Here is a 57,671-nt window from a genome sequence, read left to right on the forward strand (position 1 = left end):
CTTCGCATTGGGATAGCTATCCTGCAACGTTTCCCATTGAATGAAGAACTCATCCGAGATTTTGTACATCAATCTACCGGTTGCGCTGGAGGAATAGATTTTGGCATAACTTTCGATATAAATCAGCTTGGCACCAAAGATTTTACCGATGAGGCAAAAAGGATATGTGGCTCCCGCCCCTGTTGTAATGATCACCTTTGGACGCTCACGCAGATATAGAAAGAACGATTTGATAATATTAGCCACAAAGATTAGCAAGAACATCGCATTTTTACGCTCTTGCTGCATTAAGAAGTATACTTTGCCCTGTGCCGAATCGACTTTTCTGCTTTTGTTCTTCTCGGTAATCAGGAAATAATCATGTTCTTCAACCGCAGGAATAATTTTGGTTAATTCATCAAAATGGCCGCCTGTAGAACTGATCAAACAGACCTTCATGTTCTAATCTCCTTTGAAAAGGATACGTCCTTGGCTCGCTGTATCTGTATATCCACTTCTGCTTCAGCCCCTGACTTGGAATGGACTCCATTTCCCGTAGCATATAACGCGTTCAGGAAGATACAGAATGGAGCAATCAGATGAACCGTGGACAGGGTATTGTCAAAAAAGGAATAGGTCAGGAAACCGATAATCATACCGGCAAAATACAACCGGATCATGCCGCCCAATCGGAAGTAAACAGCCCGAAACACCAGCAGCAGCGATAGAAACAACAGGATGGCTCCAACTAACCCGCCATCGTAATAAAAACGAATGTATTCATTATGCGGAACGACGAAGCCGGAAAAAATACTTCCATCATTCGCTACGAGAGTTGAGCCGAGTCCACGTCCAAATATCGGATACTCATTTGCTTTGCCAATAAAATAATTCCAGGCTACATCCCTTCCCGACAGGCCTTTGCTCTCTGACCTCATCTCATAATTGTCCCACTGCGCAATCACCATATAGGCCACAGCGACAACGAACAGAATAAGAGGAATAATGGCACTGACTCTGCCTTTGATGAAGGCTTTCAGTTGATCAAAGAGATAGACCAGAATAATCGGAATAAGCGCAATAAGGGGCCCCCTTGTTCCCGTCTGGACCAGAATGACCAGATGTGTCAAGGTAAGCATGTAATACAGAACAACCTGATGGCCTTGCTTGATCTGAATCAGACAGACGCAGATGGAGATAAAACACAACATGGCCAGATGCGCGGCGATGTTAGCACCCTGTAACCGGGTTACTCCCGACATCTCCAGGTTAGTAATGGACAATATGCCGGCGAGTTGCAGAATATAACCACCAGCAAGACTGAACAGCGGCAACCATGCGAGTACACGTATAATTCGTTGACTGATCTCTCTTGAAAAATGAGGCATCAGCAACAAAAAAGGAACAATGACTCCCAGAAAGGCCTTGAATGGATCGAGCGGACTAACCTTACTGGGCAGATCAGATAGAAAATAACTCTCCACAAATAAAAAACCAATCGCCAGTGCAGGATATATCAGATCTTTGCGAATACCAAAGCGTAAAAAAAGAGAGACGACAAAACCCAGAATCGCCAGCTTGTAGAAGGACAGCGAATCCAGTCCTGCCAGATGAATGCTAAATATTTTATCAATGGACAATGAAAAACTTACGATGAGAATCATAAAAATCCAGCTGGGCTGTTTAATATAAACGCCCAGCAGAATCACAGCTATGAGTGCAACAACCGAGACTAGCGGAAGATAGATTGCTGCGAAGACAATTACCAGCGAAAAAAGAATGATATTAAACGACTTCATATTTAATGCAGCAAGTATACCGGTCTTTTGCATATCTGCTATGCCACCTCAAAGCCAGAATCGTGTTTCAAAACGCATCCTTCGAACCTACCAGCACCTTGAACGTTCTGAAGATAATTTTGATATCCACCATCATGCTGCGCTCACGGGCATACGTCAGATCCAGCTCCACCATTTCCTCAAAACCAACACTATTTCGTCCGCTGACTTGCCATAATCCCGTACATCCCGGGATCATCTGAAGACGTTGTCTGTCATAGGAAGTGTAGTTCTTCACTTCTCTGGGCAGAGCCGGTCTGGGTCCAACGAGACTCATCTCTCCTCTGAACACGTTCCACAACTGAGGCAGCTCATCCAGACTGGTTTTCCGAATGAACTTGCCAATCCGGGTAATGCGGGGATCATTTTTCATTTTGAACATATTCCCGTTCACTTCATTCTGATCAATCAGCTGTTCCAGCAGATCTTCTGCATTCGCAACCATGGACCTGAATTTGTACATATGAAACTCTTTTCCATTCTGTCCTACTCGTACCTGACGAAAAAAAACAGACCCCTGCGGGGCCTCTATTTTGATCAGTAATCCGATGACCGCAAACAAGGGGCACAAAATGATCAAACCTATGAAAGAACCCAGCAAATCGAGCATTCTTTTCATAAATAGATACACTTTATCCGCATTTTGTCCTGACATCGTTGATGCATTGTACCCCAGACTTGGGTCCATAACAATCTCCGCTTCCTTCGATTGGGGAGATGGACTCATTCAAACTCCCCCCCGGCTACATGTTCTACCGACTCTTTTTCCAGAATCTGTTGCAGAGCTTGCAGCATTGGAATTCTAAGTTCCTGTTTTTGCAGAGCGAAGTCGATGGTTGTCAAAATGAATCCCAATTTCTCGCCCACGTCATAACGTACTCCCTCGAAATCGTAAGCATACACTCCTTGTGTCTCATTTAAGCGCTGAATCGCATCTGTTAATTGAATTTCTCCCCCTTGACCAATCTCTTGTTGCTCCAGATGTTCGAAAATCTCTGGACTCAGTACGTATCTCCCCATAATCGCCAGGTTGGAAGGCGCTGTGCCTTGGGCAGGTTTCTCTACGAACCTGAGAACCTCTGTCAAACGGCCATCCGATTGAAGCGGGTCTACAATGCCGTATCTGTCTGTTTGTTCAGCAAGTACGGTTTGTACGCCAACAATGGAATGTTGAACCTGATCATATTGATCAATCAATTGTTTGGTGCATGGAACTTCCGATACGACGATGTCATCTCCGAGCAACACGGCAAAAGGTTCGTCACCGATAAAGTTACGTGCACACCAGACAGCATGACCAAGTCCTTTGGCCTCTTTTTGTCTTATGTAATGGATATCCACGTTAGAGGATTTGCGAACCTCTTCAAGCAGGCCCAGCTTCCCTTTTTCCAGCAAGTTATGTTCCAATTCAAAAGCGTTGTCGAAATGATCTTCAATTGCCCGTTTCCCTTTACCCGTTACGATGATGATGTCTTCGATTCCAGAGGCAATGGCTTCCTCAACGATATACTGTATGGTTGGTTTGTCCACAATAGGGAGCATTTCTTTGGGCATCGCTTTTGTGGCTGGCAAAAATCGTGTACCTAGTCCAGCTGCAGGAATGATTGCTTTTCTCACTTTTTTCATAAATACCACCCTATCCTCTTTTTTTTTAGTTTGATAAAAGTTGAACCAGGGCATCTAACCCGTCCTCACGTCATACCTTCGACGATTAACGTCTAAGGTTCATTGAACCCACAGCATGACCGAGTGCCTACAGTGATAAAGGTGCAGTAGACATTACCTGTTTACTTGGGAGCATTGGATGGAAGGTTTACTTCTCTCCGTAGCCCACCGGAACTGCAGCGTTTTTGATATTGTTCAGGATTGCGCCCAGGATTCGTGCATTCACATGCTCCAGAGCAGCCTTGGTCTTCTTCACCAGTTCCTTCTTGACCTTGCCCGAGTTCACGACCAGCAACACACCATCACACAGCGAACTCACAATGAGTGCATCCGTTACCGCGAGCACCGGCGGTGTATCAAACATGATGACATCATATTGATCCTCTAACTTCTCGATCAGCCTTTTCATCCGGTTGGAACCAATCATCTCGGAAGGGTTCGGCGGAATTGGGCCAGAAGTGAATAATTGGAGATTGTCGATATAACTCTCTCTAAGCACGTCTTCCACACTGTACTGATTAGACAGCACACTACTAAGACCGATATGATTCGGTACGGAAAACACCTGGTGCAAGGAAGGATTACGCAGATCCGCATCGATCAGCAGAACTTTTTTCCCTTCCTGGGCATAGGTTACCGCCAGGTTGCTAATGGTTGTGGTCTTTCCTTCGCCGGATTCAGCGGAAGCCACCATGATTTTTTTGATATGACTGTCGATTGAGGAGAACTGGATGTTCGTCCGTAATTTACGGTATCCCTCCGAGATCTGAGATTTGGAGTTAAAATAGGTCACCAGACTGTTATTTTCATTGGTTAGCCGCGACATATTTGCCATCCCCCACTTTCTGTTGAGATACGTAATTTTTCGTATTTTTCAGATCGTCTTTTTTCATTTTGGATATCACTGTAAGCACAGGCAGGCCCAGCTCTTTTTCAAGCTCAGTTTCGGATTTGAATGTGTCATCCAGATAATCCATCAGGAATACAAGTGCAATGGCGAGCACAAGACCTGCGAACAGACTGACAATGATGCTTAATGTGGTTTTCATATTGATTGGAGATGCGTTACTATCCACTTTCGCTTCACTGAGGATAGCCACATTATCGATTTTCATGATTAGGGGGATTTGAGATTGGAACACGTTGGAGATGGCATTGACCGTTTTTGCGGCTTTTTCGTAGGTAGTCCCTTGTACAGTTATGCTCATCACTTGGGATTCGCTGGCTGTAGAGACGGAAGTGCTATTCATGAGCTGAGCAGAGGTTAAGCCTAGGTCCGGATACGTGGTAGCGACTTTATCCATAATGGCGGAAGATTTAATAATTTCTCTGTATGAGTTAATGAGTTTGATATTGGTTTGTATCATGCTGAAGTCCATCATCGCCTGGCCTTGAACGTTAGAGGTCTGGTTCACGATCAGTTTGGAACTTGCCTCATAGATGGGCTGGGTGAAGAAAATGCTTTTGACCCCTGCACCCACACCGGCTATCAAAGCAATTGCAACAATCAACCACAGTTTCTTTTGTAAGAGTCGAAAATATCCTTTCAGTTCCACTTTCATTCCTCCTATACGTTGTGATCTATCCTATGTAACTACCAGATGGACAGTAGCCATTTGCGAGGTTTCCAGCGTTCTGTGACCAGACACGAATTTGATAGAATGTGCGACGCATTCTCTGCCAGCCGCTTAACGGCTTCAGCTCCAAATCGACGCTCGATGGCCCGCTCTCCTTCACTTATGGCAAATGTCCTTTTGCACGTATCATGTGCATCTGATGAAATGAAATGAAACCCGTTTTCTTTGCAAAAATGAAAACACCACTGCCGAACTTTCCGTCCGAAAAGCCCAGTGAAAGATTGAGCTGTGAGCTGACATAGTCCGCCTTGACTCAAGTAATCAGCCAACAACTTTGGCTTCTTCAAAATGACACGATTGCGTTCCGGATGAGCAATAATAGGGGTAATTCCCGCTATTCGTAATTCATGCAGTATCCTGGGGAACTGTGAGGGAATATGACCAAAGGGCAGTTCCAGCAACATGTAACGACTTCCGGCGAGTGTGCAGCACTTTCCTGCATATAAGTCTCCAATCAGGTTGTCATGCACCCTGATCTCCTGTCCGGGACGGATCTCCAGGCGAATGTTACGTTTGCGAAGTTCTGCATGGAGCAGGTTCACGGCCTGATTGACCACCATCGGTTCATTGTTGTATTGCCCGTTCAGGTGATGCGGAGTAGCAATAATGGAGGTAATTCCTGAGGCTGCCGCCTTCTCAGCCATCGCAACGGACTGCTCCATTCGAACAGGACCATCATCTAGGCCGGATAATATGTGGCAGTGCATTTCAACCATATCCAAACTTCCTGAAATAGTATGAGCCCCCTCGCCCCTTTATTCATTGCGCAAATGCTTTTGGTGTTAAAGAACTAATGCATAACGCTATGAAATATAGTAAAATGGCGTTAAGTACATGTTTTGTTCAGAAATTGTTAAGAATCGACTTGGAATTATATGGTGAAATCAATGTAATGATAGGGTTCCTGCAGAGCCTTTTGTTCTGTTGCCTTTTCATACTGAAAACGGGAAACCGCGGGAAACTGAACTTCAGTAAGCATTGTGTTTAACTGTCCAGTTATATATAGTTTCTGTTCGTGCTGAATATGCAAGTTTGAATGATACATTGTGAGCTCTCCGAAGGGCTGTTTCCATTGCAACCTTGCGTGAAGTCGTACACATACATGTTGATCTTCAACATCCAAACCAATGAGCATTTCTGATGATACCGGCAAGTTCAGGTCGCTCAGGAAGGTGATTGCTTGAGTGTCCATTCCAAGTAACAGAACAGGACGTCTTTTGCGGTCTACCATTTTCCCGTGAAACTCCTGAATGTACATATGGACATTTAATTTCATATCAGCCCATTCCTGAATTATTGAATACATGGTTTCATTCCTTTAGAATGGATTAGCCTACATGGACTGCCTCTACTTCCTTCTCACAGGTATATGGTCCAGGCAACCAGGAGATACTTAAAATATCCCAAATGATACATTTTGTAACTCCATACGTCCAATTTACGATACAATACGTATCATGTCAAGCGGTATTTGGACATGGTTCTTTTGATTTACGACAATTTGAGATGTCCTTAGACAGACCTATTTACAAATGGAAATGGGTTAAAGGAAACACATGAGGAGTTACTCTTTTGCAGGAAAGCTGCCCTGATCAAACACTTGGCTCAGGATTGTTTCAATATATATTTGATGTCGTTCAGGGGGAAATAGCTTATGAGCTACGGAAATCGCATTGCAGAATTACGGGAACAGCGGGGACTTACTCAAGAAGAACTTGCGAGCTCCATTCATATTACAAGAGCTGCTCTCTCCCACTACGAGAAGAATCGACGTAAACCGGATTTCGAAGTGTTAACGAGACTTGCTGACATCTTTGAGGTGTCTATCGATTATCTTATAGGACGTACAAAGCAAAGCGATGTTGTGATGGATGAAGACGTACGTGAATTCGTGGATACCTTGGAGTTATCGGACAAAGAAGTGTTAGAACGCTTCGATCTGATGATTGATGGGAAGTCTTTAACAGAAGAAGAGGCACGTCGTTTTATTGCGTTTGTCCGAATGGAACGCAGCATGGACTAAACCCGAAAAGAGGACCCAGTTCCCGAGAGATAACCTCTCTGGCTTCTGGGCTTTTTTTGTGTCTTAATTCCCTTTCATTCCATGCTTGTCTATTGTGTCAAGGACGCTTGTTGTTGACGGAGGATACGAAATGGTTCCAACGCTCCGGGTCGATTCCGCATTGCAGTAACACCTTCATGATGTCCATCTGGGTTGCTTCGACTTGTTTACCTGTCGGCCTACGATCGTCCCTGTTTGGATGCTTCATATTCATTCCGCTAACCTCTCTTATCTTTATACTTTCCCTGCCCTCCAAAACTAGCCTTATTATACTTGAGAAAGTTCCTCGATGTTGTCGTCTCATGGCGATAACGTTTTTTGATGGGGTTCTAATTTTGTCGAAAGCAAAATAGGAGCAATATGGTGCCGGAATGGCAACCATATTGCTCCTATTATTCTTAATACAACCTGTTCATGCACTTACACCTTGGAACAAGGAAGTTATTAACCTCCAGCACGTGCAAGTTCACGCATATTCGCTTCAAACGCTGCAAGCAGCGCTGCTTCTCCAGTCAAACCTGTTGCCTGAATCCGTTCGATCTGTTCTGTCATACGTTTGAAGTCTTTCGGAATAACCCGAACGAACTGATTCAGCGCATCTTGCCAGTTATCCAGAACGCGCTGACCGACAGCACTTCCTGTGTTGGCAACATGACGTTGAATCATGCCTCGCAGATCTGCACTTTCGGCCACATCTTCGATACGTTCCAAAAGAACCATTTCCAGATTACAACGTTTCAGGAATGTGCCTTCCGGATCATACACATAGGCAATACCTCCGGACATCCCTGCTGCAAAGTTACGACCTGTATCGCCCAGTACAACGACACGTCCACCTGTCATATACTCACAACCATGGTCGCCTACACCTTCAACGACTACTTTGGCGCCCGAGTTACGTACAGCAAATCGCTCACCCGCAATACCACGGATATACGCTTCGCCGCTTGTTGCTCCGTAGAGAGCCGTGTTACCGATAATGATGTTATCTTCCGCCTCAAACGTTGCTTTCGGAGAAGGCATCACGATCAGTTTACCTCCGGACAATCCTTTACCTACGTAGTCATTGGAATCACCTTCAACGGTCAAGGTCATACCTTTAGGTACAAAGGCCCCAAAGCTTTGTCCGGCAGAGCCGACAAATTTGAATTTAACCGTATCTTCCGGCAATCCTGCGAGTCCATATTTGCGTGTGATCTCACTACCCAAAATGGTACCTACTGCACGGTTAACGTTTGTAATTGGAAGCACCGCTTCAACCGGTTGCCCGGATTCAATAGCAGACTGTGCCAGTGGCAGCAATTGTTGCATATCCAGCGTTTCTTCCAATTGGTGATTCTGATGCTGTGTGCGGTAACGTGCAGAGCCTTCCGGCATTTCAGGCACGTGCAGCAATACAGACAGATCCACACCTTTTTTCTTCCAGTGATCTACGGCTTCTACCGTTTCGAGGCAATCTGTACGTCCGACCATCTCCTGAATAGTACGGAAACCAAGATCAGCCATGATCTCACGCACATCTTCAGCAACAAATCGCATGAAGTTAACCACATGAGCTGGATCACCCATATAATTTTTACGCAATTCCGGATTCTGTGTCGCTACACCAACCGGACAGGTATCCATCTGACAAACACGCATCATGATACAGCCAAGTGCTACGAGCGGTGCTGTAGAGAATCCATACTCTTCTGCTCCAAGCAAGGCAGCAATCGCCAGGTCACGGCCGTTAAGCATTTTGCCATCTGTTTCGAGGACAACACGGTCACGCAGATTGTTCAACATCAACGTTTGATGTGTCTCTGCAAGACCCAGTTCCCAAGGCATACCTGCGTGGCGAATCGAACCTTGTGGTGATGCACCTGTACCTCCGTCATAACCGCTGACAAGGATAATATCGGCACGGCCTTTGGCTACACCAGCTGCGATGGTACCCACGCCCACTTCCGATACAAGCTTCACGTTAATCTCAGCACGCGGATTGGCATTTTTCAAGTCATAGATCAACTCTGCCAGATCTTCGATCGAGTAGATATCGTGATGCGGTGGTGGCGAGATCAGACCTACACCCGGTGTTGATCCACGAACTTCAGCAACCCAAGGATACACTTTACGTCCTGGTAGCTGTCCGCCTTCACCTGGTTTAGCTCCCTGTGCCATTTTAATCTGAATCTCATCGGCATTAACCAAATAGTTGGATGTAACACCAAAACGTCCGGATGCTACCTGTTTAATCGCACTGCGACGGGAATCCCCGTTGCTATCTTTAATGAAGCGAGCCGGATCTTCCCCACCTTCACCGGTATTGGATTTACCTCCAACACGGTTCATAGCGATGGCAAGATCTTCATGCGCTTCTTTACTGATCGAACCGAAGGACATTGCACCTGTTTTGAAACGACGCATGATATCTTCTACGGATTCAACTTCTTCGAGTGGAATGGAAGCTCCCACCGGTTTCAGCTTCAGCATGGAGCGAATGGTCAACAATTGATCATTCTCACCTTGCACGAGCTTGGAATATTTTTTATACAGCTTGTAATCCCCAGTGCGTACTGCATGTTGCAGGGTATGAATGGTTTGCGGATTGAACAGATGCTCTTCTCCGTCGTTACGCCATTGATAATCCCCACCGGAATCCAATACTTTATCGTTACCGTCTTTTTCCGTAAAGGCCCGGTTATGATGTGTCAACGCTTCGGCTGCCACTTCTTCCAACCCAATTCCACCGATACGGGAAGGTGTCCAGGTAAAGTAACGGTCAACGAAGTCTGATTTCAGTCCTACCGCTTCGAAGATTTGAGCTCCACGATACGATTGAATCGTAGAAATCCCCATTTTGGACAACACTTTAGTAACGCCCTTGGTAGCTGCTTTAATGTAGTTTTTCACTGCTTTCTCATGCGAGATACCACGCAGCAATCCTTGCTGAATCATGTCATCCAGCGTTTCAAAGGCCAGATAAGGGTTCACTGCACTTACACCGTAACCCAGCAGCAACGCGTAGTGGTGAATATCACGCGGTTCTGCCGATTCGAGCATAATGCTGACTTTGGTTCTGGTTCCCTGGCGAATCAGATGGTGATGCAGACCTGCTACAGCAAGCAATGCAGGAATGGCAGCATTCTCTGCGTCCACACCGCGGTCAGACAGGATCAGAATGTTATGACCTTTGTCGATGACACGATCTGCAGCTTCGAAGAGCAAATCCATCGCTTTGCGAAGTCCTTCTGCCCCTTCCGCAGCGGTGAAGAAGATTGGAATCGTCATGGAGCGGAAGCCTGGGCGACGCACATGGCGAATCTTCGCAAAGTCTTCATTAGACAATACCGGTGTATCCAGACGGATCTGGCGACAACTCTCCGGTTCAGGGTTCAGCAAGTTGCGCTCAGGACCAATGGTTGTTGCCGTAGACGTTACAATCTCTTCACGGATTGCATCGATTGGCGGGTTGGTTACCTGGGCGAACATCTGTTTAAAGTAGTTGTACAGACGCTGTGGACGATCGGACAGCACAGCCAGCGGTGCATCATAACCCATCGAACCCGTAGCTTCCATACCTGTTGTTGCCATCGGCTCCAGGATTTTACGCAGTTCTTCAAATGTATAACCATAAGCGAGCTGAAGCTGGGTCACGTTATCATGTTTTGGATCAGGAAGTTCCGGTGCGTCCGGCAACTCGCTCAGATCCATCAAATGCTCATCAAGCCAATCCTGATACGGATTCTCGGCTGCAATGATTGCTTTTACTTCCTCATCCGCGATGATGCGGCCCTCTTGTGTATCCACAAGCAACATCCGACCTGGACGCAGACGATCTTTGTACAGGATCTCTTCCGGCGCAATATCAAGTACCCCAACTTCGGAGGACAGGATAATACGGTCATCCTTGGTTACATAATAACGAGCTGGACGCAATCCATTACGGTCAAGTGTTGCACCAATTTGCAAACCATCTGTAAAGGCCATTGCTGCTGGTCCATCCCAAGGTTCCATCATCGTGCTGTGATACTCATAAAATGCCTTTTTGGCAGGGTCCATTCCCTCATCCGTGCTCCAAGGTTCAGGAACCATCATCATCGCCACGTGTGGCAGGGAACGACCACTCAGATACAGGAACTCCAGCGTGTTATCAAACATGGCTGTATCCGAACCGTCCGGATTGATAACCGGTTTTACTTTCGCGATGTCGTTACCAAACAACTCGCTCTCGAACAAGGATTGCCGTGCATGCATCCAGTTCACGTTACCACGCATCGTATTGATCTCACCGTTGTGGATCATGAAGCGATACGGGTGGGCACGTTCCCAGCTGGGGAAGGTGTTGGTACTGAAACGGGAATGCACAAGTCCAATGGCCGATTCCACGAGTTCTTCCTGCAGATCCAGATAGAACCCGCCAACTTGTTCAGTTGTCAGCATGCCTTTATATACAATTTTGCGGCAAGACATGCTCGGAAGGTAGAACGAACCACCTTCTGCTTCATCTGCCGAATAACGAATAGCCAGCTCAGCGCGTCTGCGAATAACATACAGCTTACGCTCGAATCCAAGCTCATCCTTCACATCTGCGGATCTTCCAATGAACACCTGACGTACATAAGGTTTTGCTGCAAGCGCAGAACGGCCAAGCATTTCATCAAAAGTAGGAACATCCCGGAAACCCAGGAACGTCTGACCTTCTTCTTCAATAATCTTCTTAAGGCTCTCTTCATGCGCACTGCGAATGGCAGGGTCCTGGGAAAGGAACAACATCCCTACGCCATAGAATCCCTGTTCAGGCAATGCAAAACCAAGGCGTTTCGCTTCCTCTGCAAAAAAGCGATGTGGAATCTGAATCAGGATACCTGCTCCGTCACCGGAATTCGGCTCACTTCCCTGTCCTCCACGGTGTTCCATGTTACTAAGCATGGTCAGTGCCTGACTAACGATATCGTGTGAAGGTACTCCTTTGATGTTGGCAACAAAACCCATTCCGCATGCGTCTTTTTCGAACTGCGGGTCATACAGACCCTGTTTTGGAGGTAATCCGATGTGTCTCATGGAACGCAACCTTTCTATAATGAAGTATTTCGGAAAGATCAAGAACATAGGCAACAGGCAACAATGAAACGGGAGGAGCTGGCCTTTCGCTTGCGATAGAGCCTGCTAGATAGAAGAGGTGACAGCATGAGACTGTCAAAATAATGCCTGCTATTGGGCAGAAGCCATTAAATGAGATGAGCTGATCCGGACGATCCGGCAAACAGCCTGTATAAATCAACACGCAGCCGCTGGCACGGCTACTGAAATGGAGCGACGTTTTTTTGATATAGTTCTATTATTTTAACACCGACCTAACATCAGCGCAATTTAAACTTTTTAATACCTCTGATAAGAAATGTTTTGCAGTACAGCTTTACAGTAGTGACGTTTAAATTCATCTCTTTTTCGAATAATTATACACTTTTTAAGCCAGAGTACAACTGAATTAAATTGCTGACAGAAGAAAATCGTTCCATGTGCCGCCTACGTTTATCCATAATTCCACCAAATTTTCACTGCTTAAGCCAGCGAAACTTTACTTCTCTATGCATTTGTATACAAAATAGCCTATAACCCCTTTTTGGGGTCACAGGCTATTTGCACTATTTGACTACTATATTGCATAATTTCACTACAAGAAAATAAAGTTTTTTTTCAAAAATATGACCCTGCTGAAGATCAGGTTCGACTTATGCCGTCACAACTTGACCAGAATCAGCCTGTTCGACTTCTTTTTTCGGACGTCTGCCATTCCAGAGGAAGTAAGCAAGCGTCAGCAGAATGGATACACCTGCATAGATGCTAAGAATACCTGCCTGATGCCACATCACATCCAGATTACCACTCGATACTACGGCTTTGAAGCCCATAATACTGTGTGTCATTGGCAACCAAGGGCTAAATGTCTGAAGCCATGATGGAATCAGTTCTACCGGGAAGGTTCCTGCACTAGCCGCAAGCTGGAAGACCAGAAGCAGAATGACAACATAACGTCCAGGCAGATCCAGCCAGGTTACAAGTGCCTGAACAATCAACATGAAGGTCAGCCCCGTAATAATGGTAAACAGATAGAACAGCCCTACGCTGTGCGTCTCCAGTCCAAGACCATATAACATGAAACTTGCCACGATAACTGATTGGAAAATACTTACGGACCCAAATACCAGTGTCCGGCTGACAAAACGATTCCAGCCTGTTGCACCAGGTACGGACGTTTCCCGCATTTTCAATACAATCGTGGAAATCAACGATCCCACAAACAGACCGATCGACAGGAAGAACGGTGTCAATCCTGTACCATAATTGCTCACGTTCTCTGCTGTATTCTCCGAGGAGTTTACCGGTTCAGCGAACATGTTCACTACATCATCCGTTTTCTTAACTTCGGATGTTTTCTGTGCGGCATCATTCAGCTTGGTTTCCAATTCACTCGAGCCATCTTTTAGCTCAGTAAGGCCGTCAGCCAGTTTGCCCGCGCCATCACCCAATTGCTTGGAACCATCGGTTAGTGAACTAACGCCACCACTGAGTTTACCTACACCCGTTTGCAAAGCTGTTGTTCCTGAGCCCAGCTGCTTGGCACCATCTGCAAGCAATGTACCACCACTTGCAGCATCACCCAATTTGCCGCTGAACTGCTTCAGACCATCGGAGAGTTTCGCTCCTCCTTGACTAAGCTGCCCTGCACCAGCCAGCAATTGTTTCTGACCATCCACCAGCTGGTTCGCACCAGCAAGAAGTTGCTCCTGACCTCCATGAAGCTCGGTTGCACCCGCAGCCAGTTGCTGGTTGCCCTGATGCAGCTGATCTGCACCTTGTGCCAGCTTCTGCTCGCTCTCATTCAATTGTGCACTGCCGTCAGCAACAGCCTCACTTGCCGCAAGCAGCTTCTGTACATCCGCATTTTCAGCCAGTTCGGGGTTTGATGCAGCAAGCTGTTTCAATCCGGCGGCTACGCCCTGTGCACCATCAGCAACCTTGGAACTGCCATCTACAGCCGATTGCAGGCCCGTTGCCAGTCTACCGCTGCCCTGAACGGCACTTTGCAGACCATCCGACAGCTTCGCACTGCCCTGTTCTGATGATTTCAGACCAGCCTGCAACTTACTTGTGCCATCCAGTGAAGACTGAAGTCCGGTTTCCAACTTGGCGCTGCCATCCTTCAACTGATCTGCTCCGCTCTGAAGCTGGCTCGAAGCGGCTGCCTGAAGCTGTTGCAGACCGGATACAAGATTTGATGTTCCACTTTCAAGCTTGGTTGCCCCTGTGTGCAACGCGTTAACACCATCACTTAATGGAGAAAGTCCTTCCTGAAGTTCAAGCGTTCCGGATGCAAGCTTCGCCAGGTTATCCTTGAGCTTAACAGCACCATCATCCAGTTTGCCTGCACCGGTATTCAGTTCACCCGCCCCATCGCCTGCCTCAGCCAAGCCATCCGATACTTCGGAGAACTTGTCGAGCAATGTCTCTGCATAGGATTCCGTTACTTTGGCTGAGACTTTTGCTTTCAGGTCCTTAATAGCGGTCTTACCGATCTGTGCACCAACAAAACTGTAATTGCCATTCGGTTCATAGATCAGATCAGCCGGCTCCGGCTTGTCATCCAGCAATGTTGTTGCCTGAGATGAGAAGTTCTCCGGAATCGTAATTTGCATATAATATTTGTCATTACTCATGCCTTCTTTGGCTTGACTGGCACTGACAAAGTCCCATTTAAAATCGCCATTTTTCTTCAGCTCATCCACCAGATCACTACCTACATGGAGGGATTTGCCCTCCAGCTCAGCACCTTTATCCAGATTGACAACGGCAACCGGCATCTCATCCACATGACCATACGGGTCCCAATAGGCCGCCAGATAGATGCCACTATACAGGATCGGTATAAACATAATTGCAATAACAGGGATCAACACCTTCGGGTTTCTCACGGCCGATCCCACATCCTTGAAAAACACGGATAAAGATTTCATGTCATTTTCTCCCCTTAATCTCTCTGCTCCATGAGCAGGAATAACCATAATGAAATACAATGTCGCATTCCAGAAAACATACTGAAATACGAAGTGACCACTTTCCTCAAACGGTCACTTCAGGACAAAAAAACAACCTGTCTTCCGACAAGCCTCCCTGCTTGATACACGTGAAAATCCTTATATTATAGTAGATTAAATTCGGATTACGTTACAGCAGCAATTCCTTCCATTAAGAAAAGGCGAAAGTAAGTCTTGATTTCCTCTTTGCTCAGCGGTTGATGTTGTTTGCTCCAGTCTGAGGTGAGTGCAATATACAGGCGAATCATCATAAATGCGACGACTTGCGGATCACAATCTCGAATCTCTCCATTGTCTTTTGCTTTCTCAAGCTCCTTAGCCAGAAAGTCGGAGATTACTTTCTCCACCTTGTCCAAACCTTCCTTGGCCTGCAGCGTTCCAAAGTCCTTCAGCTCCTGAGATAACTTAACGAGCAGATCGTGATCACGACGAAACTCCAACAAGGCATCCAGTACCCGAAACAGATTATCGAAAAATGCACTTTCCTGATGTACTTCACGATGTGCGATGTTTTTCATTTCCTGAATCACTTCTACCAGGATCTGATCAAACAATTGTTCCTTATTGGTGAAAAACGTATAGATCGTTCCTTTGCCAACGTTCGCAATCTTGGCGACCTGATCCATCGTCGTTGCTTTGTATCCAAACATGGCAAACGACTGGGCTGCTGCATGAATAACCTGCTGTCTCCTGTCAATCGGAGCCATCTAATCCCTCCTTTAATCACATTCATTGTTCAATCGCTCTACATAAATGACCAAAAATACAATTCAGTCATTCGGTCAAAAACTACAATACCACCTTCGAAAACAGATTGCAACCCTAACATTTTAAAAATTGTGTTAATATTTTTTAACCTAAATGCAGTGGAAACTCCTTCTTTCGTCGTCTATAGTGTAAGATGACTCAGATAATACGTGTATATAATGAAGTTTAGGTTGTCTCATTGTAAGATATATGGTGTAAATATTCATAGAAGAAACATGATTTTGCGCTTCAATGTATATTCATGTAGTAACGCATTCCATAGCTAGAATAAACAATGAATATCTTCATTTTGAATTAAAACTTATGAATAAAGGTGAACTCATGCGAAAACCAAGAGTGCTCTTATTATCGGAAGGTTTCGGTACCGGTCACACTCAGGCCGCTCATGCGCTGGCACATGGCATCAAAAAAGTCAGTCCACATGTTCACAGTCGTGTCATTGAACTAGGCAAATTTTTGAACCCAACGGTAGCTCCACTAATTTTCTCTGCATATCGAAAGACACTATCGGTTCAACCCAAACTGGTCAGCCTGTTGTACCGCACACAGTACAATAAATCATTAAATGGTTTTACCAAGCTGGCGTTGCACCGAATTTTCTATACACAGACGGCACAGGTCGTATCCCAACTGAAACCCGATGCGGTGATCTGTACCCATCCTTTTCCGAATGCTGTCATCTCCCGGCTTAAACGCCAGGGTCTGAATATCCCGCTCTATACGGTTGTGACGGATTATGACGTGCACGGAACATGGATTAATCCGGAAGTGAACAAATATCTGGTCTCTACCCCTCAGGTCAAAGCATTGCTTGAGATCCGGGGTGTTGATCCCTCCCATATTCAGATCACGGGAATCCCTGTGCATCCAGACTTCTGGGAAGCAGGAGATAAGGTGAAGCTACGGGAAGAGATGGGGCTTCAGAACATGCCTACAGCGCTACTTATGGGTGGTGGATGGGGACTTTCGTTTGATGAGGATCATATGAAAGCTCTCACGTCTTGGGCAGATCGTGTTCAATTGGTCTTCTGTCTAGGAAGCAATGAAAAAATGATCGCAAAAATGAAGGAAATGCCTTGCTTCCAGCATCCGAATATTCGTATTCTGGGATATACACGGGAAGTAAGTAAACTGATGGATGTATCCGATGTGCTGATTACGAAGCCAGGCGGCATGACATGCACTGAAGCGCTGGCCAAGGGTCTACCGATGTTGTTTATCCCTCCGATTGCAGGTCAAGAGGAAGAGAACTGTGAATACTTTGTACAAGCCGGATACGGCCAGGTCATTCACTCTGCCGACGTGATCACCAATCGTTTCAGACAACTAGTGGAGCAGGCATCTACTCAAACTGAAAGCCCGCTGAACGTAGCGCATCATTCAGGTAACCATTCGGTCTATGATCCGAAGTGCTGTGCTCAAGCTGTTCATGACTTATTGTTTCCGACTACAGCCGAAGTCACAACAACCTCCTTGGAGCGCTTCACAGCCGGAATTACTGCCACGTCCTTGTCAGGTACCAGAATACCATTCTGATGCCTCTACGGACCTATAGAACAGCTCTCACGAGGTGTTATTGGGGGCAAGACAATTGCTCACGATATACAAAGAAGGTTCCCTTCCGAATTTTTGGAAGGGAACCTTCTTTTATTTTCACTAATTCCACCGTATGATTTGGCAGAAAAAAGGGTAATTTAGAGTATAACGATATTTTTAAATAACGAAATAAAACTACGATTCAGGCTTTTTCAAGGGCCGTGTGAAGCACACACAGTTAACTACCCTGCCTGTTTGCAGAATTTACGGGTCGATTACTTGTAAAAAGTATGATGACCGATCGTTTTTACTTTTTTCTGCGAGCGGGCAACTGTCAGATCGTCAGCAAGCGTCAATGATAAGAAATAATACGTATCATCGGCAACTTCCTTCTTCCCATTCAACGCAGCATTCACTGCTTTGATGCTGTCCTCGTTGGGAACCACACGTTTCATACGTCCGTTCGCTACAGGACTAAACTGGGATTTCTGATAGATGACCTTGTAAATGGTATCGGGAAAATTGGCTGACCGTAGCCGGTTTAAGACAACATTGGCAACTGCCACTTTGCCTTCGTACGGTTCACCTTCCGCTTCTGCCATGACAATTTTTTGCAGCAGATGCAGTTCTTTATCGGACACACTGTATGACCAGGTTGCAAGTTTCGAGTCTTCCTGGTTCAGAAGTTTGGTCCGTGTAAAGTATAGTTTTTGGGGGGGAGTTGTTACAGCAGCGACTTCTTTGGCACGTTTCACTTTGGCCAATTTCAGTGCAGCTTCTTTTTTTGCTTTGGCCGCAGCTACCGCTCTAGCTTTGTTCTTGGCCTTGGCTTCTTGCAGTTCCTGCTCTTCTTGAGCAGTCGTAAGCCAGTTCTTCGCTGGCAGAGATTCAGTCCACGCTACGGTTTGGGCAGACAGATTAGAGGACAGACTTGTCCCATCTTCCATCATGCGCCTCTCTTCTTGCGTAGATGTTTGGTTATTTTGCACAGAAGCCGTAAGTTCGGTCATCTGTTTACTATCACTAGCTTCATTCCACTTCCCCGTCGCCTGAACGACATTTACCCCCACTATACATACAAGCAGCACTGATAACATCGGTGCTACCCAACGATTTTTGCTTATAATGTTCATTCGAAGATTCCTCCTGTCGAAACAATTCCCTTAACTAAGTAACCCAAAAAAAAGAATTTGAATAACGATGGCTAATATTACATAGGGATAAACGTTATGTCAATGTGATTTTATGGCATAAAAATGATTATCAGGAAAAAGTGAACGTATCCACGACCTCATACATTGGCAATTGTCCCAGCCTTGTCACATAAAGTACAATGTCCTCCACCATCCATGAATTAACACCTGTGGAATGTTCCGGAAGCACTCCAGATATCCCTTTATTTTCATTACCTGGAAGCTGTCCCAGATATTTTCTGGCAATGGTAATGTGGGGAGCATAAGGTCTTAATTCAGCTTCATACCCCAGGGGCGAAGTCGCCTGCACGATTTGTTTTTGCAATGAAAACAAGTGCTCTATCTCTCCGCTAACACCTTTCCAAAGCACCTTAGGTGCTTCTTCAAGTCCAAATGTACCCCAGTCGGAAAGCTGAAGTTCAAACGGCTGAAATCCGCTTGCTGCTGAGCGCAATGCTTTTCGCAGGTGCCCGATGTCACTAACTAATGTATCCCCCAGAAATTGCAAGGTTATATGATAATCTCTATGATCTGTCCATTTACGAAAATCTAGCTTGTTCTGTACAAGCCTCGCATCCATCTGAAGAGACTGCTGAACAGCAACAGGAAGACGAATGGCTACAAACAATCTTTCCCGTCGGGATGAATGATCCTGATGTGATTGGTTATTCATTGCATACACCTCTCTAAAGTTCGCTCTATTATTTCATAACTATACATATCGTTTCAAGTTGGGTAAGTATAGAGTGACACAAATATAACCATTTGCAAATAAGGCTAGATTCCTGCATTTCCCACCTTAATGCACATCCAACACCAAATCTGATACACTTTAATTATCAAACTCATCAAACTATTTATCTCAGGAGGACCACACATTATGGGTAAAATTGTATGTTTTCCATCTCTATCCGAAGAACAGCAACAACGCATTCAGAATGCTGCAGCGGGATACACCCTGAAATTCGGAAAAGCCAAGGAATTGGACCCCGCTGAGTTGAAAGAAGCTGAGATTATTCTCGGCTGGTCCCCACTCGTCACAGAACATGCATTGAAACAGGACAGCCTGTTGAAGTGGGTTCAGGTCTGGTCTGCTGGTGTGGACAATCTCCCCTTCGCAGATTTGCAACAAAAGAACGTTCAGGTCACCAGTGCAAATGGAGTTCACGCGATTCCAATCACCGAAATTATTCTGGGCATGATGTTATCCCACAGTCGCTGGCTGAGACAAGCTATGCTGCATCAACAGCAGTCCGAATGGAAAGCTCCTGCCAAACCACTGCCGGAACTGCATGGCAAAACAGCGGTCATCGTTGGTGTAGGTGAGATTGGTACGGAAACAGCCCGTATTCTCAAAGCACTCGGCATGCACACAATCGGAGTTCGTCGCTCAGGTAAGGATGTCCCCAATGTGGACCAAATGTACGACATGACCGGTTTACATGAAGCCTTGAACCAGGGCGATTATGTAATTAACATTTTACCGCTAACTGATGAAACCAAACATATATATGATCAAACTGCATTTGAGCAGTTCCGATCCGGTGCCTGCTTCGTCAATGTCGGCCGTGGCCCCAGTGTGAAAACGGAAGCCTTGCTGAATGCACTCCAAAACGGCCAAGTTGCCTTCGCCGCACTGGACGTGTTCGAAGAAGAACCTCTTCCGGCAGACCACCCGCTATGGGGCATGGACAACGTGTTAATTACGCCTCATATCGCAGGAAGTACAGAGCAATACGCGGATCGAGCAGTCGATATTTTCGTCAAAAATCTGGAAGCTTACGTCGCTGGCGATACCCTGCCGATGAACCTTGTGGATTATAGTCATAAATATTAACACAAACACCCGTTCCCATGCAATATTGTGCAAATCAGATCAACGATATCAATGGATATGTACGCAATAAAAAACGCTACCTCTGGGAAATCTAAATTCCCTTAGAGGTAGCGTTTTTGTTTTTTTACGCTTACATACACAGCCAAATGTGACGTATAAACGTGCCTTTGTGTACTGTTCTGTACTCTTTTACAGTCCATCCCGCTTCCAACAAGTGCTCTTCTACCCACTCTGTGGAAACAATCACTGCCCGTTTTGCCAAACTGCGCAAACTCTCCAGCATGGCTCGTTGCTCAGCATCCGGAAGTACAGAGCAGAGATTATAGGGCATGTCCAGAATTGCCGCATCATACAAATCTTGCAGTTCATTCATATCCCCCAGTGTGATTCGATCTGAATCATATCCATAATGCGGCAGATTGATTCGCGCACCTCGGACAGCCAGAGGATTGAGATCGTTACCTTTTGCATCAATTCCCATGGATAAAGCCTCAATCACAACCGTTCCCATACCACAGCATGGATCAAGAAATCGATGATTTTCTACTCTCGGAACAGCAATATTAACCAGCGCTCTCGCAAGCGTGATGCCAAATCCAGTTGAGTAATTTTGCGGCTTCTGCCGATGAATCTGCCATGATCGATCCGCTTCTGTCCACTGGCCCAAGATCCATTTTTCTCCTGTTCGGATTAGGCCGAAAGTCACCTTAGGTTGTTTCATCTGTGCCTTGCCCTTAATGCACATGCCGATTTCTTTTTCCAGTTGACGAGACTGTGCATAATCAGGGGTATGAACCCCTTCTTTCAGACAAATCACCTTAAATGTCTCTTCTGGAAACAGCTGGATCTCTTTGGCAAGAGGAAGCAGATCAGTCACGCTGCCCCCTTCGCCGATCACGTCCAGTCTGCCATGGATAAAAGGACTGCGTCCAGGTGGAATACATCGTTCAGACCACACATACGACCCCATATCCATACGGATCTCCGAACTCGGTTCAAGCAGCGTAGTCAACTCCAGCATGCATAATTCTTGCTCGTTCTCGTGGCAAGCAAAGGTGTAGAGGTGTTTCCCAGAAGTAGCGTACATACCAGGTGTCTCATCAGGCAAAATTCCCCTCTCCTTCCTTCATTAATCATGTTTCTTCTATATAAATAGTAAGCTCATTGAAGACATATCAAATACGACTCATACGTTTGCTTTCAGGTAGTCATTGTATACAATGTTAGGCCCCTAGACAACTATCCATTTCCTTGCACGTATCTATTTGGAAGAAAAAAAATAAGGTGTTCCCATGTTGAGGAACGCCTTACTTTATTTTGAGATTATAACACTGGAAATCTAATCGTTCTTGCCAGTAAACGTTATAGGCCAACAGCTCATATATCATACTGATTTCTCACCATTAGCCGCCTGCGTGATTCCAGCTTCTTCTATTATAAGAGCAAGGTTATATTTTTAATTTTTCAATGGATGTAAGCAAATCTTCGGATAATTCTTTCAGACTTTGAATGTTGCCGCTAATCGTTTCCATAGAACTTACTTGCTCTTCCGCCGATGCAGAAACTTCTTCCACACTCGCTGCCGATTGTTCCGAAACAGCGGAAATTTGCTGACTGAAATCATTCATTCGTCCGCTTGCTTCCTGCATGCCTGCGAGACCATCTGTCATAGTGCCGATGACACCAACCATGCCTTCCACCGATTCATTAATTGTACGGAAGAGTTGACCTGAAGTAAGCACATGTTCCTGACCCAGTTCGGTCTCCTGAACGTTCGTACGTAATTCCGCAACCACCCCTTGTGACTCCTGCTGAATATCCTCGGTAATCGCCGTGATCTCTTCAACCGAAGTCTGCACAGCCTCAGATAACTTCCTCACTTCTGATGCCACTACGGCGAATCCGCGTCCACTCTCTCCCGCACGCGCTGCCTCAATGGAGGCATTTAATGCCAGCAGATTGGTTTGGCGTGCAATGTCATGAATGACTTGAACCAGCTTGGAAATATCTTCATTTTTACGATTCAACCGTTCCATTTTGTCCATGGAAGCCGAGACCGAGCCGGAAATCTGTTGCATCTGCTGCACCGACTGTTCCATCACCTTGCGACCATTCAGCCCTTGTTCCAGTACACGATCCGACATGACGCGCAACTGGTTGCCTTGTTCCGTATGACTCTGAATGTGATCATTCAACACTTCAACCGTACGAGCTGATTCCACGGCTGTCTCTGCCTGGCTCTCTGCGGCCTTGGCTGACTCTTCCATGGTCACAGCAATCTGGCGACTACCAATCTTAACCTCTTCTGAGGATATTGCCAGTTCCCCACTTTGTAGATTAACAGCTTCCGCGATTCTTCTGACGCTCAGAACCATGGAAGTCAGGTTACCTTTCATGTCATTCACCGCTTTGGCCAGAACACCAACTTCATCCTCATGTTTGGTATGTATGTCCTGAACATTCAATTGGCCTTCTGCAATCAGTTTCACCGCACTAATGACACGTAGCAGTGGTTTCACGACCTGTGAACGAATAATCGGAATGCTGATCGCTGTAATGGCAATCATGACAAGAACACCGATAATGATGATTAATCTACCATCCTGTACCGATCTGATCGTTTGGGCCGCCGCAAGATTGGACTGTTCCTGATTGTATTCCACGAGATAATCAAGATCGACTTGCATGGTGTCAAAGGAATCAGCACCTTTATCAGCTACTTCCTTCGCCAGCTGTGTCTGACCCTCATCACTCAGCTTGATCGATTGCGTATTAATCTTGAGATACGCTTCCCATTTGTTCTTGAACGCATTCCAGTGTTCGAGCTCTTCCGCAGACTTCTCCTGCTGATCATAGATTTTAATCGCCTGCGTCGTTTCACGAATATACTTGGTACGCTCTTCTGACAAAAATGCCTTGTCTGTTTCTTCCGCGTCAAAGTGACGATAACTTAGTGACAGGACATGTTCTGTGGTATAATTTAACCGGTTAATTTGCTGGATTGATGGCATCCAATTGTTCGTAATTTCGTTAGTGTTGGTTTCAATTGAATTCATCCGGGTGACAATCGTGACACTCAAAATAATTAAACAGAGGATTAACAAGTAGAACGCGATGCTGATACGCAGACCGATACTCTTGATCTTAAATCTGCTGAACATATGATTTCCCCCTTGACCTCTTCGGTCATCCCGAATTCAGGTGCTTATGTCATTGTTTTCCCTTCTTTTGACCTCTTGTCAAAAGAACTTCTCTATATTATATCGATAGGAAAATAGACGTAAAGTATTATAACATTATTTTGTCATTAAGATGCTTGGTTTTGTAAAAGATTGTTGAATCTTGACAAAGTCCAAACCGAAGAGCTGCAGCATACGGTAAAGTCCCGATCTGCAGCTCTTCGGTTTGTTCGGATTTCAACGGCTAACATCATAAAGTGATCAGCCTAGTTCAGTATTGCTGTCTTATGCTCAGCCAGCAATCGATATGAATCCAACCTGCGCTCATAATCTGGTCCTGCCGTAACCAGAAGCAACCTCTCCGTATCCAGCCTGCGACTCACCTGTTGCAATCGAGCCCATACCTGCTCAGGTGTACCTGCATAGTGTCGTACCGATTCATTTTGATCACTAACGGCTTCATCATTCGTATTAGAGACCGCGGTACCACTTGAATTCGGCTCAGTTGAATTTTCTTTCCCATTCAGCTTGCGCCTCTCCGCCATGTCACGACTCCAGTCCAAAGCATCCGTCTCTGACTCGGCACACAATACGCTCACTGCCACCATAACCTCAGGCTCCTTCATCGTTGCACTAGGCATAAATCCTTCTCGGTATCGCCTTACAGCCTCTTTACCATCGGCATCACTCATGAATTGACCAAAGACATATCCCATGCCAAACCGTGCCGCAAATTCTGCACTCTTCACGTTAGTTCCCAACATCCAGAGTGATAACGGGAGCTCGGGAATCGGACGAGCTGTCACGGAATGATCCTCGTACTTGTAACGGTCTTCGAGCAGTTCTGTGAGTGCTGCGAGTGATTCAGGCAGCTTGGACACATGCTGCAAGTAATTGCCACTGAGTGCCATCGTGGCATGAGGTCCACCGCCAGGAGCACGTCCGAGCCCAAGCTCAATGCGCCCCGGATAGAGCGCAGCCAGCAGGCGGAACGACTCCGCAACCTTGAGCGGGCTATAATGCGGCAACAAGACCGCACCAGAGCCAAGTTGGATCGTTGTTGTCCTTGCTCCGATGTGCGATAACAGTACTTCAGGAGAGGCCGATGCCAGTTCAGCCATATCATGATGCTCTGACGTCCAGTATCGGGCGTATCCCCAAGCCTCGGCATGTTGCGCAAGTGTCACCGATTGTTGAAGCGCCTGTTCCGCTGTGGCATCGTCTAACCTTGGAACAAGGTCAAGTACGCCCAGACTGAACGTCTCACTCATTCGCTTAGCCATGCGTCTCATCTCCCTTTATATCGGTTAATTTTAATCCAAATCGTAGATCGAACCCACCTTCAGACCGTAGAGTTCATTATATATTTTCTCGGCAAATGCATCCGTCATTCCTGCGATATAATCGATCACCATGTGTTCCCAAGTCCAGATCGGCTGAGCTTTGGCTTGATCCTTCTCATACCGCTGCAGCCAGTCGGATGGAATAATGGATTTGGACGTTTCCGGATCGAGGAATGCATCCCATAATCGCTTAATCATCCACTCACTGCGCTTCTGTAGTCGCTGCACACGCAGGTCACGAATCATGGTTACCCAGGCAAAACTTTTGAGCACACTCACCGTACGCAGCATATCGAGGTCTTCAGCCCCTTCACGGACAAAGGTTACCTTCTTCCAGTCGCCGTCGTCAATAACGCCAAGACTGCCTACAAAAAAGCTCACCCAGTAGGCTTTCACCTCACGGCGGGTACGCGAGTAATCATGCTCGCAGAACGGCATCTTTTCATTCCAGATGCGCAGGAACGAAGCGAGGACCTCTTCTACCTTTTGCCCAATCGCTTCTCGGGTCCATCCGTTCCAGAACAGATCCTCCAGCGTTGTAATTTTATCCACAATCAGTCGATTCACATGCGGATCTTGCAGGAAATGCTCATGTACTTCAATTTTTCCTGCTTTGATGCCATCCTCCAGGTCATGTGAGGAGTACGCAATATCGTCGCAGAGGTCCATTAACTGTGCTTCCAGCGTCTTCTTGCCTGCCGGCACGTTCCAGCGATCACGGATCTCCCGAATATATTGCCACTCATGATGATACATGCCTTTTTTGCTCTCTGTCCCAGGGTACGGATATTTGTTGATTCCTAGTAACACCGCATCAGACAGATTCAGTCCGTCGATATCTTCACGTTTCTCCAAGTGCATAATGAGACGGAAGTTGTGCGCATTGCCTTCAAAATGCTCGTATTTCCGTTTTAACTCGGCACGTACTTCAGACTCGACCTTGGGAACTTTGGCGCTGCGGCTTTTTTTCATGATTTTCTTAGCCTCGTTGTTGATGAGGTCATCCAGAATACCATCCAATACTTCTTCACCTTTATGTCCAAAAGGCGGGTGACCGAAGTCATGTGCGATTGCAGCGCACTCCACCACTTCTGAATCAATAATAAGGCCGGGATTGTCCGCGCGGTCCCAGTCTACCTCGGGAAAACGGCGAATCAGACTTCGGGCAGCCTCTCGTGCAATCTGTGCCACCTCTAGGGAATGGGTCAAGCGAGTACGATAATAATCACCCGTTCCTGCGCCAAACACCTGCGATTTGCCCTGTAACCGACGGAAGGTCGGTGAATGAATGAGTCTCGAATAGTCCCGTTCATACGCTGCACGAGATCCATCCAATTTGGTTAATTCAGGATATTGTCTATGTTCTCTCAGATCGTTCCATTGCATGGGGATCACTCCTAGCCGACTGTCTCTATTTTGAGTGATTATACACAACATCTGTGGTTTCGAAAAGTAAAACCTGTCTGCGATTGTCATCTCTTCTTACATCAACTTGTAATGAACAGTCATCTTCTCTTATTATACCCTGCCAGACTATCATCCGTGCATCTAAATGACAATGATTCATATTGAACTCACACTATCGTGACTTATGACAAAAAAAATGCCTTATACAGTTTGCGTGGCCGTTCCGGTTACGGATCGTTCTTATGATCGCTGTTGTCTCCAGGTTTTCTGAATTCCCTTTATTAAGGGAAAAACCCGGAGACAAAGGCGAACGCTTCGCTTCTTCAGAATCGATTCCGTCCCCTTCACTACTTCTTGCTGTTTTCACACCAAATCTAAATGACATCACATTCCCTATAAAGGGGGAATTCTTCAAAACTTTGAAAAGCTAAAGAATTTCATTACGATGTTCATCCATCGCTGCAATGATAGTCTGTCTCCCCCGCCCCCTGCCCGTTGTGGGTAAAAACAAAAAAACCGACAGGACTGAAACGCCCTGTCGGGGTGGATATCGTAAATTAAAAGGTATTTTATAGTTTCCAGGCTATATAAGCTCTGAGCCTTTCACCCGGAAACCGCATGGAACATTCCATCACTTTGATTCAGTGCATCGTCCTTACATCACTGCGATATCGCGGAAGTTTACACCATAACCTTACAGATATCGTTGGTGAATTCTACTGGATCTTGAATTGGCAATCCTTCGATTAACAATGCTTGGTGGTACAGGAGGCTAGTGTAGAGGTTCAGCTTTTCCTGATCCTGTGCGAAAGCGTCTTTCAACGATTTGAAGACATCGTGATTCACGTTGATTTCAAGTACTTTGTCGGCTTGTACGTTTTCGCTGTTCGGCATAGCTTTCAGGATTTTCTCCATTTCAATCGTCAGCTCACCTTCAGTGGACAAACATACCGGGTGGCTTCTGAGACGTTTGGAAGCTTTAACCGCTTTGACTTTACCCGCCAATTGAGCTTGCATCGCTTCAAACAGCTCTTTGTTGTCGTTGTCCTGAGCGTCCGTTTCTTCTTTGTCTGCGCTATCTTCGATGCCCAGGTCACCACTGGAGATGGATTTGAATTCTTTCTCCTTGTAGTTCGTGATCATCTTGATTGCAAACTCGTCGATGTCATCGGTAAAGTACAATACTTCGTACCCTTTCTCAAGAACACCCTCGATCTGTGGCAGCTTCTCAATACGGCTAATGGACTCACCAGATGCATAGTAGATGTACTTCTGATCTTCCGGCATTCTGGAGACGTATTCGTCCAGGCTCACGAGTTTGCTCTCTTTGGAAGACGTGAACAACAGCAGATCCTGCAATGTATCCTTGTTCACACCATAATCGCTGTATACGCCATATTTCAACTGACGTCCAAACGCTTGGTAGAACTTCTCGTAGTTCTCACGCTCGTCCTTCAATAGGCTTTGCAGTTGACTCTTGATTTTGTTCTTAATGTTCTTCGCGATCAGGCTAAGCTGACGGTCATGTTGCAACATCTCACGGGAGATGTTCAGGGACAGATCTTCGGAATCCACCATACCTTTGACAAATCCAAAGTAATCTGGCAACAGATCCCCGCATTTATCCATGATCAATACACCGTTGGAGTATAGCTCAAGGCCTTTTTCATACTCTTTGGTATAGTAGTCAAACGGTGTGTTCTCCGGAATGAACAGGATTGCATTGTATACCACAGCGCCATCTGCGCTAATATGCAAGTGTTTAAGCGGTTTGTCAAAACCGTAGCGTTTTTCCATATAGAAGTTCGTGTAGTCTTCTTCGGTCAGTTCGCTTTTATTTTTACGCCAGATCGGCACCATGCTGTTCACGGTTTGTTCTTCTTGGTATTCCTCGAACTCGTTCTCCGTGCCCTCTTTCGGACGTTGACCCGTTACATCCATCTTGATCGGGTAGCGAATGAAATCGGAGTATTTCTTGATGATGGATCTCAGGCGGTACTCTTCCAAAAATTCGTCATACGAATCTTCTTCGGTATTTTCTTTGATCGTCAGGACGATCTCTGTACCTACGGAGTCTTTCTCAGCTGGTGTGATCGTGTAACCATCCGCGCCTTCGGACTCCCATTTCCAAGCCTCGTCGCTGCCCAGCGTTTTACTCGTTACGGCCAGCTTGTCCGCCACCATAAATGCCGAGTAGAAACCTACCCCGAATTGTCCAATGATGTTGTGGCCGTCTTTAGCCTCATTTTCCTTCTTGAACGCCAGGGAACCACTCTTCGCGATAACCCCCAGATTATTCTCTAGCTCTTCCTGCGTCATACCAATACCGGTATCTGTCAGTGTGAGCGTGCGGTTTTCTTTGTCAATCGTAAGCTTGATGAAGTAGTCCTCTTTGTTGAAAACGAGCGAATCGTCCGTAAGTGCTCTGTAATAAATTTTATCAATGGCGTCACTGGAGTTGGAGATCAATTCTCTCAAAAAGATTTCTCTTTGGGTGTAAATGGAGTTGATCATCATATCCAGCAAACGTTTGGATTCTGCCTGGAATTCTTTTTTAGCCATGAGTGGTTGGACTCCTTTCAAATTGGGATATCGAATGATTTGATTGAAAATAGAAAGTAACTGAGATAATCCTGCGGCCATTAGTAGACTCAAAAACCTTTGATCGCTCTAGTCCACAGATATTGTGATTCACTCTAATGGCTCATTATAAAAAATAAGTGCACGACGTTCTGCAATGCAGCCGTTCCGGTTACGAATCGTTTTTCGGATCGCTGTTATCCCCGTATTTCTTTGATTCCCTTTTTTAAATGGGAGAAATCCGGTGATAAAGGCGAACGCTCTGCTTCCTCCAAATCGATTTCGTCCCCTGCACTCCTTTTGCATCTGATCAGCGACTGATTTTTTAGGATAAAGGACATCAATGAAGTGATATCTCTTAAACGTGGAATCTTGCTTCAAGTCTGTTGCATACCTTGGCTTCGCATGTTCTACTCAGGTTCAATATCTATTTCCCAAAACAGAATCATTCCATATGTAATCGTGTATTAAAAACATCATTTGTTAGCACTCTGATGGTCGGAGTGCTAAACCCTTCCTTTTATATAACATATGGGAAAATTGGGTGTCAATACGTAGGCGGTTATTTTAACTAAAAGATCGAATAACTCTTTAACTTTTGCACATCACCAATCATTTTACCGTAATCCCTCAGGTAAAACAAAAGCCGCCTCGAACCAAAGTTCGAACCGGCGTAATGAAAGATTGTAATGTGTCTGTTGATATAGTAGATAGCGTTAAAACATATTTCATCTAATGTACCTTGGAGTATCTTCGAGCTTACTGTGTTGAGACTGATGTATGTTGTATGGGTACTTTGGTAGGTATGTTGGTATCTTGGTATTGTGGTTGCTTGAATGTCTTGAGCAGCATGACAGTCACGCGCTAACGAATCTCAGAGGCGTTAATTGGCCTTTTTGGGATAGCTTCATAATCTAACGAATCGTAATCGCGCTATTTCTCGACTTTAGCCAACCTTTTGAGACTTTTGGCAGGTTTTTCACAAAATAGCGCGTGTGAGGTTCGTTAGACTGGGAAATTGGCTGGAAATCGTAAAATAAGGGCTCCCGGGTTCTTTAGAGTTGAAGCAAATGTTGGCGTTACAGCTACAACTAGGCTTGCGATAAAAATTAGTGCTTACGGTTAGTGTTAACGTTGCCTTTGGCACGCATGCTGCGTTACAGAAAAAGTTAGGCTTGCAGAGTTAGGGTTCCAATCAAAATTGCAGTTTGAGTTCGAGCTTGGGTTACAAGTTACGGTTAGGTTACGGTTAGGTTACGGTTAGGTCACGGTCACGGTTAGAGTTAGAGTTAGATAATTCTACTTTTTGACCATTTTCGGATCAAGGGTATCACGCAGGCCATCGCCCATTAGGTTGAAGCCGAGAACGGTCAACATAATGGAAACGCCGGGGAAGATCAGTGTCCACGGTGCTTTTTGTATAAACTGACGGGAGTCTGACAGCATTTTACCCCATTCCGGGTCGGGTGGTTGTGCACCCATGCCTAGAAATCCGAGTGCAGCAGCTTCGATGATCGCCGTCCCAATTCCGAGTGTACCTTGCACGATCAGTGGAGTAAGGCTGTTGGGCAAGATGTGGCGAAACAAGATTCGCCCGTTGCCCGCTCCGAGTGTCCGTGCCGACGTAATGAATTCCTCCTGCCTCAAGCTGAGTACCCGTGAACGCACCAACCTTCCATAGGTCGGGATATTCACGATGGCGATAGCGAGTAGTGCATTTTGCAAAGACGGGCCCAATATCGCCACAATGGCGATGGCCAGCAAAATCCCCGGAAATGCGAGCAAAATATCAAATAGACGCGAGATGAGCATGTCCGCCCATTTCCCATAAAATCCGGCAATCAGCCCCAGCAGCGTACCCGCAATAATGGAACCAATGACGGAGAAAAAGCCCACCCACAAGGAAATACGCGCCCCATGCAGCACTCTGGAAAACACGTCACGCCCCAGATCATCAGTACCAAACCAATGCTCTGCCGAAGGGGCCTGAAGCCGATCCACCAGCACCTGTTCCTTGTAATCGTAAGGTGCGATATATGGCGCGAGGAAGGCCAACAGGATAAAAAATACGATAATAATCAGACCTGCAAGCGCAAGCCGATTTTTCCGAAACGTTCTCCACGCTTCCCGCCATGGACCGGATGTGCTCGCCGACGCAGCGTCAATGGATGGTCCGGTATTGGTCGATAATTTGGCCATACGGCGTCTCCTTTCCTGGATATGAATATAACAAAAGATCAACAAATTCTATTACACTCAAGCACTACGATTGCAGTACCATCTTCTGATCGCTGTTATCCCCAGATTTTATTGATCCACCTATTTAAAGGTGAAAATCCAGTGATACATGCGCAGCCTATGCTTCCGATGTAGCTTTCTTTTAGAAAGCTTTTAGCTTCGCTTCTGCAGATTGGTTCTTTATGGAGTAACTATTTATAACTAATACGAGGATCAAACACGGCATAGAGCAAATCTACAATCAGATTGATCACCACAAAAAAGAACGCCACGATCAGAATGCCACTCTGGATCACCGGATAGTCCCGCGAACTAATCGCTTCATATATATACCGTCCCACACCCGGCCAAGCAAAGATCGTTTCGGTCAACACCGCACCCCCGAGCAACGATCCGGTCTGGATGCCGATAACCGTAAGCACGGGTATAAACGCATTTTTGAGCGCATGTCCATATACGACAAAAAACGGACCCAGTCCCTTCGCCTTTGCTGTACGAATGTAATCGGAACTCATCACTTCCAGCATGCTGGAACGGGTCATCCGGGCAATAACAGCCATTGGAATCGTTCCCAGTGCAACACTTGGCAGAATCAAATGTTTCGTTACGGTCCACAACTGATTCCATTGTCCAGCAATCATCGTATCCAGCACGTACAAGCCCGTAATGGCTTCCACCGGATCACGCGCATTCATGCGTCCAATGGATGGCAACCACTGTAACTTGTTCGCAAACAACCATTGTTCCATCAGACCTAGCCAGAAGATTGGCATCGATACACCCACCAAAGCAATGACCATACAGCAATAATCAAACCAGGAGTTGTGCTTCCATGCACTGACAATCCCGGCATTCACCCCAATAATGACAGCAAACAACATACTTGCCATCGTTAATTCAAGGGTTGCTGTCAGATAAGGGACAATTTCCTGGGCAATAGGCACCTTGGTGCGGATGGATGTTCCAAGGTCACCTTTGAGCAAATCGCCCAAGTAGGCGAAATATTGCTGGAACCAGGGTTTATCCAGACCGAGCTGGTCACGAAGGGCCTGCTTGGATTGTTCGGTTGCCTTTTGCCCAAGTATGGTCTCGGCCGGGTCACCCGGAATGGCGTGGATGATGGAAAAGACAATCAGGGTCATGCCCAGCAGTACGGGCAGCAACACAAGCACACGTTTGACAATATAGCTGTTCAATCCTGTTCACCTGCCTTCGACATATCGTGCAAAAATAAAAAACGCCGGCAGAAACGCATGCTTTGGATAGTTACGTCCGGATGTGGGTTCTGCCAAGCATTGCGTCTCACCAGCGCTTTGAGAGAAAGAATTAAAACGTAATCACTCCGAACTGTAGTGCCATCTTCAGATCGCAGTTATCCTGAAATTGATAAGTTCAGCTTACAGCTTACTCGAAATAAGCACCGGCATAGGATTCGGTGCCCAGTGGAGAAGGGACGAAACCTTTCAGGTTGGCTTTACCTGCCATAATTGGCGTCGTGTGTACCAGAGGAATCCACGGTGCATCTTCCTTGATAATTGCCTGCGCTTGTTTGTAAAGCTCCGCACGTTTCTCCTGATCTGTTTCTTTCTGCGCATCCGTCAGCAACACATGCAACTCTTCGTTTACATAATAACTGCGGTTGTTGCTTGGAATGGCATCTTTATCCAGCAGTGTATACAGGAAGTTATCTGGGTCACCATTGTCACCTGTCCAGCCGAGCATGTAAATGTCGTCCTTCTCCCCGGCCTTTGTATCTTCGAGATACGTTGCCCACTCCGGTGATTCGATGGTGACGGTCACTCCAATTTTCTCAAAATCAGCCTGGATTGCTTCCGCTACCTTCTTGCCATCTGGCATATACGGACGGGATACCGGCATTGCATAGAAGGTTACCGGATCAGGCAATCCGTCAGGGAAGCCAGCTTCGGCCAGTAGAGCTTTTGCTTTTTCCAGATCATATGGGTAATCCTCAATGGTATCGTTGTACCCCCACAGCGTTGGCGGCATCGGGTTCACAGCAGGCTCAGCTTGTCCAGCAAAAAACGCATCAATAAGGGCCTGCTTGTTCACCGCATGGTTGAGGGCTTGTCTGACTTTCACATTATCAAATGGCTTCTTCTTAAAGTTAAAGCCGATATACGCCACGTTGAACGGTGGACGCTCGATCTTCTGTAACTCGCTGTTGCCTTCAAGAATGGACAGATCGTCCGGGTTCAGGTCTTCCATGACATCAATCTCGCCGTTTTGCAGGGCATTGAAGCGAGCGGTATTATCCGGAATGGAACGCACGATTACTTTGTTCAGCTTCGGTAGTCCTTCTTTCCAGTAATTGGCGTTTTTCTCCAGGGTAATGGAGTCGTTACGCTTCCACTCTTTGAATACAAATGGGCCGGTGCCCACAGGCTCGCTTTTAAAGTTCTCTTTTTTCTCCTGAATCGCGGTTGGGCTGGCAATGCCAAATGGCGTCATCGCAATATTTTGCAGGAAAGGCGCTTGTGGCTGGTTCAATGTGAACTCCACCGTAGTTTCGTCCGTCGCCTTCACTTCCTTAATCACACGACCGTCCTCTGGACCAAACATGGAATCGTAATAATCGAAGGAATCTCCCTCGAATTTATATTCACTCGCCGGATCACCCCAGCGGTTGAAATTGAACACAACAGCCTCTGCGTTGAAGTCAGTTCCATCATGGAATTTCACACCGGACTTCAGCCTAAACACATACTTGAGCCCATCCGCCGAAATCTCCCAGCTCTCCGCTAGTCCAGGAATGACTTCTGTTCCGCCTTCCTTGTAGTCCAGCAATGAATCAAACACCTGATGCCCAATCTTCAGCGACTCCCCATCGGTCACAATCGCCGGATCGAGTGCTACGGAATCCCCACCACGCCCCATAATCATCGTATCCTGCGCTACCGTTTCGGTTGGAGGGTCGGTTCCTTCCGCCGGAGCAGGCGTAGTCTCTCCACTCTCATTACTGGAGCAACCGGACAACACCAATACGGTACTTAAGGCCATCGTTAGAACACCGGTCATCCATTTTTTTCTCATTCGCATACGTACAACACCCTTCCCTGTCTCATAATGTGTGTGATGCTGGCATGAAAGATCTCCAATGTTGGCAATCGGTTTGGTGCTATGTATCATATAAAAGGCTTTAGATGCCTGCGATACCTGAATTAAAGTTTGGGGAAAAGTAAGGCAGTCTATGAAATGTAAAAACAGCATGGGATACATATGGAATACAGGTAAATGTCAGACAAACGTGCAGAGGATTAAGGACGTCGGTTGATTACTTTTATAGAAAAAGAAAAAGGTTCTACAACGGATCTTGTGAGATGAATCTATGAAATTGAATGAAATTGTTGCGTTTTATTTGAACTTAGGTCAATAAGCAACAGTGAGTGGGTATGAACTGGTAAGAGCAGGTTTAAGTTGGTAGATTAAAAATACTGATGGGCATATAGATACTACGCTGCTGGCTATAGTCTGTTCCTTGAGCGTGTCGTGTTGAGCATGGAGTGTGGAGACCGGATTAGGTATCGTTATCCTTCGTTAGCAATACGGATGAAAGAAACTCAACATAGGCTAGGTTGTTTGATGAATCGTGATGTTGTTAAATCGGTGGCTTTCTCTTGCAGATTGGATGTGTAATTGGATGTGTAAAATGTATGAACGAGTCATCTTGAGATGTTGGATTGTACAACAGGGAGACATTACAATAACTTCATGTGTTATGGTTTTGTCATGATGAGGAGGATTGTGTAAATAAACTGTGGTGAAAAACAATTTCGTGTAACTTACTTTACATCACATTAATCAATTAGACAAGAGATTTACAGACATAAGTCTTCAACTTTATTATATGCGTTAATATCACTTACACAAAACACAAAAAAGGAACACGGTTCGACAAAAAGCGTCTCGTGTTCCTTCTCCACTCCATCCACATTTATATAAAATCAACATTCTAATTTGCTAAGAATCAGCTCACTTTTTAAACAAACCTCTGCGATGCATCACGGTAATAAAACGGTAAAAATCATAACTCGCCCCATTATCGATGCTGAACAATGGGTTTTTAGTGTCATATGCTAGTGCTGCATCCACAGCTGCCTTTGCCCATACTGGAACTTCCATTTGCTGACGCGCCTGCAGTTTGTCGACCTGGGATTTGAGCGCATCAAACGCTGCTTTCTCTTCGGCTGTCATCGGTTCGCCCCCTTTCGGTGGTTCGGTTGGTGGATTCGGATGACTTGGATTCGTCGGATTGGATGGCTCCGGTGGTTTTGGAGTGGCTGCTGCGTATCTTGCTCTGAGCTCTGCCGCTGTTCCCTCGAATTCATTCATATCCACGTTGCCACTAATGCCATTCACCTTGCCTGAATCCGTATACTGCCAGAACGTCCAACGCTTCCATGCCGGCTGGTCGTCCGGTACACGGGTGTTGCTGTAACGCGCGATCCACAGATCATATGAGCTGAGTGATGTGTCAAAATTCCTGGCAAATGAATTGCCCGTGTATATGATCGGTTTCACACCTGTCAGACGTTGTAATTCGGTTAAAAAAGCTTTGGCAACTGTATTCATCTGCGCTTTGCTCAGGTTGCCGGGATTGTTCTCGTAGTCCATGACGGGTGGAAGTTGTAACGCTTTGGCGCCTCCCACTTTGTTAAGTGTATTGGCGTAATGTGCCGCTTCTGCCTTGGCACCATCGGTGGATGTCGCACGGAAGAAGTGATATGTTCCGACCAGCATGCCCGCAGCAAGTGCACCGGTTACATTTTTCTGATAATTGGGATCGGTATATGTCTGTCCCTCGGTTGCCTTGATGAATACAAATGTCATGCCACTTGCCTTCACTTTCGCCCAGTCAATATTGCCCTGGTATCGGGAGACGTCAATGCCCTGTGTGTTGCCCGAACTTCTCGTTTGCATGTTTCTCACACCCTTTATGCGGCAAATTGCCGTTTGTATCAGCATTTTACATCATTCGATTCAAGCGTTCCCGGGTACAAGTATAGACAGATTAGAGCATTCTGATCTATACATTGCTGATTGGATGTCACTCTCTGGATTGATGCAAAATGCTCCTATAGTTAATGCGGTTGGATCAGGGGTTGCTTGTGTGCGTGTCCCTGATGTGTTGAGTTATGTGTATTTTCACGTGCTAGCTTGCTATAGTCACATTACTTCTTACTATCTCCAGCCTGTGAATTTATGTCGTCCGGATCTGCCTGTGAAAAAGTGTCTTTGGCACTTGGGGAGAAGTTACCGGGGAGTTCCCCGGTTCCCCCCTTGCCCTTGAGCACTTCAATGGCCTGCCGAATCACTGGCGGAATAGGTGCGCCCAACTTGCCCCCGTTTTCGATAATGGACAACAACTCATTTGCGATATAAAAAAAGGCGACCGCATCCCTGAACAAATGTCCGTCTCCCAGAACACCGTCCACCAGATGAGCCACCGATACCATTGCAAATATAAACACCTTTCTGGCGATGCCGAACATCCCAACGTTACTTTCTAGCTTGCCACTCATGCCTGCTGCCGCAATGCCCGTTAGGTAATCGAGGATGACGAACACAAGTAGTACGCCGAGTACGCCTGACCAACCACCGAAGAAGTAGGTTACTGAGCTGCTCATTAGTGCAATTCCCCATTTCCATAGGGTGTCCCATCTTTCCATGGTTTCACCTCCTTTTAATATTGAAATACTAAATGCTCCAGAAGGCATAAAAATAGCGCTCCGTATTCGGAACGCTTGTTAAGTGATTTTTCCGTTTTGGTCCATATCTCCAACTCGCAGAGCTTCCGCCACTTTATCACGGCTTTGAACTGGTACAGACTCCAACTTGATCATTCCTTAATGAACCATCATTACCTATATAGCTAACATAGTCTCACCTCCCATCATGAATGCTACAGCCCATCAAATCCAGCAGCCAAGCAAGTTTATTCCGCATTAGGCATCTAACTAAGCAGCAACATGTGTAATCCCATGAGCGCCTATTTATTCGTGTTGTTTTCTTCCCGCAATCGCTGATTTTCTGCCGCCAATTCGGCAATTTGAGACGTTAATGAAATGGCAGGCGGTTGTGGTTCTTCATCGGGTTTTAGCGGGTAGTCAAAGAGTGGTTCCAATGTTTCCAAATCAACGCGTGTAATCATACCGCCCTCGGCACGGTCAAACATGATTCGCCATGTTCAAGCTGAATCATACCCATGCTATCGGGAACTTTATCGTCCAACGCTTTATACAACTTGAAATCCTGCTCCCGTGTCGTTTCGACGACGATCCCGGCGCTCTCTGGCGTAATCACGAATACGTTCCCGAATTGCAAGTCGCAGTAGACCTTCATACCGATTTTATTTTTCGGCTCTTGTTCGTTCATTTTTCCACTACCTTTCGTGTTTTTGATATGGCAAAAATGAGTATGCGGTATGAGCTTTCACGGCTCACAACGTCACACCCTTTCCCCCTTGTTTATCTCTCTATGATCACCCAAAAGCTTCCCAAACTACAGAGGAAAAAACCAATCCCTCTTAAGTGAAGTAGGTTTCTAACAAGGCACTATCAATCCACATACCGCCACCAGTAGCCGTGGTGGATGTACCTCTCATGTACAATCCAAAGGGCATGTTCAAGTTCAAGCCACTGGCCGCAAAATCTATCGTAGATAAGTTAGAAAAAACATACCCATCACTTTGTGAATTGATGGTGATTCCATTCATCTTCCCTTTCACAAAATCGACCATGAGCATAGACAAGCGATTAGGGTAAGGATGTACGTTCAACACAACTCCGCTATTCACGGAACCTGTTGTATTTCTTAATACTAATTGAGGCGTAGCATATACACTATCAAAACTCATGATAGGACCCAATTTCGAAAATGCGTTAAACATGCGAATCCCTAAAGGAATATCGAATAAGAAGACATCTCTTTTTGAGTTTGGAGATATTATGGTATACGGAACAGAAATTGTTCGCTCATTGATCGTAGCGGGAAATACCTTCGGCCCGTCAATCAAGTAATTGTCCAGCAAGTAATTATCAATTAACGGCATTTACTGCACCGCCTTTTCTAAAATCAACGTCACCCAACTATTTGTTCCAGTTGAAATAAAGTTGGTCGGCCTTCCCTTAGGTAAGAATACCTTAGGCAACGGAACAATAAGCGTGTCTCTTGCTTTAATGACTTTCTTACTTATCAAATACCAACCAGTATTCATAGACACCTCCGAGGATACGCTTCCGTGTCCATTACAAATGATAATAGAGCGAATGATAGAATCAAAGTCATTTGAAGGAATAGAGTCTGCACTGGTCGCTGTTACCTTTACGAAAGGATATCCTGCCGGTTCATAATTTCGTTCGAATCCAGTTAAAAATATGGACAATCCAGAAATGTTAGATGATATATAAATTTCTTCTCCTTGAATTATTGGAATATCTAATTCGGAAAGAACTAAAGTAGCGCCAGGCTTTATCACATGGTTTTGAGCGATACGAGATCCGCCGATAGTCAAAGTAAATAACGCGTCAGACGCACTGTAGTTGCAAATAATAGCTGACTTAACCACAGCATACTTATTCGTTGGGACGGTATATACCTTCGAAGACGTGGTAGGTACGTTACCTTCGAATAAATTTTTGATTGTATCTGCCATTATTCAATCGGCCCCCAAACGTTTCGTTTATTTTGTTGTTGCAGCAAAGTACGAACAGCCTCGTTAACCGCGGTCTCGACCACTGACACCGCCCCCGCGTTTTGACGCATGAGATCGTTCATATCCGTAAGCAATGCCTTTTCATTTTCGGCTATTGATCCGACGAATTGAGCAACCGGAGACGTGTCCAGCATAAAGTAAGTTACCGTGTACGTGGCTGACGGATCAAACGCATCTTTCACCAGATTCGCTCTTGCTGTTCCGTAAGCATCCATCACGTTTCTACCAATAGCCCATCGATCATCTTTAGCACCATTTTTATAAATCGCGAGAATATTCCTTGCTTTAGTTTTAAGCAATGAGTGCGGAACAGATGTATAGTTAATCTCACGTCTACCGACAATATTTACCGTATTTTCTGAGGCCGGCGTATATTCACGCAGCATGATGCCCGTGTCGACTTCAACTTGGTTATTACCTTCAACTAACGTCAATTTTCCTTCTGACGTGATTGCTTCGACAGTTGGCGTTGCAAGTTGATATACAAGCTGGTATGACGAAATTGTCCCATCTTTAATAGAGGGAGAACTCTCGTTTACTGGTACTGATGTTCTTAAATGTGCCCATGTGCTATTCCAGTTAGCTGGAGGTGAATATCCTATCGGCGTCCATGTTTTTTGAGCCGCGTTTGTCGGATCATTGTAAGCGCTGGCACTCATGTTACGCATTGTCCATCCCATGAAATATGCATACCGCTCTTCGACTGTTGGCGTGTATGAGTCTCCCCATCCACTGTCTGAGTTAGAAACGCTTATAGCAAAATTACTATTCATCCTATCAACTGCCCATCCATCTGCACTTGCTTCGTGTTGTCCCCAAGTTAAGATTTTCCCATTGTATTTAACAGCAACTGCTTCCCCTACAGAATCATAGTTATAATCGATTCCTGGTAATTTAGGATAGAGTGTTTTATATCCTGCTTTATTGCCAACTATTGAAGATGTAAGCTTGCTTCCATCCAAGACAACATTTTGCCACTTCTTTAATTTGAAATATTGACCGTCCTTCTCGAAAACTTCATCAGCATTAGTCTCGGTCAATGGATCAGCGTATAGATCCGTTTGCAATGCGAGCATAGTGTCTTCGCGTGGTTTGAATGGTTTTGGCATGTTGCCGAGCGTCAGCATTGGGTTAATAATTGTGTCAGCACGGTTTCCCGTGCCGTTGACATAAACAGAAATTTGCGTAAGATTACCGCTATTGAACGTTCCGCCATTGTTACTGTAATTAAGTAGTACCGTCTGCTCGTCTACAGAAAAAACAGCTAACATACCCTTACCTTTTAAAGTTGAGAAAGATAAATGATAATCTTTTTGTGGACAGATAGTGACAAGGATCCGTGTCCATGGATCTGTAGATTCTGATGTTTGTTCATACACATATGGGCTGATTATCTTGGAATTTTTGGTAATTAACGCAGCTTCATAAAATGAAGGCAACAAATTCTCTCCATAACGAATTACGTATGGATTCCGCACAGGTTGAACACTATCAACGTATGGATATTTATCTGCTACCTGTTCCGGAGTCATGCTGTTCAATGCTGCGTATTCTGCTGCACTGACTTCGTAAAGGCGGACATTGTCCGCATTGAATACTTGCCCCGCTACCCCGCTACCAACAACTGCAATCGCATGGGTTGAGGCTGTCGCCGTGAAGCTAGCGAATGAAGTCCCAAAGGTCGATCCCGTTACTTTATTTCCGTTAACTACAGTGGATATTGAAACGAATGCGCTACTAGTTGATACGTTTTTGATATCAGCTACTAGAACATATGTCTTACCGACTGACGTAGACACTTCCTTGCTTATGTTGCTGTTAGTCGAGGCAAGGGTTACTTTTAATGAACTCAGACTTCCCTGGGCATACGTAGAAGTGTCTAAAGTTGCTGACGCAGCGCCTATACCCCAGTTACTATATCCCTCAAAGCCTCCATCCCGCCCCAACAAGTTCACAAGCGTTCGACCCTTCAATCCTTCCAATTTAAATGCCGAGGAACGTCTAGCATGAACAACTTGCAATCCAGGCTCCAACGTCACCGATCTACGCTTCTCGGTATCCAACCGCTCCTGAATACTACTCACCTGTGCTGCGGTTTCCTCAGCCTTTTCTTCCACTTGCCCTACACCGTCATCAACCTTCTCCCAGTTCTGATCCAAATACTTATCCAGATCAAAATAGGTTGTCGATGGCGAGGAACGGTCAATTTTATTCAACCCAAGATTCGGTGTTTTTGGTTCATTCATTTAAGCTCCACCTCCTAAAAATTTATCCTGACGGGTCTGTTCGATCTCAGCCAGCGTCATGCTTTCCACTTCCGCAATCGTCAAATACCGCAGACGATAGTCCACGGTCATATGTGCCGGTTTAATATCCTCAATTGCTGCCTTAAGATCGTCCAGATTGGGCGGCAAGCCCCATGTGTCGATAAAGCGAATTCGGATCAAGTATTCCTCGGGCGACACAGATACATCAATCCCACCGCTTTCGTAGGCCTGCGCCACGTTCTTGAGCATCGAGCCAGAGACTTTGCCGCTGCCGCGCATTTTGGAAATGATTACGGATCTCCGCTGGTCGTCTGGCTTGGCTTGATTCGTCGGAATCTGCAAATCCCGCTCATAACGTTCCAATGTCCAGGTCGCAGACTCCGGGTAGAATTGATCCAGCACACTTTCCAAACCCACCGTAAGCTTGTCCAGCTCTACACCTTCGGTCTCCGTGAGAAGCTGCATCTCAAGCACATTTTCATACAACGGGGGCAAAAGAGTCATTAACATCTCTGATTTACTCATGTCACCTTCACCGTCCCAAGAACGGCTACGGCGCCGGGGGCGATCTCCAGATTGGACATACCACCATTCACCAGCAGATCGCTATAGTCGATCACGGGTGGGATATCCAGAATGACATTGGCAATACGTGTCCAACGCACCAACGGATCGGCAAAAGCCAGTTCTTTCAGATACGCCATAACTCCCGTTTCAATTAGTGTCTTCACGCCCTCGTACGTTGAACCAGAAGCAAGTGTGACCTGCACCTCCACATCAATGGGTACTTCTTCCGCCCCCACCACCGTAACCACAGGTCCAATTGGAGCAGCACCTTCGCCCATTCCATCCTGGGTTGGATCGATATATTTCTGAACTGCCTCAATGACCGCCTCAGCAGGTGTTTGCATTTCGTTATTCAGCAATGCCACTTTGACTGTACCGGGACCGTCCCACAGTGGAAAAGCTTTTGCTTTGCCCACACCGGAGTTTTCCCGTGCCCATAACTCATACTGATATTTGTTCGCACTCGTGACCGGACGGGAAACTTTGTCCTGATATCGGTCATACAAAGCCTGATCCGTTTCCTCGTCTTCTCCAGGAACCAGCAACTGTGTCAATTCGGCTGTGGTAAGACCAGCAATATAATCGATGGGCAGCAGTGCCCCCGTATATTCATTACCTTCCGCTCCCGCGACCTCACATTCCAACACATATTGCCCTGCCGCGATGCGTTCCACAACAACATACACCCGATCCCCAGTGGAAAAACGACTCTCCAAAGGAACTTCAACAGGCTTCCCTTCGTTATCCCGAAAACTACCAACCCAACGCGCCTTCGTGGCCGGCTTCCGACTAATGCCCGACCAAGCCACCGCGCGATCCAGATACTCTCCAGAGGCTGTATCTGCAAACTTCAGATTGGCGTTCACATCCAGCTCGATATACATCTGAGCCATTTCCACAGCCGCTGGCGCAAGCGCATCATAGATAATGCTGCCTTCACGTTTATCCACACCATCTGGTACCCTATCCAGCATTCGGTTTAAAATAACTTCAAACGTCTGCTCTTCATACATTCATGTTCACCTCCGTCTCTTCCCTGAAGCTGCCAAAATCTGTTTCCACGGTAAACGAAACCCTTACTCCATCGGCCTCGTGGACAAAATCGAACTCCGTTACATCCGATATACGATCATCCGGAAGCAACGCTTCGCGAATCCAGCGCTCCAGTTCCGATTCAACCATGGATCTCCCGGCCATTCCTTCCCAGGACCATTCCATGCCGTAATCCGAGGAATAGATTAGATGCTCGTAGCGGCGTGTAGACAACGCTTTATACACCGCCTGTTTTACCGCATCTTTTCCATCCAGTTGCAATCTTCCAATTCGTTGTCCTGAAGCTTGAAATACATACGTTAGACTTGGAAGCACAACAGCTTCTTCCTGATCTTCTGCACTTATCTGCGCACCCTGTGGAATCATGGATTCACCAGCCGATCCAGCACGACAAAGCTGTCTCCGCCTTGAACACGTAACAACAAGACATGATCACCCACGGTCCAAGCTTTGTTCACTACGGACTCTGGCAGTACCAGAAAAGGCTCAGCCAATGCCAGCCGTTGTTCAACGGTAATCTCCAGAGGCTGCGTGTTTGTCACGCTTCCGTACATTATCTGAACGGGAGACTTGGCATCTACGGCAGCCACCGCCGCCTTTTTAATCACGTCCAGCATCATTTATCGTTACACCACCTTCAAATCCAGTGACATCGTATGCACGCCCCCCTGTATCTTATGCGTACATTCGTCTACCAGAAAATATTGATTAATCTTCAGTTCATCGATCTGGATGTTGACAAAACTGCCTGCCCTCACCTTGAAATCACCAAGCGCATCCACCTTCAACGTCTGCGTCTCGCGATTGCGGAGGGTCATCAGGGTCTTGAGCATTTCATCAATCTGACCTTCGTTCAGGCCATCATCCGCTTTTTGGTACAAAAAAAGCAGCCCCCATTGACGGATGCTGCCTGAATCCTGATGAACAAACGTTTCTCTTTTTCCCGTATCCTTGTTATCCCGATACAGCTTAATCTTGTTATACGTCTGGTCGTCAATTGACCGCGTATAACTGTAATCCGTGAGCAGACTGTTATCCCCAATAACAAAGCCGTAAGGCATCTCTTCCACATCCCGAAGCACAAGTTTGCCGAAATCATCGTAAAAGATGTAGTTTTTACCACCATAGATGAGCGTTCGGTCGAGCGCCTCACAGATCATGTCGATCAGCTTTTTGTTATCAAATAACATGCGCGGAATAACATACTTTGGCTGAATCAGATCACCTGTTTTCAACAGAAAGTCTTTGGCAATTCGTTTGATCACATCCGTAGCCGTTGCGTTAACGAACTTGTAAGTCTGATTCGCGGTTAGATAACGAGTCTGGTCGTAGGCTTTGATTTTGACACTTTCGTCCTTGCCACTATCCACCGAGAAGATATATCCGTAAAATATGCCTACCTCGTTGCTGATATATTTCACGACAAATCCATTCTCATAGGTGAATTGCTTATTCTGGTACAGGCTGCCCTTGATCAACGTGAATTCCAGAGAGGAGGGCTTGCCGATACGGGAGGTTTTGTACGTAATGTCGCCGGCAATTTCGCTAATGTCCCAGATGTTGCCCTGTTTGTCATCCAGCAATAACCGTTCCTTCATGTTTGCCAGCTTATCATCCAGCCTGATCTGCTCTTGCATATTCCCTCTCCTTTCACGGAAGCTTGATCACAAGTCCAATCGGCAGCTTCTTCAGTTGTGCATCTTTGATGCCATTCAGCTTCTGCAGTTCTTTCCAGCGAGATCCATCTCCCAAATGGGTTTTGGCTACAGACCACAAGGAGTCTCCGGCTTTGAGTGTGACAGTCTTGGGCTGGATTTTTTCATTGGGCCGGGAGGATTTGGTTTTTGTTTTTGAAGCAGCCGTATCCTTGCTGTCCTTGAGTGGCACTACTTTTTTGGCGGCATAGAAAATGAACTGCTTCAGCTTGATATCATACTGAATATCCCCCACCGTACCCGCTGTCTCCTTCCAGTCGAAGCTCTCAATGGAAACCGCCATATTAATAGTGTACCTTGCACTGGAAAAGAACAGTCTGACGGGTCTGCCCGTCTGCATCCAGCGGATGATCTTTTTCACATATTCATAGGGATCACGGTAAAACTGCTTCTGAATTGCCGGATGTCTTGCATCGTAGTTCAGATGATACGGGCTGTAGTCTGCCGGAAAAATCCCGCTGAAACTGACTTCACGCAGCTTCGGCGACTTGATCACGTTAATTTCACCCAAAGCGCTAACGTTAAATGTACTGCCATCTCCCGAATCCGAAAACTCAATGCTCTCGGGTGTCACCGGGAAAAACATGTATTCGGAGCGGTTATTGAAGCTTAGTTGAATATAATATTCCACTTATCCATACACCCCCTGGGCACTGGAGACGATCTGACTGTTCAGTCCATCGGTGATTTTGCTGATGATGCTGTCCACATCATGTCCGCTGTTGATATCCCCTGTGGTGACCTGAACGGTTGGCGTCAGACTGACAAATCGCTGAATCGCCTGCATCTCTGCAAGCTCACGCATCAGTTTCAGATCCTCGCTCGTCACATCCACTGTGCCGTCCACGTCACCGATCTTGTCCACCTGTCCGATATTGTTGATTTTGTTGATGTTACTCATGTTGCTGTTGGGAACAATATTGGGAGCAGGTGCAGTTGGCATCGATGGCATGGAAGGCGTTTTGGGAGTTGAGCCGCCAAAGTTTCCGGGTAATTTTGTTTCTTTGGAACTTGGAACAGGCAGAGAAGGTATTTTTGATAATAGATTTTTTGCTATATCTTGTCCCTTGTCAGAAACCTTTGGATCGAATTCTCCATCCATCCGTTTCATGTGGAATACATCTTTGTCACTTTGTGGCTCAATTGATTTCAGTGTATCCATCCAACCCTTGACGCTTTTGCTAGCAATGTTGATATCGGCTTCGGACATGACAGCAAAATTTGTACCAAAGATATCATTAATAAAGGAAGCTACCTTCCCAATTGCCCCCATCGCTTTGCCCAGAAAGTCCTCAATTCCTACAATAAGATTGTAAAATATCTGCATCCCGAACATTCCCAAATCGTAAAGCAATTTTTGGAATGCATAGAATGGGTCTTTGAAGACATTGGCTATGAACTCTGCGAATATAGCAAATCGATTCCACATCGTGGCAATCACAACCCTTACCATCTCTCCAAGCAGCATAAATGTACCGATAATTGCTCCCAAAATCTCAGTTCCCGATATTCCCATCATGCTTAAAATACCGATAACAGCTGCAATGGCAGCGATGACGAGCAGAATAGGCCAATTCAGTAATAACCAGGCTGCAACCAAACTGTAAACTTGGATAATGACCAAAGCCAGAGCCACAAGCGCAAGCGCCATAAGGATCGGCTGAATAATATCCCAGTTTTGTTGGATCACACTTGCTATATACAGAATGCCATTTACCAGCATCGTCAGCGCGTTTGCCGCAACCGTAAATGCATTGCTAAGCCATTCAATAATGCCAGTGAATTCACCATTGGCAAATGCCTCATTTAATCGATCTAGTAGAGGCGTCAAGGCAACAAGAGCTACCTGTCCAATCTGGCCCAGAACCCCATTAAACTGATTCACAAGCATGTTCCACTTCTGTAGTGGTGAATCCAGCATAGTGTCAAAAGCCTGTTGGGTATAGCCTTGTTTTTGCAAAATGACATCAAGCTTGGTGATAAATCCATCCAGATTGGATGAATCGATAGTTTGTTGCAGACCCGCTCCACTTAGAGCTTCAGCAGGAATGTTAAAAGAATTAGCAAGTTCACCATTGTCTCCGTTCATGGCAGCAACCAAGGCACTGGATGCATCTGACATACTTTTCCCATCTGGAGAAAGCATACTCAACCGTTTAGTCATATCTCTCAGTTGGTCAACCTGATCCGTATTCTGTGCATACGGAATGAGAGATAGTGTACCTTTCAAAGCATCCGTAACATTCTGTCCGCTCTTGAAAGCTTCCGCACGGTAGCGATTAAAGATCGTCTCCCCCTGAGCATCATCACCCGTAGCAGCCATATAGCGATGCTTCAGATCCTCTTCTTGTGCTGCTGGAACAAGAACCGCTTGTCCTGCTGACTTGATCATGCTGATCCAGGCTCTTACACGCCCGGCTCCTTCTGCAAAAGCCGCGTTCACTTTGGCTTGTTCCTCGGATACGCCCTGCAGCAATTTGGATGCCATTGCAATACTGTTCAGTCGAGCAGAATTAAACATGGTACTTATAGCAGCAGGTAATTGTTGAAATTGCGTTACTATACGTGTTGAAGTAAGGTACAGTCTTGCAAACATGGCATACATTCATTTCTCCCTCCTTTCCTTTTTATTTCTTTCGGGCGCGATTCTTGGACCGTTCTTTCTTCTCTTCCTCCACCCGGATGGAGATCATCGCATAGATTGCCGCTCGTTCTCGCATAGAGAAGGCCATTAGCTCATGCGGCAAAATGTTTAATTCATGGAGAGCGTAATAAGCCAGATTGGCTTCGGAATCGCCCTCTTTAATTAGTTTTTTACGTCATCCACCAGTTCGTTCATATCCTGATTGAAGCCGTTCAGCTTCTGGACCTGTTCACCGAGCGAAGCAAATTCCCCAGGCAACAGCATTTTCCGCAAAAGCGATTCCGCCCCCATCACGCCATATGAACGCTGGAGTTCTGCGTTTTTCAAATCGGGATAAACGACACTTGCGCTCATCAGGCGAGCCATGTAATCATTCGCATCGATGTCGGGTGTGTAGACACCGTTCTTGCCCTTGATTTTGCGAGTAGCTGCTTTGCGGCATTCCTGGTTTTCGTCCTCGGTCATGCTGCGCAGTTTCCATGCAACCGGCTCGCCTTTCTCATCTTTGAATCGGGGGGATACGATAAACTCCTCCGTTGTATCTGTTGCTGCATTTTGGGCAAAAAACATACTCAATCCACTCATGTATTGTTCCTCCTCTAAAGTTAGGTCCCCCGCCGCACGAAGCGGCGAAGAACAGTATTTTGACACGCCAAATAGCCCGTAACACAGGCAAGTGGAACAGGTTTCTTTTACAAACCCGCTGCTAATTTATACTCTTTATAAATCTTAAGGTATTATGCTTTCTACGCTACATTACTTCGGCAGATTGAACGATACAGGCATATCGACATCTTCAAAGGTAAAGCTCACTTCTTCCTCCAACGCCTCGGCCTCGGTATCCAGGGATGCCATAATCACACTGTCGAGGTTGACGCCTTTGAGTGTAACGGTCTGTTTGCCAATCGTAGAGGAAGGATCTTCGTTGGTCACTTCAATGTCGAAGTACGTATCTACACCATTCTGCATGTACTGGAGCATCAGCTCGCGGAAACGGGAAGTGGTATAAAAGATCGTCATGGAACCTGAGCCAGACCAACCGGTTGCTTTGTGCTGTACGCCGCGGCGACCCAAGGTTTTGACCTCTGCTTTTTGTTTCTCCACTGTTGCTTCCAGCGTCTTCACATAGAACATTTCTTCCGTCTGTCCGTTAATCGTTGCGTATGCGCGGCCTTCCTGACCGGAGATCGTGTCACTTGCTTTCAAAAATGCCATCTTAAACCACCTTCACTTTCATATATACTTTTTCAACGGAATCCACAGGTTGGACCTGAATCTCGATCAGAATACTGTCAGTTTCATTGCCCGGAGCAACAGTGATATCTGTTTTGGAATCGAAATTTTGAATCGCCCCAATATCCTGAAGCTGCTTCAGATAAGTGACACATTGGGAACGGAACAGGCTGCGCCCATCTTCGTTATTGTTCACTTTGCCGATATAATAGGACTCGAAAATCCGTTTCATATCGTTAGCGATGCCATCGAGAACACGGACAACACGGTTTTTGGCAAAATGACGTGCCTTATCCGGTGTCACCGAACGGAACGTATTTACATCCTGCTCCACCACCGCGCGGTTGCTGCTCGCTGTAAACACAAACTCGCCGTTGCGCAATGCTGCTTCTGTCTCAGTATGTGTCAATCTGCCATTCACATCCACGGCATCGTCATATGCACGGAACGTCAGAGATTCATTCAGGTTAGCTCCCGCTGTTGCACCGGCAGTCCATGCTACGGTTTGTTTTGGCGTAAGAACGGTACCGTCTGCGAGCACAACACCATTTTTGACACTGATAATGCCTTCATGATCTGCAGCCGGATAATCCGACAGAACCAGTTGTACCTTCTTGCCCTCGGTATCACGCAAACGCTTGATGTAGGCTGTGTAGACTGACTTGAGTGTAGCATCGTCTGAGATCAGACCAACCGTGTTAAAATCCAGTACTTCCAGCTTGGTCAGAAAATCAGCATGCTCTTGGTTAGATGCTGTACCATCCAAACCACCTGTTAGTGGAAGTGACGCTGTAGCTGTGAGTGCACCTTCACCAGTAAATGTAACGTATGCGTTGGATACCAGAGCTTCGATGCTGGACGAAGTTTGTTTGTCCACTTCTTTACCCGCAAGCAAAGTAGAGACATCCAGTTGTTCCGGTTCATTGATATTTGCAGAGATTACAACAGCCAGATCATTACCGCGTACGCCGCCGTGTTGGGCTGTTACTGTCAGTTTATCCAAGGTTGCCTTGGCTTGGGTACCTGCATTGAGTCGGTAAAGAAGCAAGGTCTGCGCCCGTTTCAATGCCTCGCGAATCAGCAGCAATTGCGGTGCTGTCCAGTCATAGCCCAATTTGGCTTGTACATCTTCACCTGCTTGTACCGTCAGGATTGAGCCTGTTTGCCCCCATGACAATGGAAGTGCCAAAGCCACCGTTCCCCGCTCTCCTACCGTTCCCGGCAATGAGCCCTCTGATGCAAAATTCATATATACGCCAGGGCGTACCTTGTTTTGTGTCGTCCATGTTCCTCCAGCCATTATTGTGCCTCCCCATTCATGAATTGTTGGATGTGTTCTTGCGCTTCTTCTATGGTGTATGTTTGTTTTTCCAGCAGAACTGCTGCCAAAATATCTTTCTCGATCCGGCTAAGTTGCCGGGATTCGGCGAACTGTGCTTTGCTGTATTTTTGATTGTTTTTCTGTTGAGCTTCCGTTTTTTTAGGGTCCGATTCTTTTTTCGTAAACATCGCCAATGCGCCTCCTATTCCTTTCATGTTAATCCCCTCATTTGATTATTTAAGTTCAACCAAAGAATAATTACATTTGCCACTCCGATGACAGAACAACCTTCCGATCGCTGTTATCCCCAGATTTTTTTGACTCCCTTTTTAAAGGGGAAAATCCAGGGATAAAGGCGCACGCTCCGCTTCTTCAGGTTATTTCTGTCCTCTCCGTTTTCGTGTAAATGTTAGTTCAATTTATATAGTTATTCTTTAGCAGCTTTAAGTGCAGTAGAACGCTGTTCCAGTTGTTGCATGGTAGCGGCGGACTCCGACACTTTGGTGGTTCGCATGGTGTAATACACCAGCATTCGAGGCGTATCGTTCTCAGTCTCCCAACGCAATTCCGTTGCGCGATAGGACGTTCCCTCCACGTCGATGGTTTCCAATGCTTCGAATAGTTCGTCCGGTAGAGTTGCCGGGATATCGTTTGGATCGAGCCATCGGATTTCAAAGCCGTAAGATTGCACGAAGCGATCGCTTCGTTCACGGGTAAGTTGGGCGGATAGCAGGCGGTAGGTGATGCCTTTGGAGTCTGAGGTGGAGCTTGTATCGCCTGTTGCAGGTTGGATCGGGATGTTGGGGAAATGCCGCGTCAGAGCGTCTGCGATGGCAGTGGTTAGTTGGTTTGTACTCATGGTTCACCTCCTTTTTATTGGTGAGAACTGAAATTAAGTCAGGTCTCCTATTTAACAAGGACTAGCATCCGATCTTACGTGTTATAAATATACGTTCAGAGCTGATCCTGTGAGAGACTTAATCGGCGCACCCAGTTTGCCTCCATTTTCAATAATGGACAACAACTCATTTGCGATATAAAAAGGCGAGCGCATCTTACGTGTGATCCCGAATAATCCAGTATTACTCTTGGTGTGCCTGTCATGTCTGCCGCCGCAAACCCTTCTTTGTAATAGGAAAAGCCTCCTGACCGCTCCAGAGGACATAATAAAAAACGCCTTGCGGCGCTTATGCTGTTGCGTTAATAACATCCGACACGACTGCTTTAAGGTTATATAGATTAGGTACCTGTTCCAGTTTATACGTGCCGGTCATGACCAAACTGACCCAAACTTTGACCAGTCCGCTGTTAGATGTAAATGTCATCGCTTATCCCCTCATGCCTGACCTGCAGCGATCATCATAGTCAGTTCTGCTACTGCAGTTTTCAGCTCGGCGTTTTTCCTCTTTCAATGCGGCATTGTCAGCAAGAAGCCGCGCCGCCTTCGGGTTGTTCAGGACTGAATAGTCTGAATCAATAATCCTCTTTTCAATATCTACATTCAATACCGTTATGGTGTATGTGAACTCGTCGCCCGGCTTGTCCTTCTCCGTTTTGGCCACCGCGTACACATCCGACGCTGGTGGTTCTGTCGTCGAGATGGTCACAACGTTACCGGTTTCCTCGTAGTATTGCACATAATTGTAATCGGACATGATCGCGCCTCCTTATTAGACGTAAGATCCGCCCGCACTGGCGTTCCAAATCTCTTTGCTGTCCAGCAAGATGCGGTAAAGACGCACACGTTTCCATACGGCTACGCCGCCGTTGTTTGAAGCGTGCGCCCGCAAATAGTAGGGCCCGGACAGACTGGACACGCTTAAGCTGACTGTAGTCCTTGTCGTCAGTGAACCACGATACGTTCGAGCGTCAAATGTTCCAGCTCCACCCATCTGCGAAGAGGAAGCAATAAAGATTCCGTCCGATTGGATGTCAGATGAACCTTCTAGAGCGTAATCGAACACCACATAAGAAACGCCAGTTAAATCCACTGGTATGTTTGTCACCACAGCTGCCTCGCCGCCGCCCGTGCTTGAGTTATATGCGTAGCATTCGACATGGTCCGATTGTTTGACCACATATGAATTGCTACCCCATACGTAACCCTTACGCATAGTCGGTGCGATTGACCAAATGGGTCGCCATACTCCCCCGGCTTTCGCATAAATTTGTTGGACAGCCCGCCAATTCCCTGAGACCTTGACTGATAACTTATTAGGCGTTTTCCAAGTCCCGCCAACCTTAATGCCTAAAGCCATGCATTATGCTCCTCCCCTCTATCATGAGTATTGATACCAGATGTCACCGTCATTGCCGCCAGAAGGCGCTACAGACGAGATAATATGCCTGTTTTTAGCATCAGCCACAGCCTGAAAAAGATCGGGACTCCAAGGCGACCAAGTGTTATTTTCTCTGGTTCTTTGATACAAAGTTTGTACCCCACCGTTGAGCCGACTAGCCCTTTGGAGTACATACCCGTTTCCATTTGTGTGGCATTGAACTTCAACGTACCACCACCATCCGTCGGCATTTGTCGGTAAGGGCGAATTTACTAAGTTATAGCCATTATACTGTCCATTAACCACCACAGAGTTAAGGTCAGTTCCTGCCGCTAATGATTGGTTTTTTCCATCATCAGCCGTTAATTTGTGCTTTTGGAACAAGTCCCCCATGTGAACAATTCGAGCCAAATTTGGCGTGAAAACCGCTCCTGCTGTGGTTGCGACCGGGCCTGTATCAAACATGTAAACTTCCGTCGCAACAGCGCCTGAATACCGCATGTAAATACCACGAGCGCCTAAGTTAGAATGATTGTTTTCGTACTTGAATGTATTCCCATCAAGAAAACAGTTACTACCGTACAACACCGAACCATTTGAAGAGCCAGAAAACGTTCCCCACTGATTCATAATCAATCGTCCTGTCATAGCTCCGCCTGTACGCAACAAGCTTGCTGCTTTAGCTGCTGTCAACGCATCCCTTACCGCCTTCTCCGTCGCCGCCACCGTCTCAGACGAGCCATCCGTCTTATTCGACAATTGCACCTTCCCTTTCTGCGTCAAAGACGCATCAGGAATATCCATCTGACTCACCGCTTCACGAAGCGTATCCAAATCCGCCTGCGTCGCAACACCAGCATCAATCTTTTCAAAAATTCCATTAATACTCTCCCGGGTCACATTCTCGTTCCCCAAAGGTAGAGGTAACTTCAATCGATCCGTTTCTTGTGGCATTACGCCCACACCTCCAGTTCATTCCACGTCAAGGACGCGGCATCCAGTTCATCCCACGTTTTTTGTCGCTTGTCCAGATCATCCCAGACCAGATAACGATACTCATATTCCACGGCCATATGGGCCGGTTTCAATTCTTCAATCGCCCGTTTGAGGTCATCGATATTAGGCGGAATGCCCAGCGTATCCACAAAGCTTACTGTAAAACTCCACGCTTCCGACTGAAAAGTTACATCCACCTTGCCCCCGGCATACGCCTCAGCCACATTCGCAACCTGCCTGCACGAAAACTTTCCTGCCCCGCGCAACTTCGACTCCACCACCGCACGCCGCTGCTCCAGAGGTTTGAGACGATCTGTCTCAATGCCAAGCTCCTGTTCCCAGAAGTCCAGCCCCCACGTCGCCGTGCGGACAAAAAACTGCTCCAGCGTCTCATCCAACGCCTGGTACAACAGATCCATCTCGGTGCCTTTGGCCTGCATATCGGCCTGCATTACACGAGAAGTCTCATAGTACCTTGGCAAATACGAGAACAATTCCCGCCCTTTCTCACTCGTTAGTCCAACATCTACAATAGAAGGAGCACTCATGCCCTGTCCCCTCCCTTCCTTGCACATCAATATGGAGCGTCTCGCTCACCAGATCCAACCCAGATCGGCGTATTTCTCCCAATCTTCCTCGGTCTCTACATTCCCTAACTACTTCCTCATCCACCATCTGCCCAACACTACTCATGCACATCCACCGCCCCCAGCACGGCGACCTGACTCGCGGTCATCTCGATATTCTGGTCACTCACACCGTTCACGGTCAGCTCCGAATAGTCGATAATGGGCGGAATGTCCAATAGAATCGCGGCAATACGGGTGTAACGAACGAGCGGATCGGCAAAAGCCAACTGTTTCAAATACGCGGTCACCCCGCGTTCGATCAATGACCGTACATCGGCCAATGTCGCATCACTTGCCAACGTCAACTTCACCTGAATGTTCATTGGCACTTCCTCGGCGGGCATCACGGACACCACTGGCCCCGCCGGGGCAACACCTTCACCCTGTCCATCCTGCGTAGGATCGACGTACTTCTGCACAGCCGCCACCAGATCAGTACCTGCAGCACGTTTGTCCGTGTCAAGCAGATACAATCCCACCGTGCCTGGCCCCTGCCATAACGGAATCACACGCGTTGCACCAACACCTGGCACTTCACTGGCCCATTGCACATATTGTGCTTTGTTGCCGCTTGTCCCTTGGTTGCGGACTTTGGCATAAAAGCGTTCCAACAATGCCGTATCGGCCTCAATATCCGCACCGCCTTTGATCACATCAACGTTCGTGACAGAGGTCACGCCACTTACAGGTGTAGACAACACAGTTACCGTGCCCGCAGGCACATTGCTCTCTTTTCCGGCAACAAGCGCTCGCACGCCTACCACACCGGAGCCCTCAGCATCCAGTTCCACACGTCCTACCGTCTCATATTCGAGCGAAGCTTCAGCAGATACTTCATCCGCGAGCGTAGCTACGACCGTTCCAGCAGGCACCACTTTCACCGGCGTACCCGCGAATCTCACAGCACCCTGAGCTGCCACAGCAGCTCGCCGCGTAATACCGTGCTCTCCCGCCCGCAGATCCAGCTCTTCCGAACGAAAATTCGGATCACTGCTCGCAGCCGTACTTGCAAACCCCCGCCGCAGTAATTCCTGCGCCCACAACGCCGCCTCAGACAGCATAAACGCTACTGGAGCTTCCGCATCCCACAGGAACGAACCCTCCGACTTATCCAGATCCGCGGGCAGACGATCCAGCATACGCTGCATAATCTGTTCCTCCGTCTGGTCCTCCAAATAACGCGGAATCTCAGCCATCCCGTCAGATCACCTCACTTTCCAGAATAAACATCTCTTCCTGCACACTCGCCACCCGACAAGAGAACATGCACTGCTCCCGATTCCAATCGAACGTGAACTGGTCTACCGAATCCGTGCGTGGATCAGCCAGCAACGTCTCCGTCACCATCCGTGTAATCTCACTTTCCATCACACCCCGGCTATCACCCTGCCCTACCAGATCCTCCAGCTCCGAACCATAGTTCCGGGAGTAAATCACATGTCTGTACCGTGGCGTTTTCACTGCCTTAATACACCACTGCACCCAGGCTTCATGCGCACCCGCCGCAGCTACTTTGCCACTCGGGGTCAATACAAAATCCCCTGCATCATAATCGAATCGCCAGCTCCGTCCAAAGCGTACCTCATCCGAAGCCGTCCCCGACAGATCCTCCTCATCTCCCCAGACCACACCCGTTTCCGGGAACAAACTAGGCATGCGCACTCACCACCTTACACAGCACCACAATGTCGTTACCGCCATTCACCCGCATCGCCAGCACGCGATCTCCCGCTTTTAATCCTTTACCAAGAGACCACACCGCTTCTTCCACTTCCTCTTCTTGCAAAAGAAACCGTCCCGTGCCCGTCGTTCCGCCATTTGCCACGTCAGGTATACCGGAAATCGCGCCAGCAGCCTCGCGCTCCGGCAGTCCAAGCGTGCCCGGTAACTCGGCCACGAGATAATCCTGCACTTCGTGCTTGAAATCATCCAGCTTCACGCCGGATGAGGTCATCGTACCCAGTACTGCTCCCAGACCGCTCAAGGCCTGACGAGAATGGGTACTCATCGCGCCCCGCATGACGTCGGCAAAATGCCCATACGGATCATCTTTATTCAAGGTAATACCTCCTTTTCACCAGCTCAGCAGTCCCCAGCTCCAACGTCATCGTTCCAGGTCCGGCAGACAGATCACGGCTGACCGACATCACGATTAGCTTCAATCCTTTCAACAACACTGCGTCCCCGGCGCGAATCGTATTCACATCCGGTGCGGATATCGTAAAGGTCTCCTGAATCCCCGTCAGATGACTTTTCGCCAGTTTCTTAGCGGCGGTTGCTGTTTTGACCTGATCGTCTTCAATCAGCTTTTGCAATGTGCCCAGTTCTTCCACACCATTCTGCTCAATCGCGAGCACTTTGGAAGGGACCTCTTTGCCACTCGTGGACTCCGAAGCTGCCATGACTTTAACTTTGGTAACCGCTCCTTCGAGCGTACGCATCTGGGTCAGATCAATTAGTCGATCCAGCTCATATACCTTTGCATTACTTCCGACCTGAAAGAGCTGCAACCCGCCGGGGGTCATCCGTGGATGATACATCTCCCCGCCGGACTTCGCCGTTTCCTTCAGATCGGCAAACATCATCGAGAAGATCGTCTGTGACCGATACACGGCTTTTCCCAGCTTTGTCTTGGTTTCCGGCAATGTAGCGTATGGAATCTTCCACTCTTTGGCGTAGGTTTTGAGTCGCTGCGTAGCAGTCTGATCCTTCGGCAACAGGAACTCATCCTCCGATTTTTCCAGATATATCATTCGGTCGTACACCGTGAGAGATAGCCGCTTAGTGCCGCTGTTCGAGCTTTCCACCTCCCAGATGACCGCAGGATGCAGCAGATGAACCATGGATTTTTCGCCAAAAGGAACCCCGCTAATCCGCACCGCCATACCCGGTGAGATCGAAGGCAGACCGGAAGATGCAGACACCGCCAGCCGGATGTTAGCCTGATAGGCAATCTGGTCAAGCGAGTCCTTCAGCGTAATCGTCTCCACCAACTTGGTGATGTCGTATTTGTCGTCGACAATGACCTTGTAGGTCATGGCATCACCAGCTTTTGTCCGGGCTTGATCCGGTTCGGATCACTCCCGATGATCTTTGCGTTGAGCTTGTAGATCTCGTTCCATTTGGAACTGCTACCCAGCTCAAGCTTTGCTATTTTGGACAGGGAGTCGCCAGATTTGACGGTGTAGGTCTTGCTGTTCTTTTTCAAATCGGTACGCGAACCTGACTTGCTCGCGGATGCCGCAGAGCCCACCTTCTCCACCTTGGAATCCCGCCATGTGCGTAGGGTCAGGTCGAAATAAATATCCCCTGTCTCCCCCCCACGAAAGCTCGAATTAAGCGAAACAATAAAAACAGGCACGTTCACGCCCGTCTCTGAAATGATGAAACGCAGCGGCTTTTTGGAGATGAGAAAAGTGTTCAACACATTCATCGCCACGCGTGGATCCAGAAAATATTTTTCATCCATGCAATAGGACGGATCATATCGTTTCGGAAAAAAAGAAGAGAAGGTGATCTCCTTCACCTTCTCCCCTTGTGCAAAATCAAACTCGCCATGCTCCAACATATTGACCGTTTCATATCCCTTAGATCTGGAAATATTAACTTCTTCAGGGTTTACCGGAAATTGAAATGGAGTATTGCCATCCTTCAACGTAAATGACATTTTGTTAGGACCAACTTTATCTTCAAGTACAGACATATCTGCGGCCTCCTTTCTGCTTAGGCCATAATTGTTTTGCGATTTTGCATCGCACGGCGGAACTCGTTAGATATCCGTTGCCCCACCTGGTGAGAAACTGCGTCATAATCAATCGCATTTTCGCGCACGGTCACCTGCACCGCACCTGGTGGAATATTGATCGCAATCTGATTGGTAGTTTCGGTTTTGAAA

56 protein-coding genes (2 of these 56 running past the window's edge) are annotated in these 57,671 nt (G+C 46.7%); 3 read left to right on the forward strand and 53 right to left on the reverse strand.

Annotated elements, in window-relative coordinates; genetic code table 11:
• The 8 genes from pssD to C170_RS15585 all read right to left on the reverse strand — a co-directional run.
• On the reverse strand, positions 1-438 hold the 5' portion of the coding sequence (gene pssD, locus C170_RS15550) for a PssD/Cps14F family polysaccharide biosynthesis glycosyltransferase (protein WP_036611329.1). The gene continues 21 nt to the left of window position 1, outside the view; only the first 438 of its 459 coding nucleotides appear in the window; the start codon lies at positions 436-438; its stop codon lies beyond the left edge, outside the window.
• Positions 435-1,811, reverse strand: a complete 1,377-nt coding sequence (locus C170_RS15555) for an O-antigen ligase family protein (RefSeq protein WP_051447213.1) — start codon at positions 1,809-1,811, stop codon at positions 435-437. The genes pssD and C170_RS15555 overlap by 4 nt, the downstream gene beginning before the upstream one ends.
• 34 nt (positions 1,812-1,845) lie before the next feature.
• Entirely contained in the window at positions 1,846-2,544 is a 699-nt protein-coding gene (locus C170_RS15560) for a sugar transferase (protein WP_036611331.1), read from the reverse strand.
• Positions 2,541-3,443 carry a UTP--glucose-1-phosphate uridylyltransferase GalU gene (gene galU, locus C170_RS15565; protein WP_036611572.1) on the reverse strand — a complete coding sequence of 301 codons (903 nt, stop codon included), beginning with the start codon at positions 3,441-3,443 and terminating at the stop codon, positions 2,541-2,543. Before galU ends, C170_RS15560 begins: the two co-directional genes overlap by 4 nt.
• A gap of 187 nt (positions 3,444-3,630) precedes the next feature.
• Complete coding sequence (locus C170_RS15570) at positions 3,631-4,308, reverse strand: CpsD/CapB family tyrosine-protein kinase (RefSeq protein WP_036611333.1); 678 nt, start codon at positions 4,306-4,308, stop codon at positions 3,631-3,633.
• Positions 4,289-5,038 carry a YveK family protein gene (locus C170_RS15575; RefSeq protein WP_036611336.1) on the reverse strand — a complete coding sequence of 250 codons (750 nt, stop codon included), beginning with the start codon at positions 5,036-5,038 and terminating at the stop codon, positions 4,289-4,291. Before C170_RS15575 ends, C170_RS15570 begins: the two co-directional genes overlap by 20 nt.
• 38 nt (positions 5,039-5,076) lie before the next feature.
• The gene (locus C170_RS15580; protein WP_036611338.1) at positions 5,077-5,835 is read right to left on the reverse strand and encodes a tyrosine-protein phosphatase; all 759 of its coding nucleotides are present in this window, start codon (positions 5,833-5,835) and stop codon (positions 5,077-5,079) included.
• Between the two features lie 155 nt (positions 5,836-5,990).
• Positions 5,991-6,395, reverse strand: coding sequence for a hypothetical protein (locus C170_RS15585; protein ID WP_127551237.1), 405 nt, complete (start codon positions 6,393-6,395; stop codon positions 5,991-5,993).
• Between the two features lie 378 nt (positions 6,396-6,773).
• Between C170_RS15585 and C170_RS15590 the strand changes: the two genes are divergently transcribed.
• A complete protein-coding gene (locus C170_RS15590; RefSeq protein WP_017690127.1) occupies positions 6,774-7,142 on the forward strand; it encodes a helix-turn-helix domain-containing protein in 369 nt (122 codons plus the stop codon).
• Positions 7,143-7,239: 97 nt separating this feature from the next.
• On the opposite strand, the gene C170_RS30795 is transcribed toward C170_RS15590, so the two are convergent.
• The 4 genes from C170_RS30795 to C170_RS15610 form a co-directional block, all read right to left on the reverse strand.
• Positions 7,240-7,395 (reverse strand): hypothetical protein, encoded by a 156-nt coding sequence (locus C170_RS30795; RefSeq protein WP_017690128.1) that lies wholly within the window; start codon positions 7,393-7,395, stop codon positions 7,240-7,242.
• Positions 7,396-7,625: 230 nt separating this feature from the next.
• Positions 7,626-12,224, reverse strand: coding sequence for a glutamate synthase large subunit (gene gltB, locus C170_RS15600; protein ID WP_036611344.1), 4,599 nt, complete (start codon positions 12,222-12,224; stop codon positions 7,626-7,628).
• 671 nt (positions 12,225-12,895) lie between these two features.
• On the reverse strand, positions 12,896-15,178 hold the full coding sequence (locus tag C170_RS15605; protein ID WP_036611346.1) for a YhgE/Pip domain-containing protein: 2,283 nt from the start codon (positions 15,176-15,178) through the stop codon (positions 12,896-12,898).
• A 206-nt stretch (positions 15,179-15,384) separates the two neighbouring features.
• Positions 15,385-15,966 (reverse strand): TetR/AcrR family transcriptional regulator, encoded by a 582-nt coding sequence (locus C170_RS15610; protein ID WP_036611349.1) that lies wholly within the window; start codon positions 15,964-15,966, stop codon positions 15,385-15,387.
• A 382-nt stretch (positions 15,967-16,348) separates the two neighbouring features.
• Between C170_RS15610 and C170_RS15615 the strand changes: the two genes are divergently transcribed.
• Positions 16,349-17,563: a UDP-N-acetylglucosamine--LPS N-acetylglucosamine transferase gene (locus C170_RS15615; protein WP_036611351.1), complete on the forward strand. Its 1,215-nt coding sequence runs from the start codon at positions 16,349-16,351 to the stop codon at positions 17,561-17,563.
• 275 nt (positions 17,564-17,838) lie between these two features.
• On the opposite strand, the gene C170_RS15620 is transcribed toward C170_RS15615, so the two are convergent.
• Together C170_RS15620 and thpR are read right to left on the reverse strand one after the other, a co-directional pair.
• On the reverse strand, positions 17,839-18,696 hold the full coding sequence (locus tag C170_RS15620; protein ID WP_036611353.1) for a cell wall hydrolase: 858 nt from the start codon (positions 18,694-18,696) through the stop codon (positions 17,839-17,841).
• Positions 18,697-18,826: 130 nt separating this feature from the next.
• Complete coding sequence (gene thpR, locus C170_RS15625; RefSeq protein ID WP_051447214.1) at positions 18,827-19,429, reverse strand: RNA 2',3'-cyclic phosphodiesterase; 603 nt, start codon at positions 19,427-19,429, stop codon at positions 18,827-18,829.
• A 207-nt stretch (positions 19,430-19,636) separates the two neighbouring features.
• Between thpR and C170_RS15630 the strand changes: the two genes are divergently transcribed.
• Complete coding sequence (locus C170_RS15630; protein WP_036611355.1) at positions 19,637-20,593, forward strand: D-2-hydroxyacid dehydrogenase; 957 nt, start codon at positions 19,637-19,639, stop codon at positions 20,591-20,593.
• Positions 20,594-20,723: 130 nt separating this feature from the next.
• On the opposite strand, the gene C170_RS15635 is transcribed toward C170_RS15630, so the two are convergent.
• From C170_RS15635 to C170_RS15810, 39 genes are all read right to left on the reverse strand, one after another.
• A complete protein-coding gene (locus C170_RS15635) occupies positions 20,724-21,701 on the reverse strand; it encodes a TRM11 family SAM-dependent methyltransferase (protein WP_235200776.1) in 978 nt (325 codons plus the stop codon).
• Positions 21,702-22,041: 340 nt separating this feature from the next.
• On the reverse strand, positions 22,042-23,754 hold the full coding sequence (locus C170_RS15640) for a methyl-accepting chemotaxis protein (protein WP_051447215.1): 1,713 nt from the start codon (positions 23,752-23,754) through the stop codon (positions 22,042-22,044).
• A gap of 284 nt (positions 23,755-24,038) precedes the next feature.
• Complete coding sequence (locus C170_RS15645) at positions 24,039-25,055, reverse strand: MsnO8 family LLM class oxidoreductase (protein WP_155985080.1); 1,017 nt, start codon at positions 25,053-25,055, stop codon at positions 24,039-24,041.
• 30 nt (positions 25,056-25,085) lie between these two features.
• Complete coding sequence (locus C170_RS15650) at positions 25,086-26,501, reverse strand: deoxyguanosinetriphosphate triphosphohydrolase family protein (protein WP_036611357.1); 1,416 nt, start codon at positions 26,499-26,501, stop codon at positions 25,086-25,088.
• 702 nt (positions 26,502-27,203) lie between these two features.
• A complete protein-coding gene (gene htpG / locus C170_RS15655) occupies positions 27,204-29,084 on the reverse strand; it encodes a molecular chaperone HtpG (RefSeq protein ID WP_036611360.1) in 1,881 nt (626 codons plus the stop codon).
• Between the two features lie 1,317 nt (positions 29,085-30,401).
• Positions 30,402-31,301, reverse strand: coding sequence for a nickel transporter permease (gene nikC, locus C170_RS15660; RefSeq protein WP_036611363.1), 900 nt, complete (start codon positions 31,299-31,301; stop codon positions 30,402-30,404).
• A gap of 230 nt (positions 31,302-31,531) precedes the next feature.
• A complete protein-coding gene (locus C170_RS15665; RefSeq protein ID WP_017690144.1) occupies positions 31,532-32,536 on the reverse strand; it encodes an ABC transporter permease in 1,005 nt (334 codons plus the stop codon).
• Between the two features lie 208 nt (positions 32,537-32,744).
• Complete coding sequence (locus C170_RS15670; RefSeq protein ID WP_036611585.1) at positions 32,745-34,391, reverse strand: ABC transporter substrate-binding protein; 1,647 nt, start codon at positions 34,389-34,391, stop codon at positions 32,745-32,747.
• A gap of 939 nt (positions 34,392-35,330) precedes the next feature.
• Complete coding sequence (locus C170_RS15675) at positions 35,331-36,278, reverse strand: glycoside hydrolase family 25 protein (protein ID WP_036611366.1); 948 nt, start codon at positions 36,276-36,278, stop codon at positions 35,331-35,333.
• 251 nt (positions 36,279-36,529) lie between these two features.
• On the reverse strand, positions 36,530-37,027 hold the full coding sequence (locus C170_RS15680; protein ID WP_036611369.1) for a phage holin family protein: 498 nt from the start codon (positions 37,025-37,027) through the stop codon (positions 36,530-36,532).
• A 320-nt stretch (positions 37,028-37,347) separates the two neighbouring features.
• Positions 37,348-37,509, reverse strand: a complete 162-nt coding sequence (locus tag C170_RS30800) for a hypothetical protein (RefSeq protein ID WP_162158977.1) — start codon at positions 37,507-37,509, stop codon at positions 37,348-37,350.
• On the reverse strand, positions 37,506-37,733 hold the full coding sequence (locus C170_RS30095) for a hypothetical protein (protein ID WP_051447216.1): 228 nt from the start codon (positions 37,731-37,733) through the stop codon (positions 37,506-37,508). Before C170_RS30095 ends, C170_RS30800 begins: the two co-directional genes overlap by 4 nt.
• Positions 37,734-37,884: 151 nt before the next feature.
• Entirely contained in the window at positions 37,885-38,409 is a 525-nt protein-coding gene (locus tag C170_RS15690) for a hypothetical protein (RefSeq protein WP_036611373.1), read from the reverse strand.
• Entirely contained in the window at positions 38,410-39,012 is a 603-nt protein-coding gene (locus tag C170_RS15695) for a hypothetical protein (protein ID WP_036611375.1), read from the reverse strand.
• Positions 39,012-41,318, reverse strand: coding sequence for a hypothetical protein (locus C170_RS15700; RefSeq protein WP_051447217.1), 2,307 nt, complete (start codon positions 41,316-41,318; stop codon positions 39,012-39,014). The genes C170_RS15695 and C170_RS15700 overlap by 1 nt, the downstream gene beginning before the upstream one ends.
• Entirely contained in the window at positions 41,319-41,864 is a 546-nt protein-coding gene (locus tag C170_RS15705; protein ID WP_036611377.1) for a putative phage tail protein, read from the reverse strand.
• Positions 41,861-42,919, reverse strand: coding sequence for a baseplate J/gp47 family protein (locus tag C170_RS15710; RefSeq protein WP_036611379.1), 1,059 nt, complete (start codon positions 42,917-42,919; stop codon positions 41,861-41,863). Before C170_RS15710 ends, C170_RS15705 begins: the two co-directional genes overlap by 4 nt.
• Positions 42,912-43,325, reverse strand: a complete 414-nt coding sequence (locus C170_RS15715; protein ID WP_036611382.1) for a DUF2634 domain-containing protein — start codon at positions 43,323-43,325, stop codon at positions 42,912-42,914. Before C170_RS15715 ends, C170_RS15710 begins: the two co-directional genes overlap by 8 nt.
• Positions 43,322-43,579 carry a DUF2577 family protein gene (locus C170_RS15720; protein ID WP_051447218.1) on the reverse strand — a complete coding sequence of 86 codons (258 nt, stop codon included), beginning with the start codon at positions 43,577-43,579 and terminating at the stop codon, positions 43,322-43,324. Before C170_RS15720 ends, C170_RS15715 begins: the two co-directional genes overlap by 4 nt.
• A gap of 6 nt (positions 43,580-43,585) precedes the next feature.
• Positions 43,586-44,596 (reverse strand): XkdQ/YqbQ family protein, encoded by a 1,011-nt coding sequence (locus C170_RS15725; RefSeq protein WP_051447219.1) that lies wholly within the window; start codon positions 44,594-44,596, stop codon positions 43,586-43,588.
• Between the two features lie 13 nt (positions 44,597-44,609).
• Entirely contained in the window at positions 44,610-45,305 is a 696-nt protein-coding gene (locus C170_RS15730; protein ID WP_036611385.1) for a LysM peptidoglycan-binding domain-containing protein, read from the reverse strand.
• Positions 45,306-47,279 carry a hypothetical protein gene (locus C170_RS15735; protein WP_036611387.1) on the reverse strand — a complete coding sequence of 658 codons (1,974 nt, stop codon included), beginning with the start codon at positions 47,277-47,279 and terminating at the stop codon, positions 45,306-45,308.
• A gap of 201 nt (positions 47,280-47,480) precedes the next feature.
• On the reverse strand, positions 47,481-47,903 hold the full coding sequence (locus tag C170_RS15740) for a phage tail assembly chaperone (RefSeq protein WP_036611390.1): 423 nt from the start codon (positions 47,901-47,903) through the stop codon (positions 47,481-47,483).
• Positions 47,904-48,074: 171 nt separating this feature from the next.
• Positions 48,075-48,533 (reverse strand): phage tail tube protein, encoded by a 459-nt coding sequence (locus tag C170_RS15745; protein WP_017690162.1) that lies wholly within the window; start codon positions 48,531-48,533, stop codon positions 48,075-48,077.
• A gap of 1 nt (position 48,534) precedes the next feature.
• A complete protein-coding gene (locus tag C170_RS15750) occupies positions 48,535-49,851 on the reverse strand; it encodes a phage tail sheath family protein (RefSeq protein WP_036611392.1) in 1,317 nt (438 codons plus the stop codon).
• Complete coding sequence (locus C170_RS15755) at positions 49,851-50,060, reverse strand: hypothetical protein (protein WP_036611395.1); 210 nt, start codon at positions 50,058-50,060, stop codon at positions 49,851-49,853. The genes C170_RS15750 and C170_RS15755 overlap by 1 nt, the downstream gene beginning before the upstream one ends.
• Positions 50,061-50,299: 239 nt before the next feature.
• Positions 50,300-50,731 (reverse strand): phage tail terminator family protein, encoded by a 432-nt coding sequence (locus C170_RS15760; RefSeq protein WP_036611398.1) that lies wholly within the window; start codon positions 50,729-50,731, stop codon positions 50,300-50,302.
• 81 nt (positions 50,732-50,812) lie between these two features.
• The gene (locus C170_RS30435; RefSeq protein WP_081745954.1) at positions 50,813-51,082 is read right to left on the reverse strand and encodes a phage holin family protein; all 270 of its coding nucleotides are present in this window, start codon (positions 51,080-51,082) and stop codon (positions 50,813-50,815) included.
• Positions 51,060-51,197, reverse strand: a complete 138-nt coding sequence (locus C170_RS31160) for a hypothetical protein (RefSeq protein ID WP_179088673.1) — start codon at positions 51,195-51,197, stop codon at positions 51,060-51,062. The genes C170_RS30435 and C170_RS31160 overlap by 23 nt, the downstream gene beginning before the upstream one ends.
• Before the next feature lie 3 nt (positions 51,198-51,200).
• Entirely contained in the window at positions 51,201-51,527 is a 327-nt protein-coding gene (locus C170_RS15765; protein WP_036611401.1) for a hypothetical protein, read from the reverse strand.
• 15 nt (positions 51,528-51,542) lie between these two features.
• A complete protein-coding gene (locus tag C170_RS15770; RefSeq protein ID WP_143781249.1) occupies positions 51,543-51,878 on the reverse strand; it encodes a hypothetical protein in 336 nt (111 codons plus the stop codon).
• Positions 51,879-52,151: 273 nt separating this feature from the next.
• On the reverse strand, positions 52,152-53,105 hold the full coding sequence (locus tag C170_RS15775; RefSeq protein WP_036611408.1) for a pyocin knob domain-containing protein: 954 nt from the start codon (positions 53,103-53,105) through the stop codon (positions 52,152-52,154).
• Positions 53,105-53,695 (reverse strand): YmfQ family protein, encoded by a 591-nt coding sequence (locus tag C170_RS15780; protein WP_036611410.1) that lies wholly within the window; start codon positions 53,693-53,695, stop codon positions 53,105-53,107. The genes C170_RS15775 and C170_RS15780 overlap by 1 nt, the downstream gene beginning before the upstream one ends.
• A gap of 137 nt (positions 53,696-53,832) precedes the next feature.
• Positions 53,833-54,972 (reverse strand): baseplate J/gp47 family protein, encoded by a 1,140-nt coding sequence (locus C170_RS15785; protein WP_036611414.1) that lies wholly within the window; start codon positions 54,970-54,972, stop codon positions 53,833-53,835.
• Positions 54,973-54,976: 4 nt separating this feature from the next.
• Positions 54,977-55,432, reverse strand: coding sequence for a DUF2634 domain-containing protein (locus C170_RS15790; protein WP_036611417.1), 456 nt, complete (start codon positions 55,430-55,432; stop codon positions 54,977-54,979).
• Positions 55,425-55,835, reverse strand: a complete 411-nt coding sequence (locus tag C170_RS15795) for a hypothetical protein (RefSeq protein ID WP_036611420.1) — start codon at positions 55,833-55,835, stop codon at positions 55,425-55,427. The genes C170_RS15790 and C170_RS15795 overlap by 8 nt, the downstream gene beginning before the upstream one ends.
• Positions 55,828-56,814 carry an XkdQ/YqbQ family protein gene (locus tag C170_RS15800; protein ID WP_036611423.1) on the reverse strand — a complete coding sequence of 329 codons (987 nt, stop codon included), beginning with the start codon at positions 56,812-56,814 and terminating at the stop codon, positions 55,828-55,830. Before C170_RS15800 ends, C170_RS15795 begins: the two co-directional genes overlap by 8 nt.
• Positions 56,811-57,443 (reverse strand): LysM peptidoglycan-binding domain-containing protein, encoded by a 633-nt coding sequence (locus C170_RS15805; RefSeq protein WP_036611596.1) that lies wholly within the window; start codon positions 57,441-57,443, stop codon positions 56,811-56,813. The genes C170_RS15800 and C170_RS15805 overlap by 4 nt, the downstream gene beginning before the upstream one ends.
• Positions 57,444-57,499: 56 nt before the next feature.
• A protein-coding gene (locus C170_RS15810; protein ID WP_036611425.1) for a hypothetical protein crosses the window boundary here: on the reverse strand, positions 57,500-57,671 show its 3' end. Its footprint extends 1,568 nt past the window's final position; 172 of the gene's 1,740 nt are visible here — the last part of the coding sequence; its start codon lies beyond the right edge, outside the window; its stop codon occupies positions 57,500-57,502.

The sequence above is a fragment of the Paenibacillus sp. FSL H7-689 genome (assembly GCF_000517905.1).
Classification (GTDB): domain Bacteria; phylum Bacillota; class Bacilli; order Paenibacillales; family Paenibacillaceae; genus Paenibacillus; species Paenibacillus amylolyticus.

Bases quoted from the DNA above. Each gene is read 5' to 3' on its own strand.
- C170_RS15555 (WP_051447213.1), bottom strand. From the start codon at position 1,811: ATGCAAAAGACCGGTATACTTGCTGCATTAAATATGAAGTCGTTTAAT.
- C170_RS15560 (WP_036611331.1), bottom strand. From the start codon at position 2,544: ATGAGTCCATCTCCCCAATCGAAGGAAGCGGAGATTGTTATGGACCCA.
- galU (WP_036611572.1), bottom strand. From the start codon at position 3,443: ATGAAAAAAGTGAGAAAAGCAATCATTCCTGCAGCTGGACTAGGTACA.
- C170_RS15570 (WP_036611333.1), bottom strand. From the start codon at position 4,308: ATGTCGCGGCTAACCAATGAAAATAACAGTCTGGTGACCTATTTTAAC.
- C170_RS15580 (WP_036611338.1), bottom strand. From the start codon at position 5,835: ATGGTTGAAATGCACTGCCACATATTATCCGGCCTAGATGATGGTCCT.
- C170_RS15585 (WP_127551237.1), bottom strand. From the start codon at position 6,395: ATGAAATTAAATGTCCATATGTACATTCAGGAGTTTCACGGGAAAATG.
- C170_RS15590 (WP_017690127.1), top strand. From the start codon at position 6,774: ATGAGCTACGGAAATCGCATTGCAGAATTACGGGAACAGCGGGGACTT.
- C170_RS30795 (WP_017690128.1), bottom strand. From the start codon at position 7,395: ATGAATATGAAGCATCCAAACAGGGACGATCGTAGGCCGACAGGTAAA.
- gltB (WP_036611344.1), bottom strand. From the start codon at position 12,224: ATGAGACACATCGGATTACCTCCAAAACAGGGTCTGTATGACCCGCAG.
- C170_RS15605 (WP_036611346.1), bottom strand. From the start codon at position 15,178: ATGAAATCTTTATCCGTGTTTTTCAAGGATGTGGGATCGGCCGTGAGA.
- C170_RS15610 (WP_036611349.1), bottom strand. From the start codon at position 15,966: ATGGCTCCGATTGACAGGAGACAGCAGGTTATTCATGCAGCAGCCCAG.
- C170_RS15615 (WP_036611351.1), top strand. From the start codon at position 16,349: ATGCGAAAACCAAGAGTGCTCTTATTATCGGAAGGTTTCGGTACCGGT.
- C170_RS15620 (WP_036611353.1), bottom strand. From the start codon at position 18,696: ATGAACATTATAAGCAAAAATCGTTGGGTAGCACCGATGTTATCAGTG.
- thpR (WP_051447214.1), bottom strand. From the start codon at position 19,429: ATGAATAACCAATCACATCAGGATCATTCATCCCGACGGGAAAGATTG.
- C170_RS15630 (WP_036611355.1), top strand. From the start codon at position 19,637: ATGGGTAAAATTGTATGTTTTCCATCTCTATCCGAAGAACAGCAACAA.
- C170_RS15640 (WP_051447215.1), bottom strand. From the start codon at position 23,754: ATGTTCAGCAGATTTAAGATCAAGAGTATCGGTCTGCGTATCAGCATC.
- C170_RS15645 (WP_155985080.1), bottom strand. From the start codon at position 25,055: ATGGCTAAGCGAATGAGTGAGACGTTCAGTCTGGGCGTACTTGACCTT.
- C170_RS15650 (WP_036611357.1), bottom strand. From the start codon at position 26,501: ATGCAATGGAACGATCTGAGAGAACATAGACAATATCCTGAATTAACC.
- htpG (WP_036611360.1), bottom strand. From the start codon at position 29,084: ATGGCTAAAAAAGAATTCCAGGCAGAATCCAAACGTTTGCTGGATATG.
- nikC (WP_036611363.1), bottom strand. From the start codon at position 31,301: ATGGCCAAATTATCGACCAATACCGGACCATCCATTGACGCTGCGTCG.
- C170_RS15670 (WP_036611585.1), bottom strand. From the start codon at position 34,391: ATGAGAAAAAAATGGATGACCGGTGTTCTAACGATGGCCTTAAGTACC.
- C170_RS15675 (WP_036611366.1), bottom strand. From the start codon at position 36,278: ATGCAAACGAGAAGTTCGGGCAACACACAGGGCATTGACGTCTCCCGA.
- C170_RS15680 (WP_036611369.1), bottom strand. From the start codon at position 37,027: ATGGAAAGATGGGACACCCTATGGAAATGGGGAATTGCACTAATGAGC.
- C170_RS30800 (WP_162158977.1), bottom strand. From the start codon at position 37,509: ATGATTACACGCGTTGATTTGGAAACATTGGAACCACTCTTTGACTAC.
- C170_RS30095 (WP_051447216.1), bottom strand. From the start codon at position 37,733: ATGAACGAACAAGAGCCGAAAAATAAAATCGGTATGAAGGTCTACTGC.
- C170_RS15690 (WP_036611373.1), bottom strand. From the start codon at position 38,409: ATGCCGTTAATTGATAATTACTTGCTGGACAATTACTTGATTGACGGG.
- C170_RS15695 (WP_036611375.1), bottom strand. From the start codon at position 39,012: ATGGCAGATACAATCAAAAATTTATTCGAAGGTAACGTACCTACCACG.
- C170_RS15700 (WP_051447217.1), bottom strand. From the start codon at position 41,318: ATGAATGAACCAAAAACACCGAATCTTGGGTTGAATAAAATTGACCGT.
- C170_RS15705 (WP_036611377.1), bottom strand. From the start codon at position 41,864: ATGAGTAAATCAGAGATGTTAATGACTCTTTTGCCCCCGTTGTATGAA.
- C170_RS15710 (WP_036611379.1), bottom strand. From the start codon at position 42,919: ATGTATGAAGAGCAGACGTTTGAAGTTATTTTAAACCGAATGCTGGAT.
- C170_RS15715 (WP_036611382.1), bottom strand. From the start codon at position 43,325: ATGATTCCACAGGGTGCGCAGATAAGTGCAGAAGATCAGGAAGAAGCT.
- C170_RS15720 (WP_051447218.1), bottom strand. From the start codon at position 43,579: ATGATGCTGGACGTGATTAAAAAGGCGGCGGTGGCTGCCGTAGATGCC.
- C170_RS15725 (WP_051447219.1), bottom strand. From the start codon at position 44,596: ATGCAAGAGCAGATCAGGCTGGATGATAAGCTGGCAAACATGAAGGAA.
- C170_RS15735 (WP_036611387.1), bottom strand. From the start codon at position 47,279: ATGTATGCCATGTTTGCAAGACTGTACCTTACTTCAACACGTATAGTA.
- C170_RS15740 (WP_036611390.1), bottom strand. From the start codon at position 47,903: ATGAGTGGATTGAGTATGTTTTTTGCCCAAAATGCAGCAACAGATACA.
- C170_RS15745 (WP_017690162.1), bottom strand. From the start codon at position 48,533: ATGGCATTTTTGAAAGCAAGTGACACGATCTCCGGTCAGGAAGGCCGC.
- C170_RS15750 (WP_036611392.1), bottom strand. From the start codon at position 49,851: ATGGCTGGAGGAACATGGACGACACAAAACAAGGTACGCCCTGGCGTA.
- C170_RS15755 (WP_036611395.1), bottom strand. From the start codon at position 50,060: ATGTTTACGAAAAAAGAATCGGACCCTAAAAAAACGGAAGCTCAACAG.
- C170_RS15760 (WP_036611398.1), bottom strand. From the start codon at position 50,731: ATGAGTACAAACCAACTAACCACTGCCATCGCAGACGCTCTGACGCGG.
- C170_RS30435 (WP_081745954.1), bottom strand. From the start codon at position 51,082: ATGTTATTAACGCAACAGCATAAGCGCCGCAAGGCGTTTTTTATTATG.
- C170_RS31160 (WP_179088673.1), bottom strand. From the start codon at position 51,197: ATGACATTTACATCTAACAGCGGACTGGTCAAAGTTTGGGTCAGTTTG.
- C170_RS15765 (WP_036611401.1), bottom strand. From the start codon at position 51,527: ATGTCCGATTACAATTATGTGCAATACTACGAGGAAACCGGTAACGTT.
- C170_RS15775 (WP_036611408.1), bottom strand. From the start codon at position 53,105: ATGCCACAAGAAACGGATCGATTGAAGTTACCTCTACCTTTGGGGAAC.
- C170_RS15780 (WP_036611410.1), bottom strand. From the start codon at position 53,695: ATGAGTGCTCCTTCTATTGTAGATGTTGGACTAACGAGTGAGAAAGGG.
- C170_RS15785 (WP_036611414.1), bottom strand. From the start codon at position 54,972: ATGGCTGAGATTCCGCGTTATTTGGAGGACCAGACGGAGGAACAGATT.
- C170_RS15790 (WP_036611417.1), bottom strand. From the start codon at position 55,432: ATGCCTAGTTTGTTCCCGGAAACGGGTGTGGTCTGGGGAGATGAGGAG.
- C170_RS15800 (WP_036611423.1), bottom strand. From the start codon at position 56,814: ATGACCTACAAGGTCATTGTCGACGACAAATACGACATCACCAAGTTG.
- C170_RS15805 (WP_036611596.1), bottom strand. From the start codon at position 57,443: ATGTCATTTACGTTGAAGGATGGCAATACTCCATTTCAATTTCCGGTA.